This window comes from Bacillus niameyensis, from assembly GCF_001375535.1.
GTDB classification, from domain to species: domain Bacteria; phylum Bacillota; class Bacilli; order Bacillales; family Bacillaceae_C; genus Lederbergia; species Lederbergia niameyensis.
The window spans coordinates 1,397,330-1,455,000 of the sequence record NZ_LN831197.1 but is presented as its reverse complement, the minus strand read 5'-3'; the positions used below and the strand labels follow the sequence as shown (position 1 = coordinate 1,455,000).

Below are 57,671 nucleotides of genomic sequence, written 5' to 3'. Positions count from 1 at the left end.
TTAAAGTGAAAGGTTTCAATATAGAAGGAGAAGAAAAGGCCATAAAATTAAGTGGATATCCTTCTATTGTTGTGCAGCATGAAATAGATCATCTTAATGGAATTATGTTTTATGATCGAATCAATAAAGAAAATCCATTCACTCTTCCAGAAAACGCTAAAAGTTTATATGACGATAGCTGGGAGTGAGACATCCACTTCATCGATTGTAGTTTTACTTTTTCAAGCTCCTTTTTGCTAACAGAGCGTTCGTACATTAACGTACAACGCTTTTTTTCGTAATACGACTGATCTTGACGAAAACTGAATAATGCCATTTTGTCATTATAACGTGTATCACATGGTTATACTGCTATTATGAAGCCGCTACGTTTAATAAATTTTAATATTTAAATACATAAAACTTAGAAAAAATATAGAAATAGGATGACATCAATGATCGGAAAAGTGTATTATCAAAAAAGAAAAAAGTTTTGAAAGAGGATTAAATATGAGTACAAGAATTAAGAATAGCGGAAGTAGAAAGCTTAAAAAAGTATCGAGAGCACTAGCTGTAATGATCGGGGCATTTATAACAGCCTATGGACTAGAAGCAATTTTAATTCCTAACAATGTATCAGATGGTGGTGTGACAGGTTTGAGCATTGTTGGTTCGCAATTATTTGGGTTACCGCTTGGGATTCTAATCGCAATTCTAAATATCCCATTTGTATTTTTAGGATATAAACAAATTGGGAAAAGCTTTGCTATTTATTCCATTATCGGTATTGCTTCATTAGCATACGGGACTAGCGTCATGCATCACATACCAACTATTATTCAAGGGGATACATTGCTAGTAACTGTTATCGGTGGTATTATTATTGGTTTTGGAATGGGGTTAGCATTGCGAAATGGCGGTGCATTAGATGGTATTGATATGCTAGCTGTTTTACTTTCAAGAAAGTTACCTTTTGGAACGAGTGATCTTATACTATTCTTGAACTTGTTTGTGTTCATGGTTGTTTCAACGGTATTTGGGCTTCAAGGAGCATTTTTATCGGGAATCGCTTATTATATTGCTTCTAAGGTAATTCATATGGTTGAAGAAGGTTTAAGTGGTTCGAAAACCTTTAAAATTATTACGAATCAACCGGAATTAATGGTTGAAACTATACGTGACCGTTTAGGCCGTAGTGCAACGTATAATCTCGTTAAAGGCGGTTATTCCAATGAACATTATAAGGAAATTACTTGTATAATTAACCGTTTAGAGGACAGTAAGATGAAAGAAATCATCTATGAGATTGACAAATCTGCCTTCGTTGCAGTATATGACGTAGCTGAAGTTAGAGGCGGTAATTTTAAAAAGAATGACATTCATTAATGAATCAAAGTGAAGAGGTGTCAAACTGGTGAATGAACTAACCTTTTGGTGCCTCTGATTTTTTACGTCTAATATATCAACATTTTTTTGGAAATTTCATTTATATCTATATTTCCTGTAGGAATCCACTCCAAAAAAATGGAGTTAGAACATGAACTATTTGTAAAAAAGAACTGTCTAAATAATATCAATAGCGCAATCTTAAAATTGAAGTAAAACTTAAATATAAATTTTTTGAGAAGAGGGATGGGGGTTATAATGAAAACTTTAGATCATGTTCAAAAGGAAAATTGGCTGAAAAATATTATTCTTTTTTTAAGCAGTCAAACTATATCACTTTTTGGTTCTTCCATAGTTCAATACGCGATAATGTGGCATATTACTTTAACAACGGAATCTGGTTTAATGATGACGCTGTACATCATTTGCGGGTTTATTCCAACCTTTATTTTGTCACCAGTTGCTGGGGTATGGGCAGATCGCTACAATCGAAAAATACTCATAGTTTTATCGGATGGGCTTATTGCACTGGCTACACTCATTCTAGCTATCCTTTTTTTAATGGGATATGATTCCATTTGGCTGCTATTTGTAATGGCAGCGATTCGTGCCTTTGGTTCTGGGGTTCAAATGCCAGCTGTAGGGGCCATTTTGCCGCAAATTGTTCCAAAGGAAAAGCTAACAAAGGTAAATGGTATAAATGGAAGTATTCAAGCCGTTATTACGTTTGTTTCTCCAGCAGTTAGTGCGGGGCTGTTAACATGGGCATCAATTGAGATTATATTTTTTATCGATGTTATTACAGCGGTGATCGCGATCTTCACACTCCTTGTCTTTTTAAAAATTTCTGTGCATAAGAAAGCTGCGGAAAAACAAACTACAAGCTATTTCAGTGATTTTAAACAAGGGTTGCACTATGTTACAAACCATGATTTTCTGAAAACATTTTTCCTCTTTTTTGCTGTATTCTTTGTATTAATGGCACCTGCAGCATTTTTGACCCCATTGCAAGTGACGCGTAGTTTTGGTGATGATGTATGGCGACTAACGGCCATTGAAATAGCCTTTTCCATCGGAATGATGGTAGGTGGGGGAATTATCGCATCATGGGGTGGTTTTCCAAACAAAATCAAAACCTTGGGATTGGCAAGCGTTATTATGGGAGTTAGTACAATGGCGCTCGGTGTTGTTCCGCTCTTTTGGATTTATTTAACATTTATGGGGATATTCGGTATAGCGATGCCAATTTTTAATACTCCTGCTACCGTTTTATTGCAGGAGAAAGTAGAAGAAGAATATTTAGGGAGAGTTTTTGGGGTAATGGGGATGATTTCAACTTCGATGATGCCTCTTGGAATGATTATATTTGGACCAATCGCAGATCTAATCAAAATTGAATGGCTATTGTTAGGAACGGGACTATTGATTATCATACTAGCCGTTTTCCTAGGTCGAAATAAAGTGTTAATTGAAGCTGGAAAACCAATGAAAGAATCATAAAGCGAAGGGCCTACAAACAGATGAACGAACTATTAAAATTGCACATATCTAAACAAAAGAACTACCCAAAGTACTTCTTGATTTGAAATACCCTCTTGTAAATTAAAAGATCCATACATTTTTCGATCGCCCATTTCTCCAGTTATTCTTAAGAGGATGTCCAAGTACTTGTACTTTGAACATCCTCTTTTTTTTATATAATCAACATTACATACTAGATTTCTCTTCCTTCTTTGGAACAAAAGGAATGTGATTATAAATTTTGATGATAGCGTTAGGAAATGGTTCAAGAAAGGGACTTATTTTATAAATCCCCACACTAACAATAATACTAATAATGATACTGCCGAGCACATCAAACGGATAATGATGTCCGACGAAAATGCGAGAAACCCCTGTTAAAATAGCTAACGCAAGCAAAGCTAATCCAATTTTACGCTGACGTAATAGAATGGCTAGTGCCAATGAAAAAGCACCAGTCGTATGGTCACTTGGGAAGGATGCATCTGCTGCGTGTTTAATTAATACGTCTACATCATGCGTAACAAACGGACGGGGCTCAAAATAGAATAACGTGATGACGAAGTTTAGTAATAAACCTAATCCACCTGTAAGAGCAGAAAAAAATACAATTTGTTTATATTTATCATTTCCGAAAATCCACATCAATAATAGAGTTATAGCATATATGATTAAGGCCTTATTAGTGACAAAAATCATAACTCTATCTAATAATGGGAATTGTCCTGCGTATTGATGAATGGCTTCAAATAATTCGTAATTCACTTATTTCTCCTTTCTAATCTTAATCTTCACTAATTCTTAAGTTCATTTGATGATATCATAAATCAAATCAAGAACAAACGATGATTTAATTGGAGACTTATTTTTAAAAACAGATACAGCTTTATATCCAAGCAAAAAAGGTTGTTTAACTCATCCCCACAATATGATATTTTTGTGTAGGTGATTAAATTGATAATAAAAGATTTATTTGTAAATGTATCGATCCTTGTTTCTATCCTATTCTTTTATTCCCAGATTTCAAGTAAGCTGCCATTATCTAAAAAATCTCCAATTGGAATTAAGATTTTTTTAGGCTTTTTAGGTGGACTTTTAAGTATTATCCTTATGGTATTCAGCATTCATGTAGGGACAACTCTTATTGATTTAAGGCATATTCCAACAATTTTATTAGCTTTTTATGGTGGAGCCATTCCAGCGTTAATTGCTTCCGCTTTGACGATTGGCGGGAGATTTTTAATTGCATCAAACACGGCATCTTACCTAGCTATAGTCATTAGTGTGACGGGTACAATATTTGCACTATACATATCTGAGCGAAAAACTTCGAGTAAGGTAAGAGTTACTATGGCTTTAACTTTTAATAACTTTGTATTTTCTATAATATTTTGTTATCTCGTCCAAGACTGGATGACAGTTTTAAAAGTTTTGCCAATCTATTGGATTATCTCGTATTTAGCGGCTTATCTAGCTTTTTTTGTTATCGAATATATTAGACGAACTCAAATGCTATTTAATCGATACGAACTAGAATCTGCGACAGATGGGTTAACAGGTTTGAATAACAAAAGAAAGTTCCAAGAGGTGTTTAACCAATTAACTCATGAATTAACAGATGAGGAACAATCTTTATCTCTGTTATATCTTGACATAGACCATTTTAAAAACGTAAACGATACTTATGGCCATTCAGAAGGAGATGTTATTCTGAAGGAATTAGGGAAGAGGCTTCGAAGATGTATTCGATCCTCTGATATAGTTAGTCGTAATGGCGGGGAAGAATTTACGGTTTTGATGGTAGATTGTCCATTAACTGGAGCCGTTGAAATCGCCGAAAAGATAAAGAAGAATGTTGAAACAAATCCTTTTATATTAAACTCAGGCGAAAAATTAAATCTGACAATATCTATAGGTGTTTCCTCTTATCAAGAAACGACGAATGATCCTACAAGGTTAATCGATGATGCGGACGGCGCATTGTATAAGGCCAAACAATCTGGTAGGAATAAGGTATGTATAGCTAACTTAAGTAATCACTAGTTGATCAGCCTGTTATTATAGCAGGCTGATTGTACTTATGTGCAAACGGTAGAATTGAATCCTTGTCTTTCTTACCATGACTGCAGACTTCCTTTATATTCTTTTACACTAAAAGAAAAATGCATGGCGCAAATTTTGAACCAAAGCTTGACTGGTTCTTAGAATAAGGTAATTGGAATTTAGTGATCAACATTGAGCTCGATTACATTCCCATCAGGGTCTGTGCAAAAGACTTGGATAAATCCGCTTTTTGTACTAAGATTTTCTTGAAAGGGAACAAGGTGGGCACGTAAATGATTGAGTGTTGCTTCGTAATCTCTAACTCTTATCGCGATATGGGCTTCTTTCGTATCAATCGTATTGTGTGTTCGTAATGTTTGAGATTTAGAGTATTGGATCAAATGAAGTTGTTGCTCTCCAACTTGATACCAAGCCCCTGGAAAGTCAAAATTTGGTCTTTCTAACTCATCCAAGCCAAGAACGTTACCGTAAAAGTGTTTGCATTCTTTTAAATTTTCCACAGTCAGACTAATATGGTGTAATCCGATGATCTCCATCATAAAAAAAACACTCCTTTCACTTGACAATCATTGTACCAGACAATAATCCAATTACTCCTATTAACATTATTCTCCTCATATATAACCTATTCATATAATAATATTACGTATTATTCATAAGTTTTTCAAAAGGTCCGGAAAAATTATCTTTATATATTTGTTAGTACTGATCGCAACATCGTTTGTACGTAATGCTATAATGAATGTAGCAAAGCAAGAACTTTGATAGAAAGATTGTTTTATGAAGATGGATTGGAGACAGGATATGTTTATAAAGGAAGCAGGCGACGAAACAGGCCCGTTACTCATTTTTTTACATGGTGGCGGTGTGAGTGGTTGGATGTGGGATAAACAACTTGAGTATTTTCAAGACTATCAAATGCTAGTGCCTGATTTACCAGGTCATGGAAAAAGCAGTAGTGAAAGTCATTTTTCTATTAAGAATAGTGCTGAAGAAATTATCCGGAAAATTAAGTTGAAAGCTCATGGGAAGCAGGTCATAATTATTGGTTTTTCATTAGGAGCGCAAATTATCATCGAGATTCTACATCAGGAGCCGGACTTAATTGATTATGCAGTTATTAATAGTGCTTTAGTTCGTCCAATGCCTTTATTTCATAGTTTTATTAGTCCCATGGTTAAGTCCACAGCGTTCTTAATTAAAAATCGAACTTTTGCTAGGTTGCAAGCGAGAGAACTTTATATTGATAATGAGAATTTTGATACTTACTTTTTGGAAAGCAAACAAATGAAAGCGGAGACACTCATTCAAGTTTTAAAAGAGAATATGGTTTATACGATCCCAAAAAACTTTTCTAAAGCAAAAACAGAAATTCTTGTAACTGTAGGAGAAAAAGAAAAGGGAATGATGCGAAAATCTGCACAGGATCTCATTAAAGCCAATCCAAATTGTAAAGGAATTATTTTTCCAAAAGTAGGCCATGGAATTTCATTTGCAGATCCAAAATTATTTAACAAAACGATTGATGCTTGGTTAAATGAGAGGAAACTACCTGAAAATATGCAAATTATATCTAACTAATATTAATTCTGAAACTTAATTCCATTTCTAACGTAAATAAAATAAACTATAAATAAAGAAAACAAATAAGCGAGGTGATTTTTTTGTGGTGGATTATAGGTGTTATGATATTTTCAATCCCGATTGTTGCAATTATAACTGATCATATGCAAGCAAGGGCAAAAATTAAAGGGGAATTTATTAAAGACCAATTAGAATTGGAAAAATTAAAACATGAGAATTATTTGATTGAAACAGAAAAGCTTAAGTTAGAGCTTGAAAGAATGCAAATAGAAACTTCAAAAGATGATGTTTATAAAATAAAATAAAATCCTCAAAAATCAAGTGAAGCTTGTTCCAATCATTGTTATATATTACCTAGGAAAGGTATTGGATTATAAGATGAAGACTTTGCAATGGAGAGATTATGATCTGAGTTTAGATAAAGAAATAGATTCTTGGATATTACCTTCATATAGTAAAAATGCGCAGTTAATTAACCGGTATGCTTTTTTTAATGAACCAGCTTCCGTACAATACGAATGGTATAAAACTCATCCATTTGAAATGTCTAACATTGCAGATTATTTTAAAGTTGTCGAGTTGGATCATATGATAATTGCATTATTAATTCTAAATTATTTTAAGGATGACAACGGAAGGTTGGTCTTAGGAATTAATCCAATTGCTGTAAATCCTAATCTAATAAATCAAGGATATGGGACACTTATCTTATCAGATCTTATCGCTAACACTAAAGTAGTCACTGGTTGTGAGGTAGATGTTATTTATGCGGGGATAGATGAAAAAAATTCAATAAGCACTAAGTTATTTTCAAAATTTGGATTTAAAGAAGTTGGACGATCTGAAGATAAAGAATTTCTGTATTTCGAATTAAATAGATCCATTGGTTAATTTGAACTGATTACTCTTAAACTTAGTAATGCCTTAATATATGAGGAGATAAATTCAGAACAACTACTAGTTGGAAATCTGAATTTATCTCCTCTTTTTCGTATATAATTTTTATATTTTAATATAACTTTTGTAGCATTTTAGGTTTTTGTGTCGAAAAATCTAAGCTGTAAATGTATAATTGGTAGGGTAACAATTTAAAAGAGAAAGGGGAGGCCCTACTTAATGGAATGGACATTAGCGATTCTGTTTATAGTTTCCGTCATATTGCTCATCATATCTTTTTTTACTTCTGGAAAGGATGCAAAAGCTAAGCAGAAAGAAATAGATATGATTCATATATCTGTCACAAACGAAATCGATGAAATCAAGGATTCAATCCGAAATATTGAGTTTGACTTGGATATTGTTTTTAATGAGTCAGAAGTCCAGCTTTCTGCAAAAGAAAGGTTGTTTCTGCGTGAAGTGCTAGATTTGTATAAGCGTAATTATTCTGTCGAGAATATTGCTGCAATGAAAGAGTCAACGGAAAGTGAAATTAAACAATTACTTGCTCCTTACGTAACACCTAAAGAAGAAAGGAGAAAAGTTGACCAATGAAATATACCTTTTTAAGGAGTTTTGCTGCTGGAATTTTACTTGCTACAACTGTTTGTGGCACAGTTTATATCTCTAATAACAGTGATGAAAAACCAAAAACTCCTGTTCAAACGACGGAGAAAGAACCGGCAGCGCCTCGCTCATTATCTGATGAAGAAATGAAAGTTCAACTTGAATCATCCGGCTATGTAGTTCAAACGAAGGATGAATATGACAAAAAAATTGAAGAAACAAAAAATGCTGTACAGAAGGAACAACCGGCTGAAGAGTCCAAAGATGTAAATCAAGTAATATTTTTTGTGACTGAAGGAATGACAAGTATTGATGTCGGGAAAATACTTGTAGAGGCTAAAATAACGGATAATGCAAATAAATTCTCGCAAAGGGTTGAAAAAAAAGGTGTGCAAAACCGTTTACGGCCGGGCGTGTATAAAGTAGACAGTAAAATGTCTGTAGATGAGATCATTTCCTCTGTTTTTAAATGATTAATATCCGATAGCATGCAAAAAAGGATTTCACACATAATCGGTGAAATCCTTTTTTGAGCTTGTCCTATGTAACAACTATAAAACTAGTAAGTTAAGAACCTCTATTAAGATTAAAAGATAAAGCGTAAAAACATCATTGATAAAATGCCTACTATAACTGTTCCAAGTAGACTACGTGTAAGAATGGCCACCGCAAACGTTGGTAATGCGGCTATTAAATCGATATTATGTTGGAAAGATAGTTTTCCTTCGGATAATAATAATTCTTGTCCAATTAAAGCAGCCATAACAGCAACTGGGACATGGCTCAGCCAACGCATTCCCCAATCTGGTATAGATAGTCGGCTTAGGACAACAAGTGGCAGTACTCTTGGTACAAAGGTGACAACTGCCGAGCCTAAAATAATCAAAAGGATATAAGAGTTTATTTCCATTTTTCCACCACCATTCCGATCGTTGAGGCGAGAATAATTGCAACAATTACACCGATGCTACTTGATGAAATGAAGCTTACTCCTACACCAACGATCACTGCGCAGATTGCTACTACAACATCAATAAAATATTTCTTTCTCCCGAGCATTTGTATAACGAGAAGCCCGATAAACATCGCTGGTAAGGCGAAGTCAAGTCCGAACTGTTCTGGGTTTGTAATCCACTGGCCGAAGTAGGCCCCAGCTATATTAGCTATAATCCAATTTAGATAGGCTGTTATATTTAATCCATGCATCCATTTTTCACTAATATATTTTTTGTTTCTAGATTCATTGATCGCTACTCCAAAAGTTTCATCTGTAAGCAAGGCCCCAATTAATGAATTCTTTAAGGGAGTCAAATGACGAAAATAGGGCGATAAGGCAGCGCTTAGTAAAAGATGCCTAAGATTAACAAAAAAAATAGTGAAGATAATTGCAGTAGCAGATGCATTGACTGCAATCATGCCAGCTGCAATAAATTGAGCCGATCCGGCGTATATTAACGAACTCATTAAAATAATCTCTAATACACTAAGCCCTGCAGTTTTTTCAATAACTCCAGCTGCAAATCCAATACTTAAATATCCTAATAATGTAGGAATACATGCTTTTACTCCGTCAAAAAAATGACTTTTCTCTTTCTGTATTATACTTGTTGCTACTTTCATCTTCTCACCTCATAATCTCCCAAAAGACCCGATAAATATAGAAAAACATCAACCATATATTATCATAGAATTAATAGGAGGATGAAAGGGAAGGAAATATTTTGTAGATTTGTGAGGAGTAAGTAAAATAGGAACAAACTTTCAATCAACCATTTGAAAGTCAGCCCCCATTAATTTAGTCTTTAACTGTATTTAGAAATTCCTCAATAGCTTTAGTATATTCCTTTTTCGGGTATCCGTTATATAGCCCCATTGCTAATCTAACAGGGTCGCCAAAAAAGAAACGTTCATAATGGGTTTGTCTGGAGCCAAATGCGCTCATACACAGATCCCATGTTAAGCGAAATAGCATGACACGGTCTTCTGCAGAGGAGTTGGTGCCTTGTAAATATTTTTCAAGATATGGACGAATGGTTGATTCAAAACTTTTTTCTGTTGGCAGTAGGATTAGGCCACTACCTCCAAGTAATTGTAAAATTTCGACAAGACGCGGATATACTTTTGGATAATAATGAATGGCGACATGTAATGGTCTAGCATCTGGAATCATCGTTCCAGATGAATCAAGACTTGCTTGAACTCGTGAAGACATATGCAAAGCTTTCATAATTTCAAGTGCTGCGATAATTTCACTTACTTTATCCTGTATGTGTTGGTATTCACGAATATTGATCGCTTCAACAATAGACTCAGCTAATCCAAGGATAAATTCTGTTTTGACAATCATTCTAATGACTGCCTGATAAAGGAGCATTGTATTAAACTGTGCTTGTGCAAAAAACTGGCGAGCTATATCTAAATCCTTGTATAAAAATACTTTCTCCCAAGGGATTAAGACATGGTCAAACACAACTATTGAATCCATTTCCTCAAATCGAGAACTAAGTGGATGATTAAAATCAGACTTATCATAAGTAAATGATTCTCGACATATGAACTTCAATCCAGGTGTGTTAGAGGGAACAGTAAAACCGTAAACATATGATTTTTCATTAAAATTGCTGCCAGCCGGTAGTACTAATATTTCATCAGTGATTCCCCCTTGAGTCGCTAAAAGCCTTGCCCCGTCAATAATGATTCCATCACTATTCTCATCAATAATTCTTGCTGCGATATTTTCCTGTGAATCTTCAAAATAGGCAATCGAGCGATTTACTTGAGGATTAATAAACGTATGAGTAAAAGTTAGGTCATTTTTCATCGCGTTTTCATAAGTATTGCGGATATTGTCCCCAAATTTTTGATCTTTAACTCCGAATAGTTTTTCAGACGCAGCTAATATCATAATTCCTGTATTTACATAATCTGGAGACCTTCCTAATAATCCAAAATTACACCTTGCCCATTTTTCCGTTGCTTCTTTTCGAAAAAGCAAATCTTCCTTCGTTTTCGGATGGTGAAATGAAAAACTTACCTTTTCCTCTCGATTGGGAGAAGTGAATGTAAAAATATCTTTTAATGCTGGGTCATTTTGCATATCTAATAATTGAGCTTTACTTTTCATAACTCCATGAAAGGCTGGATGCTCCGAGACTTTTCCAGTTATCTTTTTTCCATCAACCCATATTTCACTTTTTAATTGATTAATTCGATCGATATATTCCTTTCCGGAGATCGTCATTACCAATCGCCCCTTATATTCATCTACGAAATTAATTTATGCGATTACTGCTCTTAGGTTTACAAATAATAGTGAAAAAACAAGTAGGTTCGTGTCATAAAGAAATAAACTTAATTGGCTGAAAAAGAGGAATAATATTGACGCAAGTAGCAAATCCCTGATAACATTCGATTATTATTTATAATTTCCTTGTATAAGTTCAAGAATAAGGCTTGAACGTTTCTACCGGACTGCCGTAAATGGTCTGACTACAAGGGACAATGCAAATGGTTGTTAAAGTGTTATAATTGTCCTTTGTAGCGTGATTCTCCGGCAGTTTCTTCCGGGGATTTTTTATACAATTCGGAGGACTCATCATGAAAAACTACTTTCAATTTTCCGAACGAGGCACTTCCTATAAGCAGGAAAGTGTAGCAGGTATTACCACATTTTTATCAATGGCTTACATTTTGGTTGTCAATCCAGTTATGTTGAGCCAAACTGGGATGGATAAGGGAGCTTTATTTACAGCAACTGCCTTATCAGCTATTATTGGAACACTTTTAATTGGATTAATGTCTAATTATCCAATTGGTATTGCTCCAAGTATGGGAATAAATTCTTTTTTTACATTTACAGTCTGTATTGGCATGAATATTCCGTGGGAAACAGCATTGACGGGTGTTTTTATTGCGGGCGTATTATTTATGATTTTAAGCTTGCTAAAAATCCGCGAAAAAATAATCAATGTGATTCCTTCAGATTTAAAACATGCAATTGCGGCGGGAATTGGCTTTTTTGTAGCATTTATGGGTTTGAAAAACGCTGGACTTATTGTGGCAAACGAAGCGACGTTTGTTGGAATTGGGGATTTTAAATCTCCTCCAACAGTACTGGCCATTGTAGGGTTTATTATTACGATTATTCTTTTAAATAGGGGAATTAAGGGTGGTATTTTCTTCGGAATGCTGATCTCCACTATTCTCGGGATGGTCTTTGGTATCATCCAACCTCCTCAAAACATTATCGGAAAAATCCCAAGCTTAGAACCTTCTTTTGGCGTTGCACTTAGCCATTTAGATGATATTTTTTCTCCAAAAGTAATTGCCGTTATTTTCACCTTTTTATTCGTTGCTTTTTTTGATACAGCAGGTGCATTAATCGGAATTGCCAGTCAGGCGGGACTTATGAAAAATAATGAGATCCCAAATGCCGGACGAGCTCTTTTAGCGGATTCGATGTCGACGATTTTTGGTTCTATTTTTGGTACTTCGACAACAGCATCATTTGTTGAATCGACAGCTGGAATTGCGGTTGGAGGAAGAACCGGTTTTACTTCACTTGTCATTTCAGCATGTTTTGTAGTATCTTTATTTTTTTCGCCAGTTTTATCGATTGTTACACCTGAAATTACATCACCAGCTCTAATTATTGTTGGTGCAATGATGGCAACAGAAATGAGTAAGATCAATTGGAGTAATTTGACCGTATTCATACCAAGCTTTATTACGATCATTGCAATGCCTTTAACCTTTAGTGTTGCGACTGGAATTGCACTTGGCTTCATCCTTTATCCGATCGGCATGGTGGCTGTGAAAAAAGGAAAGGAAGTTCATCCGATTATGTACGTGCTTTGTGTCATATTTATCGGATATTTCCTTTACGTCGTTTGATCTACTTTTTGGGCGAAGCTTGAATGTAGGGGATCATAAAAAAAGGGAGTTGTTGGCTTCTTGAAGCTCGAATTTTATTCGAGTCTAAAAAACGGTCGTCATGATATCCTTTTAAAGCACATCATTTTCTTCTAGATGAATAAAATGTCCTCATATTAACCTTCATTCATTTGAATAGGGAGGTTAATATGAGGACATGTTAAAGAACATAGCTTCTTGAAGATCTAATTATTTATATACTTTTCAAAAATTGCGCCAAAGTCCTTTTCATGATATTGTTCACGAGCTGATTTCAACCATGAAAATCCGAATTCTGTTAGTTGTTTATACTGATCAGCGAGTTGAATTTCTGATGTTCTTGAGTTTTGCAAAACCGATACAGCTTTTTCTAAACTATCGTTTGCCATATCATACATAATGCTGTTTTCGTGAATGACTTCTGAAATATAAACTAATGCCTTATAAAGGTCGTTTAATTTATTTATTTGCTTTTTATCAACATCAATACTGTATGTTTGATTACCTAAAGTAAACTTAATTTCTATATCTAAGTCTACTCTACCAGCTGTTTCAAGTAGTATGCTTGTAATTTTATGTTGCGAATACGGATAGCGTTTTAAAGTGCGTTTGGATGAAACCGCATTTGCTCCGTCAACATGGATAAAGGCGATGTTTGTAAAGCAATACTCATCTGCTTTTGTTTTTATTAAAAAGTAAATTTTTTCATTATCTTCGTGACGAATGTAATCATCTGCATCCGTTTTATCATAGTCTTCTGGACCGATGATTTTTCCGATGTCTGATAAGCCTAGTGCGTCTGAAGCAAATTTTTTTAACATGTTTAAGTCCCCTCACTTTTTTATTACTGTTTATTTCGGAATTATTATATCACTTTTTAGAGTTTCATATTTCTTTCATACGTTTCTAAATTGGCAAAAACCATTTTTAAGTAAGGTGCTGGAATTTGATGTTCTTTTGCTAACTGTAATAAATAGCCATGTAAGTGATTTCCTTCTATTTGTTGCATTTTTTCCATATCCCGTTGTAAGGAGGATTTCATTGTATAATCCATTTTTTTCACGAGATTAAGTTGAATTTGTTCAATATTATGGGCGATTGGAGCATTAGCAGCTCGCATAATAGCACCAATTTCTGCATAAAGTTTTTCAATAATTTCTAGTGCGTTCTCACTTTCTAAAATTGGTCCAATACTTGATCGGAAAAGTGAAGTGATGCCAGAAAAACCGGAGATATACATATATTTATGCCACATATCTGTTAAAACCTTATTGCTTTTCCTAATCGTTGCCTTAGTGCCCGAAAATAATTCCGCGATTTTTATAATGCGCTCCGTATCGGCCCCAGATAATTCGCCAAATACAAATTCATGTGTAGGACTTGATTGAATAATTCTTCCTTCCAAGTCAACAGTGGATTCAATAAAGCATAACCCTCCCACTATTTGGTTGATATCAAATTCCTTTTTTAAAGTATCCAAATGTTTAATTCCGTTTAACATTGGTATAATGACCGTTTCGTTGCTAGTAAAGGATTTTATATCATCAATTACTTTCATAAAATGGTAAGCTTTTGTGCCTATTAAAATGATGTCGTAATGATTACTCGAATCAGATGATAAAATGGTTTTCGGCTTCTGTATATGTATGTTTCCATGAATACTTTGAACGATGAGCCCTTCTTCATTTATTTTTTTTTGACGAGCTTCCCTCACCAAAAAGGTCACGTCTACTCCTTTTTCAACAAATCTCGCACCAAAATAGCCGCCAACAGCTCCTGCACCGACAACTAATACTTCCATAACCTTCACACTCCTTTCTTCAAGTATACGAAGGGATGCTTTTTTTGTCATGTTAAGATTGTATAGAAATTGCGTTATACCTGTCGAAAAAATGAGGAGTATGAAGTAACTTTAAGTAGTTTTTTTTAGTGTATGATAAAGGAGTTTTTTTAGGGAGATTGGTATAATGACTCTATATGTCAAATTCTAGAAATGACATAGGCCCTCTCTTATGTAGAAGGCCACTTATAAAGAAAGAGAGCGTACGGATGGAACAACGATTGCTTGAAAAGAAAAAATATACTTTTGAGGAACTTTCTGAACGAATTTCTGAAAGGGGAACGTTATTTTTACAGGACTTATTAAAAACAGACATTAATGGTCGGCTATATACCTTATTCATTAATCACACGCTTGTACTAAGAGATGTGGAAGAGCTTTCTCTAATCTCTTATGAGGATAAAAACTATATTCATGGAATTGTCGATGTGTATGATCGTGTTCTTCGAGAAAAGCTTTATAATTCATCAAATACTAGAATTGAAAACGATCAGATTGCAGATATCGTAATTCGTTCAAATATCGTCATTAATGTGCTAGAGCTAGGTGTTGCTAATTTTATTCAACAAGGTCCCGAGGAATCGATTGCCTTACCTAATAAATATTTAATTGAAATTTATACAGATTGGCATACACAAATGCATCATAAAGATCAAGAATTTTTCCATTTGTTTTTTGAATAATAGGGGGGAAGAGAGAATGAGCAACATCAAAAAAATCGATTGGCTTGATGTGGAATATGATAGTACTTTATCCCATGATATCCGTGCCATCGCTACAGTTTACTTAAATGAATCAAGAACGATTGAGGGGATTTTAATCTACGCTCCTTTTAGTTATAACGAACCGGAAACTTATATAAACGTAAATGAAAGGTACGAACATGATATTAAGGTGTGGGTGAAGTTTCCAAAGTCGGTAACGATCACAGATGATGAAAAACGGAGCTTGTCGATTGAAATTAACGAACATTATATGGATCGTTGGTTAAGTATGAAATAGATAAGGAATCCAAGTTCGTTCCTCACCTTGCTTCCTTTATCTCAGGCCAACAGGACGTTGGTCAGAACGGCTCGCACTTTAGCCGTTCTCCTTGTCATAAAACACTTAACAGTCGCCTTCGCTATTTCTAAAGCCCTGTGAGGTCTCAACGATTTCCCACTTCCCACAGGAGTCTATGTATATTTCCAACGCTGGGACATTTCAATACTCGTATTTAGAGGAAGTAATTTTAGTTATGTCCCAGCTCCATTTTTCAACTTTATCTACTTGAAGGTAAGGGTATTTTCCAATTACCAAGGAGTCATATTTAGTAGTTTCATGCTATAGACTCATTATCCTTCATTATTTTTTCAATTCTTAATTTATGATCAATCAATAGATTTCCACCATTCACTTCTTCATGGACTTTTCCATCTTTCATCACAATAATATGATCCGCATGTTGTAAAGTCGATATACGATGGGCAATCACTAGTAAGCGATGTCCTCTATTAACTACTTTACGTAATTCATCCATCACAGCCTTCTCAGTTTCTGTATCTAATGCGGATGTGGCTTCGTCTACTATCCACAAAGGTCGATTCGCTAGAAAGGCCCGGGCAATAGCCAACCGCTGTCTCTGTCCACCAGATAACGACTTTCCGTTTTCGCCAATAACTGTATCATACCCGTCTGGCATCGCACTAATAAACTCATGGGCTTGGGCTTTTTTTGCGGCCTCTTTCATTGCCTCTTCAGCATTTTCTATATCTGGATATGCCATCATTAAGTTCTCTCGGATTGTTCCAGCCATCAAATATGGATCCTGAGGTACATAAGCGATGAACTTCCGAAATGACTCGAGATTTTCAACAACATTTATTCCACCCAAAAGCACGTTTCCCTCAGTGGCAAATAATAATCCAGCTGCGATCTTTGCGACTGTTGATTTTCCTGATCCACTTCGTCCAACTATTCCAGTAAAAGAAGTAGGCGGTATTTTAAAGGTAATTTGGCTTAGCTGTTCATCTATTTTACTACTATGTTTTTTATCTTTTGATTCCGATAAACCCTCTCCATAATAAGAAAAGGATACTTCATTGAATTGTAACTTATTGTTACATACTAGTTCCATGTTTTCGGCTTTCGTTTCTGTAGGCTCTTTTTCAGCTGCCCATAAAGAGAGTACTCGTTTGGAAGACCCTAAAATTTCTTGAATTTGCCCCGATAATTGGCCAATGACTTGTAATGGGCTATTTATGCGCCAAACTAATGTGAAAAGTGCGATAATTGCACCGACAGCCATTGTCCCTTGAATAGCTAACCAACCGACAATAATCGCCGTACTCATGAAACAAAATTGGGAAAATGTTTTCGATAAAACATTCAATCCTTGATACCACCACATTCTTTTCACATATAATTGGTTTAATTGCTTGCGCTCTAAGATGAATCGGTCCCTTATCCACTCTCCAACACTATACACTCGAATAACTTCCATTCCTTGTAATGCATCTTGTTGTAGCTGACGGATGATGGATTCTTGATCTGCCACTTGTTGACCAATACGTTGTAATTTCCGCCGCAAAAAAATGCTAAACAATAATGATAATGGTGCAACAAGCAATAGAGCAATCGCTATTTTCCAATTTAACCAAAAAAGATAGACTGCCGCTAATATAAACATCGTTAGTTGGTAGCCAATATCGTTGATTATTGTGTTGATAATTCCTGTCATTCGCGTAGTATCAGTTGTTACCCGTTGGACGAGATCGGATGAATGGACAGAAGTCGCTCGTCCCAGGGGCAAACGCTGGGCATGATCCGCTGATTCAACCATCATTGTTACTTGTAAGCGAGCCATGCTCGTTTGTTTTAAATATTCTCCTACGAACATTAACCCGATGAGAAAAATAAAAATGCCTGTACTTATAATTAACAATGAATAAAGAAAATGATATTCCTCAAGTTCCATCTGATTAAAGATCAGATTCACAAAAAAAGGCTCCAGTATCATGATCACCGACTGACTAAGGGAAGATAAGAAGCCAAGGATAAAAATCAGTTGATTAGAACCTAAACGATTCCAAAGAATGGGCAATACATCTTTGAGTTGAAGTGTCTTCATGAGACTTGCACCTCCTCTGTTCGATCAGCCCAATTTTCTGCACGAATGAAGGCAGCATATCTTCCATTCTTCTCCATTAGTTCATCATGTGAGCCAAACTCCACGACATGACCAGATTCAATGACTGCAATATAATCAGCATTTCGGATAGTTGAGAGACGGTGAGCGACTACAACAACTGTTCGCTGATTCATAAGTTTTTCTACTGATTCTTTAATTAATTGTTCGTTATGTCCATCTAATGCAGAGGTGGGTTCATCTAATAACAATAAATTTGGATTCCGTAAGTAAGCTCGTGCTATGGCAATCCGTTGTCGCTGTCCGCCGGATAAACGTTGTCCAAGTTCTCCTAAATATGTTTGATATTTTTCGGGCAATGCCTGAATAAATTCATCAGCCTGAGCAAACTTAGCTGCTTCGACAACTTCTTCTGACGTTGCGTTTAGTTTGCCGATCCGAATATTGTCCATCACTGTCCCAGCAAATAAATGTGTGTTTTGGGGGACGTATCCTATTTGAGCCTGCCAAGTACCAAGATTTGATTGAGTAAGCACAGTGTCGCCGATCCGTATTTGACCTCCATCAGGTGTGTAAAGACCAAGAAGTAATTTAAGAATCGTGCTTTTTCCTCCACCGCTTGTTCCGACTAAAGCTGTTGTACTGCCTTGTTTAATCGTTAATGAACAGTCGTGTAATATTGGTTTGTTAGGAATATAACTGAAAGACACTTGATCCATCACAATATCTCCTTTGGATGGCAAAGTTTCCCTCCCAGGAGTAAGTGGTTTATGTTCCGTTGGATCAGCCATCTCACAAACCCGGCCAAAATGAGCCAATGTATTTTGGATGGTCGGCCATATATTCAATAAGCGCATGACTGGATAAATTAATTGCTCATAGGAAACATAAAAGGCAGCAATGACGCCAACCTCTAACTGTCCTTGAAAGACTAACCAAGCACCGAGTCCAAAAATATATATTTGTCCTAACCAGTAGCCAAAAAAAGTGAGCATACTGGAAAAAGCAGACCACATATGTACCCGAATATTTCCTCGTAGAGTCGTTTGAACGATTTTTCCCCAACGGCGATTAAACTGGGGACGAAGATTATACATCCGTACATTATCGGCACCTTGCATCTGATCCTGAAGCTTGGCGTCTTGATCAGCTTTTGACTGATTTGCATTCTGTTGCCAGTTATGGATTGGTTTAGCTGTTACTAGTCCAATGAGTGGAATGATGATGGCAATGACAATGACACCGATTGTTAAAGGCCAAGACAAAATAGATAAATAAGTAAACAAAAATAGGATCGAAAGTGCTTGCTCAATAACTTGTGGGATTTTCTCGTTCATCCCTTCTTGAGCAGAAACCGCAGAACCATTTAACCGTTGAATCTGTTCTCCTGTATGCCATCTACTTAACTGTTTTAAATTGAGTAAAAACATTCGCTCCAATACGGCTCGCTGTAAGTCTAGCGTTGTTCGATTCAAGGTACGTTGCATGAACCAACTGCGGACGATTTCCATCACGATCCCTACGGCAAAGATGACGACAAAAAAGCTAATAGAAACGAATAAATCAGATATGGATTTATTAAAAACAGCGTTCATCAGTCTACGGGTTGCATCAGCGGTACCAGTAGGGATAAGGGAGGAGACGATAACGATACAACCTAGTAATAAGTAAGAAAGCCAGTAGCGCCGAGCCCATCTTAAAAGTTTTATTAAAGATTGAAAAGCGTGATTCCTTTCTTTACGTTTCTCCATTAAAATGTATTTCCTTTCGTAGAATGTGATGCAATTGAGTGATGCTCCCGAAAAAGGCATTTTAACCCTTGTTCAATTTTCGTTTAATGACTGGAATCCATAATTCAATCGGATGTTCTCGAGTTATTGGTTTCGTTAAACAATATGGGAGGTCAGGGCCCACCTGAATTCTCGGTCCATCTGTTTCTTCATAGCCTGAAGAGGGAAACCATTCTGAATAGATACGATGCCACTTTTCTGGTTCCCATGGTGCTTTAACCTCAAATATCGCCCATGTCAGAGCAGGCACATGTAATGATGAAAAGTGTTTTGGATATTTTTTGTCTGTTGCGACTGAAAAATAATAATCGTGTTGTTTCCCAGGTACTGTTTCCCCATTGGTTACATGAAGTATGCCGGATAGTTTCTGATTAGATAGGGAAATAAGTTGGTTGTATGTATCATCATCAATGCTTTCCCAAACTTTTATAACCTCTTGGTTTTCCCCTTCTTCAACTGTTCCATTATGTTGATGAACAACTTTCTTTACACCGACTATCTGAAATGCACTTCTTTCCTCAATTCTGTAATTCAATTCCACTCCTCCTTCAATAGTAAGCCTAAAGGTCATGGGAGGAAAAGATATGAGTGAGCTCTCGTTTTTTCTAGCCTCTGTCGGTGTCATTCCGTGAAATTGTTGAAAGGCTCGTGAAAATGCGTCTGCTGAGGAGTAGCCATATTTAACGGACAAGTCAATTACTTTTGTATTACTATTTTTTAATTCAATTCCAGCTAATGTCAGACGGCGCCGACGAATGTATTCCGCGAGTGTAATACCAGATAAGGATGAAAACATTCTTTTAAAATGATAGATCGAACAACACGCCCGCCTAGCAATCTCATTTTCATCTATCTCGTATTCTAAATTGTTTTCAATATAAGATAAGGCACCATTAATTCCTTCCAGCATATTCATTTAATGACCTCCATTCATGTTTAAGTTTAACAAAGATATCTACGGGAGCCCGACATTTTCGAGTCCAATATTGTAGGTGAATTAACTTTTGCATAGTTATTCAAGTTATTAGGGGGAAATGAGGGCTAGTATGCGATTTTATTGTAATAGTAGCAAATAAAAGGACAATTAATAATAAATTAGTTTTTCATATTAAGAAATCTACACCCTTCCTCACGAATGTTGCCATTCCCCTAAGAATAATGTATATAAACTGCATATCGATTGGGGGAAGATTCGTGATCCAAAAAGTGAGTGCGGAAATCCAGCGAATCCTTACACAATTCTTCAAGGATCAAACATCAGATGGCTCTTGGGATTATCCGTTTGAAATGGGAATTGTCACGGATTGTTATATGATTATTTTGTTGCGGACACTTGAAATGAAGGATGAGTCCCTTATTCACGGTCTTGCTAGCAGAATTGCGAGTAAACAGGAAGCAAATGGAGCCTGGAAGTTATACCAAGATGAAAAGAACGGGAACCTCTCTACAACTATTGAAGCCTATTTTGCTTTACTCTTTTCTGGGTACAAAAATAAACAAGATAATGAAATGAAAGCTACCAAGCAATTTATTTTGGAGAATGGTGGACTTTCAAAAGCAAAAATATTTACAAAAATAATGTTAGTCGTTACGGGGCAATATAAATGGCCTGATTTGTCCCCGATTCCAATTGAGTTTATGTTGCTGCCTGAATCCTTCCCGATTAATTTCTTCAATTTATCAGTATTTGCAAGAGCTAATCTTGCACCAGCATTTATCCTTGCCGACAGTAAATTCACAATGAAGACAACGCAAACCCCTGATTTATCTGATTTACATGTCAGTCGGGAACGAGCGTTTTTTTCTGAAGAGGAAGTAAAAGAATGGCGTTCAATTTTGGATGATATTGAGAAAGGAATTGAAACACTCATTGGATTGCCAGAAGAGCTCCATAATATGGCTTTGGCACGAACGGAACAATATATACAGGAACGTATTGAGCCAAATGGAACATTGGAAAGTTATTTTAGTGCGACCTATCTCATGATTTTTGCCTTTATATCGCAAGGGTATAGAAAAGACCATCCTATCATTTTGAAAGCCATAAATGGATTAAAATCAACTATTTGTAGCATAGAAAATAAGCTTCATGTTCAATATACAACTGCAAATGTCTGGAATACGGCCCTAATTAGTTACGCGGTTCAGGAAGCTGGAGTTCATAGTTCAAATCAGATGGTGGAAAAAGCTAATCAATATTTAATATCACGCCAGCAACAAAAATTTGGAGATTGGGCTCTGCATAATCCGAATGTTCCCCCAGGTGGTTGGGGGTTTTCAGACATCAATACGATTAACCCGGATGTGGACGACTCAACAGCTGCTCTAAGGGCTATTGCCAGAAGGGGGGATGAACTGCTTTCGTCATGGAATAAGGGAATTCAATGGGTAATGTCAATGCAAAATGACGATGGAGGATGGCCAGCATTCGAAAAAGATGTTGATAATCCTTTGCTAACATTATTTCCAATCGATCATGTGGAAGATTTAGTATTGGATGCTTCATCACCTGATTTAACAGGGAGAACATTAGAGTTCTTGGGGAATTACACAAATATCGACAAAAATCATCCAATGATTCAAGAAGCAGTAAAGTGGCTATTAGATAAGCAAAATCCAGATGGTTCTTGGGATGCACGATGGGGGATTTATTATATTTATGGAACATGGGCAGCTGTAATTGGCCTAACGGCAGTGGGCGTTCCAGCCCGTCATCTTGCGATCCAGAAAGCAACTAGTTGGCTGCGCAAAACCCAACTGTCTGATGGAGGCTGGGGAGAGTCTTGTAAAAGTGATAAAGAGAGAAAGTATGTCCCGCTTCAGGTTAGTACACGCACTCATACAGCATGGGCTCTCGATGCACTTATCGCGGCTACTAAGGAAGTCACGCCTGAGATAAAAAGAGGTCTCGAATTTTTAGTTGGTCATAAAGAAGAGGCGTGGACATGGGATTATCCGAAAGGAAGGGGAATGGCGGGAGCATTTTATATTCATTACCATTGTTATGACTATGTATGGCCATTGTTAACGCTTGCTCATTATCGGAATAAGTTTAGTTAAGTAGCTCGAAGTGTGTTTTCTGCTTATAAAAGATAGTAGTTATATAGAAGAGAGTGCCAAGGGGAATTAAAATGCTAATGATTACTGAAAATGTAAAAGGAAAACGCTAGCGACAATTAGTTGACATCTTGTCAAAACAATGCAATCGTATTGCATTTGTAGAAAATCGCCAAATGATGAAATTTGAGGATGAACGTCTTGCTTATATTGACCATTTAATAGCCGATATTAAAGAACAACTAATAGAAAGAACAATTCAACGAGAATGGGAAACGACAAAACTTACTAAGGATACAGCATACATTTTTTACTTTCGATTGAATAATGCAACAAGGCAATTTTTGAACGAATATAGCAATTCTCTTTTCAATTGGATCAGTCCAGAGCTACCAGAGGACTTAATGTTTTACAAAAATGATAAATGTATGTTAGCTCTATGTTCACATGAGCGATTTTTCATGGTAGGTAAAGACGTATGGAACAGTATTGAGAAACAAGGTCGGAATTAGGGTGTCCTATAGAGCATAAATATTCAAGGACCAACATTCACAGGTAAAATTTAATTATAATTATTTTTTCACTTGTTGACCACTCCTCAAATATGAGTTAATAAGAGTGTCGGACCGATAGAATATCGGAAAGGAGGCTGATTATTTTGATCAAGCAAAGCGAGGTGATTTCCGCTTAAGCGGAAATCACAGAAAAGTGGGGCCGCATTTGTGCGGCCTCATTTATTACATTAACGGGCTGTATGATCCCATTGCAAATTTGCGTTGAAAATTGTTAGTGGGGATTGAACAACAGCGAGTATAGCCTGATTCGTTTAACTAACAATTATTCGGGGGGAAGAAAGAATCCCTCAGTGATTGAAGTTTCACTTATCGCATCTTTCCAAATCTTGAAAATGCAATTATACTGAAAAGGAAACATGGTGTAAGGGTTTACCTGCCTAAAAATAAATGAAAGGGGTTTTTCTGAATGTATGTTAAAAAAATGACCGTTATATATGAACATCTCAATAAGGAGGATGTAAATTTTTGCGATATAAAAATGGAAAAGAGGTGCTTCCCCCTCATTTGCTGAAAGAACTGCAAAAATATATTCAGGGCGAACTGATCTATATCCCTAAGAAAACGAATCAGCGAGCGGGATGGGGAGAAGTAAATGGCTCACGTCAGTTGATAGCTCGAAGAAATGAAGAAATTTATCAATCTTATGAGGACGGATTATCTTTCGAGGAGTTGGAACTGATATACAACTTGTCGATTGAAAGCATTCGAAAAATAATTTATAAAACCCGGCGAGTATACAGTGAGACGAATCACTGATAATAAATAGGAAAAACAACACCGTTTGCAAATGTGGACGGTGTTTTCTATATTCAATACTTTTCTGATGTTTTCCACTTTACACGAACACTAGTTCCTGGTATGATTTATACTAGAGAAGAGACAAAGGATGGTGTTCACTTACTGTGGAGAATTTCGAACAAAGTGTTGGAAAGTTAACAAAAGCGGAACTTGGATCGATTCTTTATCTCAAGGAAAATGAAATTAGAAAAAAGAAGAAAAATGAATTAGTAAACCTGATACTAAGTAAAACGGAAGATGAATTATTTCGGAAAAGGCTATTTAGAAAATATTCATCTCATTTTGCTCTCCATCCATCTAAAGTAGAAGAATATCTAGCTATCACCTCTACAGAACGAAAAAGATGGACCGAAGATGGAAAACTGATTGTTGATCACTATATCGATCTTAATAAATGGGGTAAAAAGTTAAAGGTTCCAATGTACGATGCAATAGCTGTGTTGAAAATATCAACTGGAATCATTGAATCTTGGAGATATGAGCACAATCTGGAAGTTCATAATAACCGATTACAGACTGCAAAAAAATCGGCAGAAACAAGAAAAAGAAATCTGGAAATTAGCATTGATTTTTTCGAAAATCACTGGAAAAGGTTACTGGCTAGCTGGTTTAAGCAAAATAGCCAACTAGGTGCTACTCTACAGTTGAGCTTTTGGACTGTATGGATAAATCGATGGGCAAAAGAATTTCAGATAAGAGCCTTGAATGCTAGAACAAAGAAAGGGGAATATCTAGATAAAAAAGAACAATATTATGGGATGAAAAATGAAGCTATAAAACTTTTAGTCCTTTCTCACTACACGAAACTTTCTTTCTATAGACCTCCGTCACCGCATAAAACCTTACATTTACATTTTTGCCCACTACATTTTGAGCTATGGTGCAGTTTAAGAGAATTCGACTACCTAAGCAAATGGGAGTTTTTTGAATTATATAAAAAAGATATTATTAAATGTGTGAATTGCTTGTATGAAAAAAGTAACGATTATTACTCTTTGTATTATCTTTCTATTCAAAAGGATAACCTACAGGATTTTTCTTTTTCATTTCATATACCTTACCCAATTGGAAAGTCCTTTCTTCCGGCAAAACATGAGTTACCTAAAGTTGGTCATGAGGAACAAGAGGGCATATTTCGATTTGGAAGGACACTATTAAAGGATGAGAAAATTATTTTTACAGAAAAAGCAGTGGTAAAAAATTTCGAAGAATCTCTAAGGAAATTTAATCTGTATTTTTCTGAGAAGTAATGGATAAGACAATTCTAGATCAAAGTAACTAGGTGTTTTTTAAAAAGGAAGAACTATTTATGGGCTTTATACATTGGGTAAAATATATTCATGAGATAAACTTAAGGCCTGCTAATAAGATATTTCTCCATACGGATAATATCTTAGTCGAGAAAATATGTATCAAATACTACTCACTGCTCAAAGAAGGGTGTAGATTCCTTACCATCATACTAATCCAGAAAAGAGAAACAAATATACAGGTTCAAGGGATTTTTAGGCAGAAGTTCTTTTTTGTTCTCTTAAAGTTACTATCCAACCAATTAATTTGATATATTAATGAAGGCATTGATTAAGATTTAAGTGATATTTTTTGGAGGACATCATGAAAATACAACAAAGTGGAAACCCACTCGCATTATTGCCATTTGGCGTCTTTTTCCTTTTATTTATTGGAGCAGGGATCGTAACAGGAGATTTCTATCGTTTTCCCGTCATCATTGCGATCGCGATTGCAAGTGGTGTAGCTTTAATGCTAAATAGGAAAGAGACATTACATAAAAAGATAGATATATTCTGTAAAGGTGCGGGTAATGGAAATATCATACTGATGGTGCTGATTTTTCTGCTTGCAGGTGCTTTTTCAGAAGTAGCAAAGGGAATGGGGGCAGTTGATTCGACTGTGAATATGGCACTATCGATTATTCCACAACATTATTTGATTGTGGGCCTTTTCGTGATTGCATGCTTTATTTCATTATCGATGGGAACTTCGGTAGGGACCATTGTAGCGATTGCACCAATTGGAGTTGGAATCAGCCAGCAAACTGATATTGCGACCGCTCTTTCAATGGCAGCTATAATTGGGGGAGCGATGTTTGGCGACAATCTTTCCTTTATTTCCGATACAACTATTGCAGCTGTTCGTACACAACATACAGAGATGAAGGATAAATTTAAAGTGAATTTCTGGATTGCATTGCCTGCAGCCGTTGTAACATGTTTGATTTTAGCAATTTTAACAGCTGGACAACATGGAGACATCGCCTTGCAATCGTATAGTTGGATAAAAATACTCCCTTATCTAGTTGTTCTTATTCTTGCTTTAATTGGAATAAATGTCTTTATTGTTCTTCCACTTGGAATTATGATTGCAGGTCTTATTGGATTATTGGATGGTAGCTATAATATTTTTGCTTTCTTGCAAGCAGCTAATGAAGGGCTGGCAGGGATGTACGAAATTTCCTTCTTAGCTATTTTGATTGCTGGTATGGTGGAAGTCATTCGTTTCAATGGCGGGATTAATTATATTTTACAAAAGGTAACGAAAAGAATCCGATCGAAAAAGGGAGCAGAATGGAGTATTGCTAGTTTGGTGGGGATCACCGATTTTGCTACTGCGAATAATACGATTTCCATCGTTATTGTTGGGTCATTGGCAAAAAACATTGCAGATGAATATCACGTAGATCCGCGCAAGTCTGCTAGTATATTGGATATTTTTTCTTGTAGTGTACAAGGGATTATTCCATATGGAGCACAATTGCTTGCTGCAGCAGGGCTTGCTGGAATATCCCCAGTTGCCATTATGCCATATTCTATTTATCCGATTTTATTAGGATTATGCGGAGTGCTAGCGATTATTGGGGGATATCCTCGAATAAAGAATAAATCATAAAAACTTTTGTGAGGAAGTGTAATGAGGTGGACAAGCGAAAATGGATAGGGATTACGTTCATGACCATTATAATGATGATTGTCACGGCGTGTTCATTACAATCAGATCTTGAAGTGAATACAACTTCATCATCAATTGGAGCGGGAAAGGTTACCGAGCCAAATGTAACAAAGAGTACAACGGAAGAAGAACATGTAGAAGATCTCGAAAGTGAGCAAGCATCGGTTGAGTCAAGCTCGAAAAATAACATTTATTTGACAACTGGAAGCCTCAATATGCGAGAAGGAGCTTCAATTGAAGACCAGATCATCACAACGATTCCTGAAGGGGAAGAAGTAACCTATATTTCAGCAATAGGAACGTGGTATAAAGTAGTGTATGGAGTTCATACCGGATATGTAAGTTCCGATTATTTAATTGATTTATCAGAAGAGGAAAGCATGGTCTTAGAATCAGAAATTGTGAATGATCAAGTGCCAATTTTAATGTACCATGCGATTGACGAATATAAAGGTAATGGAATAGAAGAGCTGTATGTTACTCCGGAAAATTTCGAAATCCAAATGCGGTATTTAAAAGAAGCCGGTTTTACCCCCATCACCTTTGATGATCTACATGCTCTTAAGGATATCAAAAAGCCAATTCTAATTACTTTGGATGACGGGTATCAAAATAATATCAATGCTTATAACATATTGAAGAAGTTAAATAATTCCTCATTTCAAGCGAAAGCAGTCATTTTCATGATTGGTAAAAAAATTGATACTAAGTCGGGATTATCATCGAAACAACTAAAAGAGATGAGTGATTCTGGGATTATTTCCATCCAATCACATACAGAAACACATCAATCCCTACCAACTGTGACCAATTTTGAGGAAGAATTTGGAGATATTAAGAAAAAGTTAGAAGGTATAACAGGAAAACGAGTAACAGCGATTGCTTATCCCTCTGGTCACTACGATGAAAGAGTATTAGAGGAAACAAAAAAATATTACGATTATGCAGTTACGACAAAGCCTGGTGTAGCCGATCTTCAATCATCCCTGCATGAACTAAGAAGGATACGAATTAGCTACAAAACAACTTTGTCTGAATTTAAAAATCAAGTAAATCAGTAAGATTCCCTCTTTTTCTACTAGGAAAATAAAGGGAAAGCTCCTATCTATGGATAATAATTAATAGAATCATAGTAGGAGGGATTCGTAAGATGAACAATTCAGTTAGTATCGTTTTAGCTGGTATTGGTGGTTATGGAAATACATATGTTCAAAAATTATTGGATGAAGGCGAAAAACTAAATGCTCATATTGTTGGGATAGTTGATCCTACCCCGGAGAAAAGTGAAAATTATGATCGGATTATTGAACAACATATTCCGATATTTTCATCGCTCGAGGAATTTTATGAAGATCATCGTGCAGATCTGGCTATCCTTTCTACCCCAATTCATCTGCATGCTTCACAAACCTGTTATGCGCTTTTGCAAGGTAGTAACGTTCTTTGTGAAAAGCCAATGTGCGCTTCGCTTCAAGAAGTAAATGACATTATTCAGATGAGAAATAAAACAGGTAAATTTGTAGCGATTGGTTTTAACTGGTCGTTTACTTCATCTGTTCAAAAGTTGAAGAAAGATATATTGGAAGGGAAATTTGGGGAAGCGATTCGACTTAAAACGATTGTGAATTGGCCACGTAACGAAGCCTATTTTAAACGAAATCAATGGGCTGGCCGTCTATATAGTGATGAAGGACATCCTATTTTCGATAGTGTTGCCAATAATGCAACGGCTCATTACTTGCACCATATGTTTTATCTTCTAGGACCTGACATTGATCAAAGCGTTAAGATAAAGGAAGTATCTGCTGAATTATATCGAGCTAATCCTATAGAAAACTTTGATTCATGTGCTGTTCATATTACAACTGCCGAAGAGGCAGAAATTTATTATTATGCAACCCATGCAGTAAAAGATTCTTTTGGCCCCCATTTTGATTATGAATTTGAAAATGCAACAATTCATAAAACAGCGGACAATCAAATTAAAGCAAACTTCCATGATGGAACAGAGATCATTTATCCTTCTCCGGATACGGATGCATTACAAAAGTTAGTAACTTGTATTTGTGCGATCGAAAATGAATCCAATGAGATTCTGTGTGGTCCAGAGGCTGCACTCACACACGTGCAGGCAATACTTACAATGCACGAATCTGTTCCGGATATTACACCGATCCCTAATAGCTTAATTCGCTTGGATGAAGATTCAGGTGTTACCTGGGTTGAAGGCTTGGGACAAACGTTTAGGCAAAGTTATGATCAGTGGTGTATGCCAAGTGATATCGGAGTTTCTTGGGCAACAAAAGGGAAAATAGTTCAAATTAAATGAAAAAGAGGCGGAAACCATCCGTCTCTTTTTTTGATGGAATGCTCTAATAGGAAATGGCTCTTTTTTCTTGATTTTCCCAAATGAATTGAAACTCGTCCTTACTTATTCTTACGCCCTTCTGATTCGACCAACAATCGTTGAAGAAGTAATCACTTCCATCATAACCTGTCAGAATGAGAGCGTGGACTGTGAATCCGTGTAAAGGAGAAACCCACACAACTACTGGCTTCTGATTGAGTAATTGTTTTTCTAATTTTGAAAGGCTGCACCCCGTTAAATCTTCTACACTCCCACAATATTTCTCAATTAATTTGACTAAGGCTAGTACAGTCACAATGAACGAGGCGTTACTGAAAACAGTGGAGAGTGGAATTTCACTAGAAGATGCTGTATATATGGCTTCCACTGCGCCAGCCAATATTTTAGGCCTTAAAAATAAAGGCAGGATAGAACAAGGAGCAAATGCTGACCTCGTTTTAATCGATTCTGAATTTAATGTCCGATGGACAATGATCGAAGGACACATTTACGATTGACATAACGGAATAACAGTAAAAGGGCCATCCAAATTATGAATAGCCCTTTTTCATATATAGCGATTGTTCATCTTGTTCTACGCTACAAGCTCTTTAAAGGCTCTCACTTTCTAGATTCTTCATGAACATACAGTCGTTTTCTTTGATAAGTGGAAAGTATGACGCCTCCTACAATAAAAAAGGAACCTACTATTTCTGCACCTGTAATAGGTTTATGCAACAAAATAAATCCAAATATCATCGCGATAAAAGGCTCTAAGTTAGATAGTACCGATGCTTTAGAAGCATTAACATGGCGAATATAGCTAGTCCAAATGAGATTAGCTAATCCGTGGACAATAACAGCTGTACTTATTAATAGCAACCAGTCCCATAGGTCACTGCTAATGCGTAATGGGTTGTCTAACGAAAAGGCAAAAAGCGTCGAAAGGACTAGTCCGACAATATTAGAATATAGGGTAATGATTAGTGGGTCGATCCGTTGAGAGAGTAATCTTGTTATGATAATCATTAAGGCGAATGTGACCATCGTTACTACAATCCAAAGAAGGCCTTTATCTACTTGTAAAGACGTAAAACTTCCTTTTGTTACAACAAAGAAAATCCCGATAATTGCTACTATAGAACCGAACAACATACGGAGTGTCAATTTTTCCTTTAGGAAGAGAGCAGCTAATAGGCCGGTTATAATCGGAGTGGTTGCTAATATTAATGCAGAGGTTGTTGGATCTGCTGTTTTTAATCCCTCAAAAAAAGACCATTGATTAATAAAAACACCAATGACTCCTAGCAAAAAAATAATAAGAAAATCTGCTTTATTTATACGTTTTATCTGTCCTTTAAAGGATGATATGACAATTAAAAAAAGCACAATAAAGAAAAGTCTTAAAAATGTTAGTAATGCTGGAGAAAAACTTTGGACTAAAATCTTTCCAAATACAAAATTACTTCCCCAAACGATTACACAAAAAGTTAGCCAAGAGTAAGCTTTAACCATATTATCCCCCCTCGTATACAAATGCTAACTGTCCTATTTTAAACATAAAGCAAGGGATAGTAAACTTTTAATTCATATGAGACTTTTTTAGCCTTTATCTGCATTGCACGTTAATTGGATTTTATTAAGAAAATGGAGGTGTCCATGTAGGTTGGTCGAGGTTCTAATGAGTAATAAACTATAGAAACGCATCTAACTTTTCAGCATGATGTGTTTTTTGTTGAAAAAATAGCAGTCCAAACAATCAGGGGAAAATGCCGTTTCGTTGGAGAACATTCGTTCATAATATATTTTAAAAGGGAGTGGACTGCATGTTTGAAATATATGATATGGCTGTTATCCCTCTAATATTAGCTCTAGTAGAACTATTTAAAAGGGCTGGGGTCGCGAATCGATACCTTCCATTCATTGCAGTTGGGCTTGGAATGATTATAGGGGTAGTATATATTACTAACTTTGAAATTAGACAAGGTATATTGGTAGGTACAATCCTTGGTTTATCAGCAAGCGGCTTGTACAGTGGGACGAAAAATACGATTGAGAAAAAGGAGGAGATCGAGGATGATAAAGACAGGGAGCGGGATAAGGACTCTGGGTAAGCATTCGTCAAATAAGATTGGCTTTTAACCTACCCTCGGAAGCTGGGGGAGGGATCCGAATTACTAATGTCCTCGAAGTAGTACATTGGAAGAAAGGTGATGTCGAAAAGTTCGAGAATTAATTAAAGCTAGCATAAAGGAGGGAATGGTAATCTAGTGCTCACTTGTTAAATTCTTTCAGGATCGTTCATCTATTCTGGATCCTATTTAAACCATCCCTTTTTCTTTGAATGCGTGATGGCTTCAATTCGATTGGTCACTTCTAGTTTATCGAGAATTTGAGAAATGTAATTTCTAACAGTGCCAGTTTTAATGCTTAGTTTTTCTGCAATTTCTTTTGTGTTCTTCCCATCAGCGACTAACTCCAAAACAGCTTTTTCTCTAACTGTAAGTGGGTTTTCTTCACTATACAAATCATCCATTAGTTCAGGCGCATAAATTTTTCTTCCAGTCATGACATGACGAATCGAGTTTGCCAATTCTTCACTTGGACTGTCTTTTAATAAGTAGCCTTTGACACCAGCTTTAACAGCACGCTGAAAATATCCTGATCGAGCGAACGTTGTGAGGATGATTACTTTGCAATCTTGAGTTTGCAACTCCTCAGCCGCTTCTAACCCAGTCTTTCCAGGCATTTCGATATCCATAATACAAATATCGGGCTTCATTTGTTTAACTAATTGAACCGCATCGTCTCCATTGCTTGCCATTCCAATTACTTCCATATCATCTTCCAAATTCAGAAGTGAGCCGAGAGCCCCAAGCATCATCCGCTGATCTTCCGCGATTACAATTCGAATCATCAGAGTTCCTCCTTCTTCATCCTTTTCATTACTGTAGGTACCTTCATTGTGATGATCGTACCATTATCGACCTCAACATCTAGCGTTCCGTTAACAAATTCAAGCCTCTCTTTCATACCAATTAAACCATTTCCTTTAGACAAATAATGGTGGTCACTAATTCCGATGCCATTATCTTTTACCATAAGATGAATTTCTTTAGCAGATTGTTCAACTGTAATCCAACAAGTCGTTGCTTCGCTATGTTTTACAACATTGTTTACTGCTTCTTTTATGCACATACTTAAAATATTTTCGAGAAATAATGAAATGTTTTTCAACTTTATGTCACGGTCTGCAATAAATTCGATCTCCGCCACATGTAAAATTTCTTGAACTCTAATAAATTCTTCTTTTAATTTGATGCCACGCATTTGCGAAACCATAGTTCTTACTTCATTTAATGCCGTTCTTGCCGTTTGTTGGATATCTTTTAATTCATTCCTTGCTTGGTCGGGGTTTTTATTAATGAGTTTTCTAGCTAAATCACTCTTTAAGCCAATAACTGAGAGTTTTTGCCCTAATGTATCGTGTAAATCTCGGGCAATCCGTTGTCGTTCCTCTTGTTTTACGAGTTCAGCAATTTTGTTATTTGCAATTTCTAATTGTTGTTCCAACTTTTCTTGCCTTTTGCGGTTAAATATATTGATAGGCATTAAAATGACACTCAAACAAAGAATAACCATAAAGGGCAGTTGTTGTAAAAATAAGTCATAATGATACACAGCAATCAAGCTGATAGAAGCTGCTGTAAAAAGTAAATGGATAATATATACAGTTAAAAACGTACCACGATTTTTTATATGGCCATTGCAGTAGGCAATATAAAAAGCAAAATAAATATATTGAAAAAGAAGTGACATTGTCAGTGAAACAGCGATTAATATAATTGTCCATAAATGCACAGGCCATTTTTTTGAAATGAAAGCAAGTCGCAGAGCAACAAAGAAAAGGATTGTTAATACGATACCAATAATTACTTCAACAGTAGATGAAGATTTTAAAATAAAATAAAAAGGTAGTATTGCGAGAATGGCCCATATATATGGTGATATACCTGAACTTTTTAATTTTAAGAGTATTTTTTTCATCTTTTAAACCTCAATTTTTAAGAAAACTAGCTCCTGATTTAGCCTATCTCTCTCTTCTTATATTATAAAATAAGCTCCTTTGTCATCATAACACAAAGGAGCTTGCTGAATTCTAAGAATTTTTAACCGATGGAATAGATGTTGGTATTTTTTCATCCTTTTCAAGGACGCTTTTTATTTCTTTGAATCCAATAAACCTTTTATTTTTTTCATCCCATAAACGAAAATGAAGTGAACGCAAGCTTGTTGAAAGTGTAATTGTTGTTGCTTCCTGTAACGGTTTATGATTATTGTGTACTTCTTCTAAATAGTAGTTCGGGATTCTAGGACTTAAATGATGGATATGATGAAAACCAATATTTCCTGTTAACCACTGAAGTACTTTTGGAAGTTTATAATAGGAACTTCCGTCTATTGCAGCTTTTACAAAATCCCAATTATCTTGGTTTTCAAAATAAGAATCCTCGAATTGATGTTGGACATAGAATAGCCAAATTCCGAGCGATCCGGAAATTAAGAAAATGGGTCCTTGGACAAGTAGGAAGGATTGCCATCCGACTAACCAACATAATAGAACAATGGCAATGACTATGGAAATATTTGTAACATATGTGTTGCGGCGTTCTCTCGGTTTAGCGTTTTTCGTATTAAAACGATATGCAACAAGAAAGATATAAATTGGTCCAAGAATAAACATAACAAATGGGTTACGATATAAACGGTAGGCTATTTTTTGCCATTTCGATGCTGCGATATATTCATCAACAGTCATTACCCAAACATCACCTGTACCACGCTTATTCAAGTTACTACTTGTTGCATGGTGGATAGCATGACTATGTTTCCATTGTTCATAAGGACAAAAAGTTAATATTCCTGTAATTGTGCCGATAATTTGATTCGCTCTTCCTTTTTTGAAAAACGAGCCATGACAGCAATCATGAAAAATGATGAAAATCCTAACTAAAAATCCGGCTGCTATTATGCATAATGCAAATGTAAGGAAATAGGAGATGGATATGCTTTTGTATGCCAAAAACCATAGAAGAAAAAATGGTACAAGCGTATTGATCACTTGCCAAACACTACTTTTCGTATTTGCTTTTTCATAATGGGCAATTTGCTTTCTTAAATTCCGATGATCCAATTTAGACATAAGTTACTTCACCATCCTTGCTTTCTTTATATTTAATGTAAAGTAAAAGAAAAAAACATAAAAGGCATAATTGTCACGGACAAACCATTATAAATGTCATGGTTTAATGAGTTTTCTTTAATTTTATAGTTTGGAAATGATATAGTTATTTTAGAGTGAATTCTGCGGAATAGAGATTTACTGAACGGGGAGGGACAGTATGAGCAAGAATATAAAGGACTTTCAAGATAGGCTTCCTAGCTTCGTACAGGATTTGAAATCACTGTTTAAAGCAGGGGTTTTAATTGCTAATGTCCTCCCTGTTGTGACAGGTTTTTGGTTAGCGTTATACTTTACAGATTCTTCATTCGCATCGTATTGGGAATTATTCGTCCTCGTTTTGTTAGGGAGTACATTTGTGATGGCCGGGGCCCTTACTCTAAATAATTGGTATGATGTTGACATTGATACCATTATGGATCGGACGAAATACCGTCCGACGGTTACAGGAAATATATCTCTTAATAGCGTATTAGTAATTGGTATTGGTCTCACAGTAGTGGGATTTATCCTTTTATTATTTACTACAGTTGAAGCGACATTCTACACATTTGTGGGGTGGTTTACATATGTCGTGCTGTATACGATGTGGACTAAACGAAAGTACACACTTAACACAGTCATCGGGAGTATTTCTGGAGCTGTAACACCTATAATTGGCTGGTCTGCGCTTGAGTCCAGTTTTCATCTAGTACCAATCACTTTAGCTTTGATGATCTTTATTTGGCAAATGCCACACACTTTTGCGATTGCCATGAAGAAGTGGAAAGAGTATAAAGCGGCTGGAGTAGCTATGCTTCCTGTAGTACATGGTTTTGCAATGACAAAACGCCAAATTGTTATTTATGTTGCATGTTTACTTCCACTGCCTTTTTTCTTAGCCTCTCTAGGTATAACTTTCGTTGTCATTACGACACTATTTAATGTCCTTTGGCTTGTTGTAAGTATAAAAGGATTATATACGAAAAATGATTTGAAATGGGCGCATATAATTTTTCTTTGGTCAGTCAATTATTTAACAATCGTTTTTCTGTTGATGATTATTGTGACATTGCCAATATTTGATTAGGAGTACCTTCCGAACTATGGGAGGTGCTTTTTTTATAAATATGTAACCGGTTCTCCATTGGAGATTTTTTACAAACATTGATAGAAAGATATCTTTTGCGGATAGGATCCAACATTTGAAATACTGGGAAGTGCTGAGCTCAAAATAAGAGTGACTTTTTATAATCAATGATTAGGGCTATCCACTGTTGGATAGCTTATTTTCTGTCTTGAAAGAAAATTTTTTATTCAATTTTAAATAAAACTGTTGCTATTTTGAAAATTATGGAATACAATGAACGAAATCATTAAACCTATTAGATTAGTAGGAATTGTACGAAAGGGGAGTTGAAATAAATGCCATTAACAGAACATCAAACCATTTTAGAATCAATTTTTATTGAACTGGAAGATAACCTTGAGGAGGTTATTAACTGGAGAAGATATATGCATCAGCATCCAGAGCTTTCATTTCATGAGGTGAAAACTGCTAAGTATATTGAGAAGAAACTAGTAAGCTTTGGTTTTGATGTAAAAACGAATATCGGAGGACACGGACTAGTCGCAATTTTAACGGGTGGCCAATCGGGCAAAACGATTGCTCTAAGGGCAGATTTTGATGCTCTTCCAATTGAAGACGAAAAAGACACACCTTACAAATCGTTAAACCCCGGTGTAATGCATGCATGTGGACATGATGGGCATACCGCAGCGTTATTAGGGACTGCTAAAGTATTAAGTAAATATCGGGAAAATATAAAAGGTAACATCGTTTTTGTTTTCCAACCAGCAGAAGAAACTCCACCTGGAGGAGCAAAGTTTATGATTGAAGAAGGAATTTTAGATGGTGTTGATTACGTATTTGGCGCTCATCTAGCATCCGGAATTCCATTAGGGAAAGTTGCTGTTGGACAGGGATTTACTTCAGCTGCCGTTGATAAATTCGAAATAATCGTAAAAGGAAAAGGCGGACACGGTGCGAGACCTCATGATACTATCGATTCGATCGTAATTGGCAGTGATATCGTTAACGCATTACAAAAAATTGTTAGCCGGAAAGTTAATCCGTTAAAATCAGCTGTTGTCACAATCGGAGTGTTCCAAGCTGGCGGTGCGTTCAATATTATTGCTGACACTGCAAGACTGGAAGGAACTGTCCGTACATTTGACGAAGATGTCAGAAAACAAGTGAAAGATAATATTTATTCTATTGTCAAAGGAATTACGGAAGGCTTTGGGGCGGAATTTTCGATCGATTATCTGCTCGGCTATCCAGCACTTTATAATCACCCTAAAGAATCAGAAACTGTCAAAGGAATTTTTGAGGAAGTTTTTACTGAATCCTCTGTGATTGAACTAGAACCAGGAATGGGCGCGGAAGATTTTGCCTATTTCTTACAGGAAAAACCAGGAACTTTCTTTAATGTTGGGGCTCGGAATGATAATGAAAGTACGCATTTTCCACATCATCACCCGAAGTTTGATTTTGACGAGCAAGCGTTATTAAATATTGAAAAATCGTTCGTGACCATCGTTTCACATTATTTATTTTGATTATAAAACCAAGTTTACTCATAAGAATAATGCAAAAACCGTTGTAATGTAAAAAGGAAAAGGGGAAAGATTGATGAAATTATTAAAATTCACTTCATTTTTAAGTATGATCTTGCTTAGTGTTGTCCTTGCCGCTTGTGCTGCAGATACAAGTTCCAATGGTAGTGAAAAAGATAAAGGATCTGGTACTGGCAGTAAATCTGAGTCAGATACTGTGGAAGATACACAAATAAAAGCTGAAAATCCTAGTACTTCTCCAAAGCTGGCTATTGATCGCGGGAATACAGTCGTTGTTGGATTACAAGAGCCAGGCGGAGTGTTCACACCTTTCTTTAATACAAGTGGATATGATGGGAATGTCCAATCTGTTATGTTTCCACCTTTAGTTGATATTAATGAAGCTGGTGAGCCGGTTCCAGGACTTGCAGAAAAATGGGATGTATCGGATGACGGTTTAACTTATACTTATCACTTACGCGATGGGCTATTGTTTGATGATGGAACTCCACTTACAGCTGACGATGTGGAATTCACCTTAACATTGCTACACGATCCTAGTTATCCAGGTGGCACTGATATTACAGAAGCAAAAGTTGTTGGTGGTTTAGATTATAAAAATGGTAATGCAGAAAGTATTTCTGGAATTAACGTAATTGATGAGAAAACGATTGAAATTACAACAGAACAAGTCAATGCTCGCTCACTAAGACTCCTTGGTGGAGTTGTCTTGAAGAAGGATTATTACGGAAAAGACTATAAAAAAGGAAACTTGGATTATATTAACGCATTACATTTAAAACCAGTAGGAGCGGGCCCGTTCCGTTTCGTTGACTATTTGCCTGGTCAAGAGATTCGCTACGAGGCTAACGAATATTACTTTGGTGGAAAACCGGAAGTGGATCAATTTATTTATAAGACAACAGAAGGGGATTCCATACAATTCTTCCAAACTGGTGAACTAGATTATAGTGGATTTACAGCTAGCCAAGATAATTTTGAGTTTTTACAAGGATTAGGTTTTGCCAACATTAATATTTATACATCATCTGCTTACAGCTATATTTCTTTTAATCACGAAAAAGAAATATTTAAAGATCCAAAAGTTCGTCAAGCCTTCATTTATGGATTGGATCGGAAAACAATCGTAGATACTTTCTATCAAGGTTATGGTGAGGTAGCTAATATTCCGGTATCTCCAGCATCATGGGCCTATACGAATGAGATTGGCAGCACAGATTACGATCCTGAAAAAGCAAAACAATTACTAGAAGAAGCTGGGTGGACAGAAGGATCAGATGGAATTCGTGAAAAGGACGGGAAAAAGCTTGTAGTCTATTATTTCACACGTGCTGGAGGAATTAGCGATACATTGATTCCAATTGCTAAAGAAAACTATAAGGAAATCGGTATTGATTTTCAGGTTGAACAAATGGACTTCAATGCTTTGCTTGCCCGTGTAGAAAATGGAGATCATGATCTTGCTTCTTTCTCAACTCCAATGTTGACGGATCCATACAATGGAATCGATAGTTTTCAAACGAAGGCAAATGACTCGATCATAAAAGGGTTTGGAAATGAAAAAATCGATGAATTAATTAATGCGACAATTGCGACAAATGATCAAAATGAACGAGTTACTGCCTTTCATGAATTATATAAAGCTTTAGATGAGGATCCACCATTGATTTTGCTATCCTATACAAAAGTATTAAGTGGGACGAATGCTCGGGTGGAAGGCTTTGAACCAAATGGATATCGGGGCATCTCATCTAGCCTAAAGAATTTGAAAATAGTGGATGTGAACGAGTAAAAGATTCGTAGATTAGGCATCATGATTGCTTGACGGAAAAATAGTTAAGGCGTATCCAGATGCAGAATTTGGATACGCCTAATTGTATGAAGATTCCGTGAATGGAACACAGCGAAACATAATGAATGATCCTACCTTTATAAAATTGGGGGAGATGTAAGCTTGAAAGGTTATGTATTTAAAAGATTAATATATTTAATTCCAACACTCATTGGAGCGTCCATTCTTATTTTTTTCTTATATTCCCTTGTTCCTGGGAATTTCGTAGATTCAGACCCCAACTTGACTGCCGAACGGAAGGCTGAACTCTATGCTTTGTATGGCTTTGATCAACCAGGGATCAAAAGATATTTCATTTGGGTCGGAAATTTATTACAAGGAGATTTAGGTTATTCTTTACAATTCCAACGGCCAGTTGTAGAGGTTCTGGGAAATTATATATGGAGTTCTTTCATTGTAGCCTTAGCTTCACTAGTTCTGACATGGATTATTGCTGTCATTGTTGGTGTAGTCTCTGCAACACGTCAATATTCCATATTTGATTCTTTAGCTACTGTCCTTGTTTTTGCTGGAATGGCGACACCGTCATTTTTCCTTGGTTTGATTTTGATTAAGTTTTTTGCTGTCGATCTCGGTTGGTTCCCAGCAGGAGGGATGATTACAACCGGTAGTGATTACAGCGGATGGGAATATTTTAAAGATATTGCTGAGCATATGATTCTACCAGTTATGGTATTAACGATGCTCGGGATTGGTGGACTCGCCCGTTATTTCCGGACTAATATGCTTGAGGTTATAAAGCAAGACTTCGTCCGAACTGCACGGGCAAAAGGATTGAAGGAGAAAGCAGTTGTATATAAGCATGCCCTTAGGAACGCACTACTTCCAGCCATTACATTATTTGCCTTTGAGTTGCCGGCCCTTTTCAGTGGTGCGATTATTACCGAACAAATCTTCAATTGGCCAGGAATCGGTGCAATTTACATGCAGGCGTTTACGGTTCGAGATTATCCGTTATTAATGGGCTTTACAATGTTCATTGCGCTTCTTACAGTTATAAGCAATTTAATAGCTGACTTGCTGTATGGTGTTGCAGATCCGCGGGTGCGATTGAAATAGAAAGTTTGCGGGAAGGGATGGCTTAGGAAAGTCAGTAAGGAGTTGAATCGGATGGAAAATCCTTCAGTGATGACGGTTAGTCAAAATAGAGTAAAGCGAGAAAGGAAATCTTCCTTATGGAGGCAAGTTTTTCAGCGTTTATTCAAAAAGAAAATCGCCCTATTCGGATTAGGGTTTCTAATATTTATATTTTTGTTTTCATTTATTGGCCCATTTTTATCACCTTATACAACGGCTGGGGTGGATACAAGCAACATCAAACAACCTCCAAGTAGCGCTCATTGGCTAGGGACGGATAGTTTAGGACGTGATGTATTAACACGACTAATGCTTGCTGGGAGAATTTCTTTAACAGTAGGACTTGGAGCTATGGTCATGTCAGTAACAATCGGGGCATTACTCGGAACATTAGCCGGCTTTTATAAAGGAATAGTTGATCAAATTGTAATGAGAACAGCTGATATTTTAATGACACTTCCGGGACTCCCTTTGTTGTTCATTATGGCTGCAGTTATGTCAGAGTGGAAGGTTCCAGCAGAACAAAGATTATATATAGTTATGTTAATGCTTAGTCTTGTTGGATGGCCGGGTCTCGCTCGACTAGTCCGCAGTCAAATACTCAGTCTTCGGGAGCGGGAATTTATTCAAGCTACTGAAGCGCTAGGCCTTCGCGATCGCAGAAAGTTGTTAAATCATTTATTGCCTAATACCGTTCCCTTATTGATTGTTGCAGGGACACTAAGTGTAGGTAGTGCTATTCTTAGTGAATCTGTCCTTAGTTATTTTGGATTAGGTGTAGTCCCGCCAACTGCTTCATGGGGGAATATGATCAATGCAGCTAATTCCTTGATTGATTTTCAAAAACGCCCATGGCTTTGGATTCCACCAGGTGTCGCAATCTTTTTGACAGTAATTAGTATCAATTTACTAGGCGATGGGTTGCGCGATGCCATCGATCCAAATATGAAAAGGAGGTAATCAGTGTGTCGAATGAGCCAATATTACAAGTAAATCATTTACTCACACAATTTCACACTGATGCAGGAAATGTGAAGGCTGTAAATGATGTCAGCTTTGAAATAAAGAACGGGCAAACGGTATGCCTTGTTGGAGAGTCAGGCTGCGGGAAAAGTGCAACAGCAATGTCTATCATGGGCTTGATTGATCCTGCGTCAGGGGAAGTTTCAAGTGGAGAGATTATCTTTGAAGGAAAAGATCTTCTAAAGATGAAAAAAGGTGACTTGCGCAGAGCACGTGGAAATGATTTTGCCATGATCTTTCAGGAACCAATGACATCACTTAATCCGGTTTTAACAATTGGTGAACAAATTATTGAACCGTTGATGGAACATAAAGCTTTATCGAAAAAGCAAGCGAAAGAAAAGGCGATTGAATTGATTGAGTTAGTTGGAATTGGTCGAAGTCGTGAAATCTATGCTTCTTATCCACATCAGTTGAGTGGTGGAATGTTACAGAGAATCATGATTGCGATCGCTCTGTCTTGTGATCCTAAGTTGCTAATAGCAGACGAACCAACTACAGCACTTGATGTAACGATTCAGGCTCAAATATTAGATTTGTTAAGAACGTTAAAAGAAGAGCGGAATATGGCCATGTTGCTAATTACACATGATTTGGGTGTTGTTGCGGAGGTAGCCGACTATGTGATTGTCATGTATGCTGGAAAAGTGATTGAACATGCATCGGTCGTTGAGCTCTTTGCTAATCCAAAACATCCTTATACGAAGGGATTGCTTCAAGCAAAGCCTGTCATCAATCAACGAAAAGAAAAACTTTATACAATACCAGGTCAAGTGCCAAACTTGATTGAGTTGCAACCTTCTTGTTATTTTAGTGACCGCTGTGATCAGTGCATGAGTATTTGCAAAGAGAAAAATCCTTTAATGAAACAATTGGATAATGGTCATCAGGTTGCGTGTTGGTTGTATGAACAAGAGGTGAGCGTATGAGTGAGGCAGTACCTTTAATTGAAGTAAATCAGTTGAAAAAATATTATGGGGAACCAAGCAATATTTTTAAGAGAAATCCCGAAGTTGTGCAAGCTGTTGATGGAGTTAGCTTTACGATCAAAAAAGGGGAAACTTTTGGTCTCGTTGGAGAATCAGGAAGTGGAAAAAGTACAATCGGACGAACACTTTTACGGCTGACTTCCATTACCTCAGGGGAGGTGCTTTATAAGGGACAGAATCTCCATACTTTGTCAAAAAAAGAAATGAGAAGTTTGCGCCCGAAGCTCCAATTTATTTTTCAGGACCCATACAGTTCGTTAAATCCTCGGATTAGAATTGGGGACGCCATTGCTGAAGCTTTACTGGATCATGGACTCGCCAGTAAAAATGAGGTGAGGGAGAAAGTACTGGAAGTATTAGAAATTTGTGGTCTTGCCCCTTATCATTATGATCGTTTTCCACATGAATTTAGCGGTGGACAACGTCAACGGATCGGAATTGGCCGGGCAATTGTTTTAAATCCAGATTTTATAGTTGCTGATGAGCCTGTTTCAGCATTGGATGTATCAATTCAGGCTCAAATCATTAACTTATTTAGTGAACTACAACAAGAAAAAGATATTACAATGTTATTTATCTCACATGATCTTAGTGTTGTAGAGCATCTTTGTTCAACAATTGGTGTCCTTTATCTCGGGACGATGATGGAGCTTGCGAGTCGAGATAGGCTCTATGGAAACCCTCTTCATCCTTATACTAAGGCTTTACTTTCCGCTGTGCCAATTCCTGACCCAACGTTGAAAAGGGAGCGGATTATTATAAAGGGAGATATCCCGAATCCAGCCAATCCTCCAAAAGGATGTAAATTTCATACACGTTGTCCGTTTGCACAAGAAGTTTGCCGCAAGCAAATTCCTGAATTTAGAGAGGTGGAGGCAGGCCATTTTGTAGCCTGTCACTTTGTAGAATAAGAGGCGAAACAGAGCGTTTGTATATTTCTCAGATATCTGAACATTAAAAAAGGGAGCTTTTGTCTTAGACAAAAACTCCCTTTCTTAATCTGAAAAATGCCCTTTTTAACTCAATTCAATTCGAACTATTTTCTTATGTTGCTCGGCTGATTTCATCTCGAAAATAGTACAGTTTTTGGAAAGCATCTGTTTGAGTACAGCTAATTGTGAATTTTCTATTTGCAACTCAGAAATGCCTTTATCGGTTACAAGGTAATCACGATCTTCGACGATATCGAATTTTAGCCGCAATAAGTTTTGTAAGCCACGGATAGTAACAAATTTTATGGAATATCCTTGCAAAACAATCGATTTAAAAGCATTTTGATCTTGATCGGCAAGTTTAATTAATTCATTAAAATCAAAATGTTCACTTACATTTTTCCAGGGGCTAATATCCCTATTGTTAATTTGAGTAAGTAGTTGTTCATTTGTAATACCTTTACTACGCAGGGTTTCAATCATATAAGCAGCAGGCAGCGTAATCTTGTTCAATTCCATTTAGAAATCCCCCAACTATTTTAAATATCTGTAATTGATCCTATTAGTATTATCCTAAAATATTAGATTGAAAGCCAATCAAATTACTTATATTATAGGGAGAATTTATCCTAAATTACGACTTCTGTTTATCTGCATCTAAATGAAGTCCGTAAACGCATTGCTCCATACATGAGGGAGGCATGTCGACCATCTGGGGTAGGACGGGACATCTTTGGACGGAGACAATCCATGAAAGCGAAATCGCAAATACATGGATCAATGTTGCGACGAAGACAAAGATCATGTCTCATGCAACAAGCATCAACATCATTTATCGGAGCACCAGGACCACTACAGCCTGGGCCGCACCAGTTATATCCAGGAAAAATACAGCGGGATTGTGTTCTCCTTGAGATTCCCTTTCTATACAACATGAGCACCTCCAAAAAAGTACTTTATATAAAATATGAGAAAACTTATGAATGGAGATGGCAAAAGCCTTTTCTTAGTAAAATGACATTGTGGTACAATAGGGCAGGCTGCATCTGCGTTATTCGACAAAACTCGGGGAGTGCCAGGCACCGTATTTAGGGGGAGTAAAGTGAACAAGAGATCGATTTTATTTTTATTAATATTAGCAATTATTACAATATCTTTTGCTGCGGTTTTTGTGAAATGGTCAGAAGCTCCGGCGACGATAATTAGTATGTATCGGATGTATTTTGCCAGTATTTTATTGTTGCCGTTCGTGATAAAGAAAAGGGGCGAATTTAAGAGGATATCTAAAAAAAGCTGGGTTTTGTTAGCTACTTCCGGTATATTCCTAGCTGCTCATTTTGCTCTCTGGTTTGGCTCTCTAAAATTAACAACAGTAGCTAGTTCAACAATTATACTTGCACTGCAACCGATCGTAGCTCTAGTCGGAGGATTTCTAGTTTATAAAGAAAGGACATCTTACCGTACATTAATATTGATTGGAATAGCTATTTTTGGTGTCGCATTGGTAGGATGGGGCGATTTTGGAACGGATAAGGCGATTATTATAGGGGATATCTTATCATTTTTAAGCGTCATTGCAGTTGTTCATTATTTATTAATTGGACAAAGTGTAGTAAAAAAAGTTTCTCATTGGATTTATAGCTTTTGTGTCTTCTTCTTTGCGGGGGTATCATTGACGATTTACAATCTTTTGATTAACGTTGAGCTTGTTGGTTACGGTGCTCGTGAATGGGGGATATTTCTGTTGCTAGCGATCTTTCCTACTGTTGCCCATGTGATCTTTAATCTACTGTTAAACTATGTAAACACAACAACAATTTCAATGTGTGTTTTAGGAGAACCAGTGGGTGCTACGATTCTAGCTGCTTTATTATTAAATGAACAGGTTTCAGGTTTGCAAATAATAGGAGGTCTCTTTGCGCTACTTGGCGTTTTTTTGTTTTTAATGCAGAGAAAATACAATGTTACTTAATTTTCGACAAAATCCGGGGTGTGCCAGGCACGGAAAAAGGCTATCGCTTACAACTAAGAGATAGCCATTCCATTATATTGGCACTTAACTAATCTTTTCATCAATTTTTTATTTTGAATCCCAAAGTATTGATGTAATTCCTCGTAAAGATGAAATAATTGGTCGTATTGAGCAACATTTATAGGATTAGGCTTTACTATATTGAATAAAGGTTGTTTCATTTTAGTAACTGCATCACAGACTCGTTCATACTCACCACTAGCAACCGCTCCGAGTATTGCTGCGCCAACAGCCGGCGCATAGTCACTGTCTGAGACATGTATGGGTTTATTTAAAATATCCGCATAAATTTGAAGGAGTAAGGCATTTTTTTTAGGTATACCTCCACAAGCAAAAACCTCGTAAACTTCCAACTGAGCATATTCATACGAATTCATGATCATTTTTGTTCCAAAGGCAGTTGCTTCTATATAAGCCCTATAAATGTCCTCGATCTTCGTATGAAGGGTCAAACCAATAAGAATACCGGATAAATCGCTGTTACTTAAAGGAGAGCGGTTTCCATTGTGCCAATCTAGGGCAATCAGGCCTGTTTCTCCAATGCCTTTTTGAGAAGCTTTTATTTCTAGTAAATCAAAAATAGAAATCTGTTGTCGCTCTGCTTCAGATACATATTCTTTTGGAACTTGCTTATTAACCCATTCAAATAAATCACCTACAGCTGATTGGCCTGCCTCATACGCATATAATCCTGGTATAATAGCATCCTTTACACTTCCAGATATACCTTGGATTTTACTTTGCTTATCATGTAACATAAGGTGACAAGTTGATGTGCCCATCACCATCGTAAACTGATTTGGCTTGACAGCACCAATTCCTAACAACGCTGCATGGGCATCGATGATTGCAGGAGCAACAGGCATGTTAGCTCGTAGCCCCAGTAATTCACTCATATTATCTGTTAAATTTCCAGCGCTTTGACCTACTTTAACTAATTCGCCATCAAATTTCTCTTTAATTATCATCGATAAATCTTCATCAATTTTTTCAAAAAAGTCGAAATCAAAGCCATTTTCTTCATTCCAAAATGATTTAAACCCCCTTGCACAATTACTGCGCACATTTTTACCTAACAACAACGATACGACCCAATCTCCAGCTTCCATGATGTACGCAGCTTCTTTTAAAATGTCAGGTGCCTTATTCTTTAATTCCAGGATTTTTGGAATCATCCATTCACTGCTAACATTAAAGCCATATGTTCCAAGATAGCGATTTAAGTCTAAATGAGCTACATCTAAAATTCGATCTGTCTCTTCTTTTGCACCATGATGTTTCCATAGTTTGACATAGGCATGGGGGTTATTTTTATATTTATCGTTCCAACTTAAAGGAGTGAAATCCTGATCTGTTACAATCATCGTCGAGGAGGTAAAGCCTATTCCGATACCTACAATTTCCTGCGGATCCACCTTGGCGTCGTAAATAGCTTCAGGTACACCTTTTTTTAAAACATCTAAATAGTCAATTGAGTTTTGTAAAGAATAATCAGCAGGAATTTTTTGAGTATCAAAGTTTTCTTCAATTACACCATGTTTATAAGGGCATACACTCATTCCTACTACTTCTCCTGTATGAATATTGACAATTAAAACTCTTCCGGAGGCAGTTCCAAAGTCAATTCCGATTGAATAATTCAATTCATGCATTCCTCCCAGTGATCACTTATAAAATTCATGGTAAACTGAAATGAAGGAATAATCAATTAATTATTGAGGAATTAGGAGCGCTAAACATGTACATAGCAAGTCAAAAAGAAATGCAGTTAATGGATCAGTATACAATGGAGAAAATTGGTCTCCCTGGTGTTGTGTTAATGGAAAATGCAGGAACACAAGTTGTGAATGAAATAATAGCAGACTTACCCAATCAAAATCCACGAGTTTTAATACTTGCAGGTAGTGGAAATAATGGCGGAGATGGGTTTGTGATTGCTAGGAGGCTATTTGATCTTGGGTTAGATCCTCTGCTTTGTTTATTGGTTAATCCAAACCGAATAAAAGGCGACGCAAAAGTACATTTTGAAGTTTATCAGAATCGAGGATTGCCGATTTTTTATTTTCAGGATCGTAAGTTTGAAAAATTACAGTCCTTACTGGATCATGCTGATATCATTGTCGATGCAATATTAGGGACAGGTGTCAAAGGACGAGTTAAGGAGCCCGTTGATCAAGTGATTACATCGGTGAACGGATTTGCAGGAAAGAAAATGATCATATCCGTTGATATACCATCAGGTGTTTCAAGTGATGATGGAAAGGTAGAAGGAGTAGCTATACAAGCAACAAAAACTATTAGTTTTGTTTTTCCAAAGAGAGGATTTTTCCTTAATGATGGACCGAATTATATAGGGGAATGGAAAGTTGTAGATATTTCCGTACCCTCATCTATTGTCAAAGATTTAGATTTAAAGATGCCGCAGTTGATAACGGATTCGTTTGTAAAATCCTCATTACCTATACGACCGCCATCCGGACATAAAGGAACATTTGGGCATGTTCTCGTTATAGGCGGATCACGATCTTATGTAGGTGCGCCAATTTTTACAGCTAAGGCAGCTTTTAATAGTGGAGCAGGACTTATCACTTTAGCGGTTCCAGAAAGTATTTATCCGATCGCAGCTAGTCAAAGTCCAGAATCATTATTATTACCATTAGCTGAAAAAAACGGCCATTTTTCTGAAACGGCCATTTCTGAACTATCAGAAAGACTCCATCAATTTGATAGTATAGCTATTGGCCCCGGAATTTCTCGTTTTTCAGGGGGAGAACAGTGGATTAAATTACTTTTTCAATCTCTTGGTCAGCAGTCTATCGTCATAGATGCGGATGCGTTATATTTGCTAAGAAATCATATGGATATAATTAGAGAGTATAAAGGAAATATTGTTTTTACCCCACATCCTGGAGAGATGGCTACTTTATTAAATATGACTGTAAGGGAAGTAGAAGAAAGGCGCTTGGAAATTGCTGAGAATTTTGCCAAGGACCATAAGATCTATTTACTTTTAAAAGGTCATCGGTCGATAATTGCTACTCCGAATGGAGACGTTTTTATCAATCCCCATGGCCATGATGCACTTGGAAAAGGCGGGAGTGGTGATGTGTTAACTGGGATGGTCGCATCGTTTTTGGCTCAAGGCGCGACGCCGAGAAACGCGGTAATTTCAGCAACATATTTACATGCTAGAGCTGGAGAGGAAAAAGCAACGACCTTGTCCCATTATGGAGTGACCCCATTCGATTTAATAGAGGGTGTAAGGGAGCAATTAAACATTATTTTATAGCAATAACCCTAGGTGCATGTCTTTTTGTGATTGTAAATCAATAATCTTTCTAGAAAAGCTTCGTGGCAGATTCAAATCAAAAAGGGGACTAAAAGTGCCATAAGAACTTTCAGTGGTCTCGAACTTCCCTCATAGCATTTCTGATTATATAAAATGTAAGTCCCCATTAGGTCACGAAATTTTTTCTTGAACACATTTTTTAAATATGCTATTATTCTACTATAATAATTACCTTTAATGCGGTCCTGTGAGGCCGAAAAGGACGATTATATAGGTGATATTTGTATATCTATGTAAACTCAAGCCCTTTTCGTCCTTTAAGACGGAAGGGTATTTTTTATGGTCATGTTAAGCATCTCTTTTAATCATGTCCTGTGAGGCTTGAAAAGAGAATGGAGTAGTTTGATTCCATTCCCATACATCAAGAATGTCTTAACGAGAAAATGGTATTGGAGGATGGAACAGATGGAATATCGTAAAAAAACAGTTGTTGCTTCGGTAGCGGGCCTAACTTTGGAAGGCATGGATGTTATGTTCATCTCTTTTGCAATGTCCATGATGGTAGCTAGTTTTCACATTGATCTTGCAACAGGAGGGCTTATTTCTTCGGTCACCAATTTTGGCATGCTAATTGGCGGAGTCATTTTTGGAATTTTAGCAGACAAGTTTGGACGTGTTCGGGTTTTTACTTATAGTATTATCTTTTTTGCAATCGGCACGGCTTTAACTGGACTGGCTACAAATATTGAACAAGTATATCTGTTTAGATTTATTGCTGGTCTTGGTGCGGGCGGAGAGTATGGAATTGGTATGGCTCTTGTTGCAGAGGCATGGCCAAAGAACAAACAAGGAAGAGTTTCTTCCTATGTAAGTGTAGGTGCTCAATACGGCGTTATTCTAGCTGCACTTCTTAGTGCGATCATTCTACCAACCTTAGGATGGAGAGCATTATTTTTCGTAGGAATCGTCCCGGTCGTTTTTGCATTTATTGTTCGAAGAAATTTAGATGAGTCTCCTGAATGGCTGGCTGCTCAAAAGGAGAAAGCAGTAACAAGTAAGAAAGAAAGCAAACTAGGGCATTTGTTTGCAACTCCTAGAACATCGATGACCACTATTGCATTAGCTATCATGGCAACTGTACAAATTGCTGGTTATAACGGACTAATGATTTGGCTTCCTTCCATGTTACAAAAATCGCAAGGACTCTCGGTATCCAGTTCTGCTTTATGGACAATTAGTACAGCAATTGGAATGATCATCGGAATGCTGACATTCGGACAATTCATGGATCGGTTTGGAGCAAAACGATCTTTTGGGATCTTTTTAATAGCCTCAGCAAGTGCAGTGTTTCTATATTCCTTTGCAACAGGTAGTGCTGGTGTCTTAATTGGTGGAGCGATTGTTGGCTTTTTCTCCAACGGAATGTTTGCTGGGTATGGAGCTTTGATTAGTAGTTTTTATCCAGTCCATGTCCGAAGCACGGCTACAAATACAATCTTTAACTTTGGGCGAGCTATAGGCGGACTCTCACCAATTCTCGTTGGTTTCCTTCTGCAAAATTATAATATGACAGTTGCAATGATATATCTGGCTACCTTATATTGCCTATCCTTTATAGTGATGCTAAGTCTTAAAGAAAGTTCAGTCCTGCTTGAAAAAGAAATGGATGCCGAGGGAAATATTTTACAAGAACCTTTATATTCTCAAGGAAAATGACTAGAAATAGTACTCCTGGTAATCTTTGCCTATAAATATTTTTTCTCTTGTTCAACAAGTTCAAAATATGAGTTAATAAAGTTGTCGGACCGATAGAATATCGGAAAGGGGGCTGATTATTTTGATCAATCGCAGTGGGGTGATTTCCGCCTAAGCGGAAATGACAAACGGAGGCCGCATTTTTTGTGGCCTCTTTATTATCATTTTATATGCATTATATTTAATATGTTTCCACAAAATTCTTCAAAACATGAACAGCTTGTACACAATCATTTAATGAAGACCATTCCGCTGGGGTATGACTAATACCGTCTTTGCTTTGAACAAAAATCATAGCTACAGGGAGATGACGTCCCATGATCATGGCATCATGTCCTGCACCACTTGGAAGGTAATAGGGCTTGATTTGACTTGCTTGAACAGATGCAAGTAATTTTTGCTGCATTTCTTCCTTAATTGGAACAGGTTCTACTCGCAACGTTTCCTTAAAACTAAAATCGACAGTTTTGTTTAGACTGATCTCTTCTGCTCTTTTAATAACTAAATCAACTAATTCATTTCTCGTGTCCTTACGGATATCACGAATATCTACTGTTAATTTCACTTGACCAGGAATGACGTTTACACCATTTGGGTAGACGTGTAATTTTCCGACTGTCGCAACTGCTGAGGAACTAACCTGTGGGGGTAACGATGGTAGTTCGGCAATAAATTGACTAGCTGCTACGAGCGCATCTCTTCGGTCGTCCATAGGTGTATTTCCAGCATGACCAGCAGACCCGGAAAAGGTCATCTCCAACCAACTAGGACCTGCAATTCCAGTCACAATTCCGATTGGAATGTCTTCTTTTTCGAGTCGTTTTCCCTGTTCAATATGGACTTCAATAAAAGCTTCAATCTCAGATAAGTCTCTTTTAGCAGATAAAAGTGAATCAATAGAGAGCCCAATATTATTTAATACCGTATCAAATGATTCACCGAATATATCAACTTGGTGTATAAGTTCCTCTTTTTTTAATTCACCAATCATAGACATACTCCCATTTAACCCCCCGTTAAATCGCGTTCCTTCCTCATCTGTAAAAACAATCACCTCATAAGGTCTTTCAGGAATGTACTCACTTTCCTTCCAGGCTTCAACTACTTCAAGTGCGGTAATAACACCTAAAGGTCCATCAAAATGTCCTCCATTCGGGACACTATCAACATGTGATCCAGAAAGAATGGCTAGCAAATGTGCTTGTTTACCGGGAAGGCGGCCAATAACATTTCCTGCACCATCCACTTTGACATTTAGGCCTGCTTCTTCCATCCATTTTATAATTAATTGTTTGGCTGCTTTTTCTTCTTCAGAAAATCCGAGTCGATAAGACCCTTGCTCTTCGGTAAGTCCTATTTTAGATAAGGCAGAAAGTCTATAAGCCAACCGATGCCCATTTACCCCATTGCAATCTAAGCTTTGATCGTAATCCCTTATTAGTTTCTCATATAATGCATTATCGTTTGTCAAAAGAGACACCTCCCATAACGAAATGGATATCAATAGTAAAAATATAACACTTATTCGAGCTTTTGGAAAAATTTGTTTAACAAGAAAGCATTTTGATTGTGAAGGTTTATTATATTTTCAAATACCAATTTTCTTCTAAGACAAGGTTAATAGATTTTCAGGCATCTATCGAACTAGCTAAGCATGGATTAAGTTCATAACTTTTAAAAATGTAATTTATTTTATCGAAAATTATCCTACATTAGCTCCAAAGCTCCCAACGATGGGCCCCTACATTCGCAAAAATCTGAATAGAATAGTTCAATTTTATTCTTTTGTTACCAGAATATTGAGTAAGTTGAGAAAATGTATAGTTTTGAGTGGTAAAATTTATTGTATTGCTGTGTATGGGGGATGGGAGAAAATGGAGAAGGTGTTAAATGAGGACAGTAGTTCGATTGAAATCCCAAGATTAGATAGTGAATGGAGAAACCTTTTGTTGGAAGCTAAAAGCATTGGCTTAACTGTTAAGGAAGTGCGTGCTTTTTTTCAAGGAAAGAAAGAATAAATTCAGCTATAGGTCGATCTAGTTAGGTGGACAGGATTTATGTATAGCTGATAAAACAGTATGTGGTCGTATATACTTTTGAACATAATTTGTTTTCTATCACTAAATTCGGTCGTAGAAAAATAGCCTGAGGTAAAGAGTGCCTTTCTTTACCTCAGTTTTTTTCGCCGATGATCGGGCGGTCCATTAGCCGTTCATCCTAATTAAATATGTTTGTACGTCGATAAGCAATGCGCTTCCGCCTTTCGTTGTCTAGCTTCAGCGCATATCGACTAGCAAACTTCTACGCTTCCTCCTACGATAAGTCAACATCGGCTCATTCTTCGCCGTGTTTCCTTTATCTCGTCAGAAGCTAGGAAGTTTGTACGTCGATAAGCAATGCGCTTCCGCCTTTCGTAATTCCCACACATGATTTTTGTAGATTGCGAATAACTATAAGCAAGGGGACAAGGTGATTTGTAAATAAAGGTCATGGATTATACAACATGTAGGGGAGTGGAGTTAGGATGATTCAGGGGATTTTAGAATTGTTTACGACCGTTGAAAAAGCTGAGGCGATGTTAGAGAATTCCATAATCGAAGTTATCTTTTGGGCCTTGTTCATTATTTTCGCGGTTACACTCGTTGCACATTTGCTTTTATTTTTGAAGCTGAAAAGATTACGCAATTATTTAAAAGAGGCAAATAATCTTGAGATGGAACCTTTTCGTTCTTTTAAAAAACAGTTTGAGCAAAAACAACAAACGGAACAGGTCAAAGTGGAGACGTTTGTTCAGGAGCGGTTTTCAAATTGGCGTTTATTTAATATGCCTATTGTTAGTTTAATCAAGCTTATTCAAATGACTGTCTCGATCTTTATCTTGCTAGGTGTGTTGGGGACATTTATTGGGTTAACGATTTCACTCGGGAATATTCAAACTGTAGAAGATCAACTCGTTGAAAATATAACAGGAGTATTATCAGGAATTGATGTTGCATTTTATACAAGTATTGTCGGAATGAGCTTTTCCTTAGTTATGACAATTTTACTAAAGGCTTTAAATACGGAGTATATGCTAACCGATATTATGTTAATGGTTGAAACCCAATTAGAGGGTGATGAGCAAAATGGAATGGGTCAATTAATTAAAGTATCCGAAATGATTAATCAATCCATTATTGGTCTCCAAAAAACAAATCAGCAATCTTTACAAAGTATCGAAAAAGCATTTACAGGCTTTCAGGAATATACGACAGGACTGCAACAATCAGCGAAGGACTTAGCAGCTTTTAATGAGGGACTTTCCAGTAATCTGGCTGATTTTCAAGAACTATTTCACCAAATGAATTCCGTAACAGAAGGTTTTAGTGCAGGGACAAATCAGCTTAATAAAAATTTCGATTCGTTATTTTCATATTTCAAAAAAACAGATAGAAGAAATGAACGAATGGCGATAGCGTTTGAACAGACGTTGGAAAAAACACAAGAGGTCTCCAAGGCGCAAATTAAGACACTTGCTGGCTTTGAAGATTCTGTCAATGATATTAAAAATTACACTTCATCCCTATTAGAAGAACAAGCTGTCATTCATAGCTCATTTGAAAAAACAACACAAAAAAATCATGAGTTAGTCGATAAGATGGATGCGCATAATCGTGAATTCAAACAGGTATTTGGTTCGGATTTAGGTGGGAAATTATCAGCTATAACAAATCAGTTAGGGAAACTTTCAAACGACTTTGATAAGCTTGGACAGTCCATTATCCAATTACCAGACGCTCTCGAAGTTATTAATGAAACACAACAAGAGTATAAACACTTATTATCTGATCGTTTCCGCGAGTTAAAGGAATTTAATCAAACTTTCAGCCATCATTTAAAAGAGCACTCAACTCAATCGGCGACATTTGAAAAACATATGTTGGAAACAGCAAGAACTTATGAACAATTCGGTTCGAAAAATAATCAGCTAATAGCAGAAATTGACTCGATACTTTCTCGAATGAATCAAACCTTTGGCCAACGTGAGCACCAGATCGAAGCAAATGTAGGAATTTTAAAAGAAACACTTGCTAATTATGTATCCAGTTTAGAGGGGACACTTGGTGATAAACTTGAGAAAGTCGTAAGAAATATCGATAATACAACACATGGAATGAAGCGCGAGTTCACAGAAATTCGACGTGGAACAGAGGAGATACAACAAAATAGTTACAGAGCGATTCAACAGCTTTTACAAGAATTAGCTCATGAGTTTCAAACATTGAATCGACAGTTGAATTCTGTAACTGCCCGCAGTCAACAGCCAATCCAAGTGGGCAGTGGTATGGGAATGAGACATAATGACTACTAAATACCAAAGGCTGTTTAAAAATGAGCAGGAAGAAGCCCATTTCTGGCCATCCTTTACGGATTTATTGACAACGATTTTACTTTGTTTCATTTTGCTTTTTATAATTATGATGGTAATCAAATCGTTGCAAATAAAAGAAATGAAAGAAACGATCGATCAAATTATGGGAGTGCGATCTGAGCTTGTGAATGGACTTAAGGAAGAATTTAACGATCCTGCATATGGGATTGAGGTCGATGAAAAGACAGGTGCAATTATTTTTAACACAGAAATTTTATTTGCCTATGATCGTGCAGAACTAAAGCCAGATTCACTTGAGTTTTTAGATGAATTCGTACCAAAATACTTAGATGTCTTATTAAAAAGCGGTTATGAAGAATACATTGCCGAAATTATTATTGAGGGTCATACAGATCGAGATGGAAGCTATCTTTATAATTTAAAACTCGCTCAAGATCGTGCTTATAGTGTTGCTGCCTATATTCTTAGTGATGATTTCCCGTATAAACAAATACAGCAGCACATGGAGGAAAAGTTAACAGTTAACAGTAAATCGTATACTGATTTTCGGACAGATGAAAATGGGGAATATAGTCCGGATGATTCACGTAGAGTAGAATTCAAGTTTCGTTTAAAAGATGAAGAAATTTTAAATAAAACGAGAGAGTTGTTAGGGAGATAAACCTATTTGTTTTATAACGCACAATACGACAATTTTCCATGGTATAATGAAATGTGTATATCTTAAATAGCTACCAAAATGGGGGGGAGGAGAATATGAGCGAAGCACTATTACGGGAAATTTTACAGGAAATTGGCGGTTTGAAGTCTGAAATTACCGGAATGAAGTCTGAAGTTACTGAAATGAAGTCTGAAATCACCGGAATGAAAACAGAGATTACTGGAATAAAAACAGAGATTGCTGGAATGAAATCAGAAATCACTGGAATGAAATCAGAAATCACTGGAATGAAAACAGAGATTACTGAAATGAAAACAGAAATTTCCGAGATCAATAAAAGACTTGATAGGTTGGAACTAGAACAAGATCAAATTAAGATCGCTGTTTTTGAAACGAACGATAGTGTAAAACAATTAAAAAATATTCAAGAAAGCCAACAGGAAATTATTGAATTACTTTCGGTCCGCTCCATACAACAAGAAGCCACTTTGAAACGAATAAAATAACTTACCACAATTAAACTTCATTTATCCTTATTTAAATGCCTGGCGTTATGGCGGTTTGTCGAATTGGCGAATCAAATTAACCCCAGGCATTTGTTCAATTGACTACTTTGTGAATTTGAAGGAATAACAAGCTTCCGGATCTGAAAAAAGTTCTATTGAAAAGTATTAGTAAATTAAAATCTATTTTTTTGATTGCGAGTATGGTATCTTATAAAACGAGAGAACTGTTAGGGGAGGTATTTATAAACAATGACAAGGCCAAAGCGAGAATTGAATAACGGCCCTAATATCCAAAAGGAAAAATTGATAGTTTCGAAAATGATTCGCTTGTATTGTAAAAAGAAGCATCACTATGGAATGATTTGTGAAGAATGTCACGAACTGGAAAGCTATGCTTTAAAAAGATTATCATTCTGTCTTTTTGGTGAGGAAAAAACGGCATGCTCCAACTGTAAAATTCATTGCTACAAGCCTGTTTATCGTGAACAAATAAAAAAAGTTATGCGTTCAGCAGGTCCATGGATGATTCTATGGCACCCTATCTATTCTGTTAAACATTTATTAAACAAGTAAAAGTATATCTATTTATAATCCTTTTGTTCAAAAAAATGTCTTTATAAATTCCCAAATTTGTAACAAGCTAGCATCACATACTCAAATAGATCGTGTATGATAATAGTACGATATAGTGTTGATACTTATTCAACGCGTCATAGATTGTTCACTTATTCACTAGGGGTTGTTTTATGTGAGATTGTTCATATGTTCACGTAGATCCTTTTAATTATCAATGTGAATCAGTTCACAGATAGTTCTAAGTTTTGTCATAGATTGTTCACTTATTCACTAAGAGGAGGAAAGAAAATGGAAGAAGTTATACTTGCTAGGATTCAATTTGCTTCGACAACGCTTTTCCACTTTATTTTTGTCCCATTGTCCATTGGTTTAGTATTCATTATTGCGATTATGCAAACAATGTATGTCATTAAGAAGCAAGAATTGTATTTAAAAATGACTAAGTTTTGGGGAACCTTTTTCCTCATTAACTTTGCGGTTGGAGTTGTAACAGGAATTATTCAAGAATTTCAATTTGGAATGAACTGGTCTAGTTACTCACGTTTTGTCGGAGATGTTTTTGGTGCTCCGTTAGCTATTGAAGCGTTACTTGCCTTTTTTATTGAGTCGACATTTATAGGACTTTGGATATTTGGTTGGAATCGACTTCCCAAAAAATTACATTTAGCTTGTATTTGGCTTGTTTCGATTGGGACAATTTTATCGGCTCTCTGGATATTAGCAGCAAACTCTTTTATGCAAAATCCAGTCGGTTACACAATCCAAAATGGCCGTGCGGAAATGACTGATTTTGTTGCGCTTATGACGAATCCGAAGTTATGGGTCGCTTTCCCACATACGATTTTTGGAAGCTTTGCTACAGGTGCTTTCTTTATTGCGGGTGTGAGCGCATGGTATTTAATTAAGAAAAAAGATATGGAGATTTTCAAACGCTCGTTAGCTATTTCTCTAGTTATAGGTTTAGTGGCGGGTATGGGCATTGCTTTTTCTGGTCATTCACAGGCGAAATATTTAATGGCAGCACAACCGATGAAAATGGCTGCTTCTGAGGGGCTATGGGAAGATAGCGGTGATCCAGCGGCATGGACATTATTTGCTGATATCGATACAAAAGAAAAAGTAAGTACGAAGAAAATTGAAATTCCATATTTATTAAGTTATTTGTCCTATGGCGAATTTAAAGGACAAGTGGACGGGATGAAAACATTACAAGCCAAACTTGTTGAAAAACATGGAGAAGGAAATTATATCCCGCCAGTGAAAACAACGTTTTGGAGCTTCCGAATAATGGCGGGAA

At 36.6% G+C, this 57,671-nt stretch carries 56 protein-coding genes and 1 riboswitch (1 of these 57 cut by a window edge); of the genes, 37 read left to right on the top strand and 19 right to left on the bottom strand.

Translation table 11 applies throughout. The features are described from left to right. The 3 genes from def to BN1243_RS07180 form a co-directional block, all read left to right on the top strand. Nucleotides 1-188, top strand: the end of a protein-coding gene (gene def / locus BN1243_RS07190) for a peptide deformylase (RefSeq protein ID WP_062105515.1). Its footprint begins 403 nt before the window's first position; only the last 188 of its 591 coding nucleotides appear in the window; the start codon falls outside the window, past its left edge; the stop codon is at nt 186-188. Between the two features lie 367 nt (nt 189-555). After that, the gene (locus BN1243_RS07185) at nt 556-1,365 is read left to right on the top strand and encodes a YitT family protein (protein WP_407638883.1); all 810 of its coding nucleotides are present in this window, start codon (nt 556-558) and stop codon (nt 1,363-1,365) included. A 258-nt stretch (nt 1,366-1,623) separates the two neighbouring features. Next, nucleotides 1,624-2,865 (top strand): MFS transporter, encoded by a 1,242-nt coding sequence (locus BN1243_RS07180; protein ID WP_062105513.1) that lies wholly within the window; start codon nt 1,624-1,626, stop codon nt 2,863-2,865. A gap of 207 nt (nt 2,866-3,072) precedes the next feature. Here BN1243_RS07180 and BN1243_RS07175 read toward each other — a convergent pair whose 3' ends face one another. Further along, nucleotides 3,073-3,651 carry an undecaprenyl-diphosphatase gene (locus BN1243_RS07175; protein WP_062105512.1) on the bottom strand — a complete coding sequence of 193 codons (579 nt, stop codon included), beginning with the start codon at nt 3,649-3,651 and terminating at the stop codon, nt 3,073-3,075. A gap of 189 nt (nt 3,652-3,840) precedes the next feature. Between BN1243_RS07175 and BN1243_RS07170 the strand changes: the two genes are divergently transcribed. Then, complete coding sequence (locus tag BN1243_RS07170; RefSeq protein WP_084781841.1) at nt 3,841-4,929, top strand: GGDEF domain-containing protein; 1,089 nt, start codon at nt 3,841-3,843, stop codon at nt 4,927-4,929. A 179-nt stretch (nt 4,930-5,108) separates the two neighbouring features. Here BN1243_RS07170 and BN1243_RS07165 read toward each other — a convergent pair whose 3' ends face one another. Next, on the bottom strand, nt 5,109-5,489 hold the full coding sequence (locus BN1243_RS07165) for a VOC family protein (RefSeq protein ID WP_062105511.1): 381 nt from the start codon (nt 5,487-5,489) through the stop codon (nt 5,109-5,111). Between the two features lie 247 nt (nt 5,490-5,736). Here BN1243_RS07165 and BN1243_RS07160 point away from each other — a divergent pair, with 247 nt between their 5' ends. The 5 genes from BN1243_RS07160 (at nt 5,737) to BN1243_RS07140 (ending at nt 8,510) form a co-directional block, all read left to right on the top strand. After that, nucleotides 5,737-6,531, top strand: coding sequence for an alpha/beta fold hydrolase (locus BN1243_RS07160; RefSeq protein ID WP_230200117.1), 795 nt, complete (start codon nt 5,737-5,739; stop codon nt 6,529-6,531). A gap of 104 nt (nt 6,532-6,635) precedes the next feature. Next, complete coding sequence (locus BN1243_RS07155) at nt 6,636-6,839, top strand: hypothetical protein (RefSeq protein WP_062110462.1); 204 nt, start codon at nt 6,636-6,638, stop codon at nt 6,837-6,839. 73 nt (nt 6,840-6,912) lie between these two features. After that, nucleotides 6,913-7,425 (top strand): GNAT family N-acetyltransferase, encoded by a 513-nt coding sequence (locus tag BN1243_RS07150; RefSeq protein WP_154669817.1) that lies wholly within the window; start codon nt 6,913-6,915, stop codon nt 7,423-7,425. 225 nt (nt 7,426-7,650) lie between these two features. Then, on the top strand, nt 7,651-8,025 hold the full coding sequence (locus BN1243_RS07145; RefSeq protein WP_062105508.1) for a hypothetical protein: 375 nt from the start codon (nt 7,651-7,653) through the stop codon (nt 8,023-8,025). Beyond that, nucleotides 8,022-8,510 (top strand): hypothetical protein, encoded by a 489-nt coding sequence (locus tag BN1243_RS07140; RefSeq protein ID WP_062105507.1) that lies wholly within the window; start codon nt 8,022-8,024, stop codon nt 8,508-8,510. Before BN1243_RS07145 ends, BN1243_RS07140 begins: the two co-directional genes overlap by 4 nt. Before the next feature lie 113 nt (nt 8,511-8,623). On the opposite strand, the gene BN1243_RS07135 is transcribed toward BN1243_RS07140, so the two are convergent. The 3 genes from BN1243_RS07135 to hpaB form a co-directional block, all read right to left on the bottom strand. After that, nucleotides 8,624-8,947, bottom strand: a complete 324-nt coding sequence (locus BN1243_RS07135; protein WP_062105506.1) for an AzlD domain-containing protein — start codon at nt 8,945-8,947, stop codon at nt 8,624-8,626. Continuing rightward, entirely contained in the window at nt 8,938-9,657 is a 720-nt protein-coding gene (locus BN1243_RS07130) for an AzlC family ABC transporter permease (RefSeq protein WP_062105505.1), read from the bottom strand. The genes BN1243_RS07135 and BN1243_RS07130 overlap by 10 nt, the downstream gene beginning before the upstream one ends. A gap of 175 nt (nt 9,658-9,832) precedes the next feature. Next, nucleotides 9,833-11,278 (bottom strand): 4-hydroxyphenylacetate 3-monooxygenase, oxygenase component, encoded by a 1,446-nt coding sequence (hpaB, locus tag BN1243_RS07125; protein ID WP_062105504.1) that lies wholly within the window; start codon nt 11,276-11,278, stop codon nt 9,833-9,835. 169 nt (nt 11,279-11,447) lie between these two features. Continuing rightward, nucleotides 11,448-11,549, top strand: a riboswitch (purine riboswitch). Between the two features lie 85 nt (nt 11,550-11,634). Between hpaB and BN1243_RS07120 the strand changes: the two genes are divergently transcribed. Continuing rightward, nucleotides 11,635-12,930: an NCS2 family permease gene (locus BN1243_RS07120; RefSeq protein WP_062105503.1), complete on the top strand. Its 1,296-nt coding sequence runs from the start codon at nt 11,635-11,637 to the stop codon at nt 12,928-12,930. A 224-nt stretch (nt 12,931-13,154) separates the two neighbouring features. Here the strand turns inward: BN1243_RS07120 and BN1243_RS07115 are convergent, their stop codons facing one another. Together BN1243_RS07115 and BN1243_RS07110 are read right to left on the bottom strand one after the other, a co-directional pair. Next, on the bottom strand, nt 13,155-13,769 hold the full coding sequence (locus BN1243_RS07115; protein WP_062105502.1) for a PH domain-containing protein: 615 nt from the start codon (nt 13,767-13,769) through the stop codon (nt 13,155-13,157). A gap of 56 nt (nt 13,770-13,825) precedes the next feature. Continuing rightward, entirely contained in the window at nt 13,826-14,800 is a 975-nt protein-coding gene (locus tag BN1243_RS07110; protein ID WP_230200116.1) for a ketopantoate reductase family protein, read from the bottom strand. Nucleotides 14,801-14,997: 197 nt separating this feature from the next. Here BN1243_RS07110 and BN1243_RS07105 point away from each other — a divergent pair, with 197 nt between their 5' ends. Beyond that, nucleotides 14,998-15,471, top strand: coding sequence for a hypothetical protein (locus BN1243_RS07105; protein ID WP_062105500.1), 474 nt, complete (start codon nt 14,998-15,000; stop codon nt 15,469-15,471). A gap of 16 nt (nt 15,472-15,487) precedes the next feature. After that, nucleotides 15,488-15,790: a hypothetical protein gene (locus BN1243_RS07100; protein WP_062105499.1), complete on the top strand. Its 303-nt coding sequence runs from the start codon at nt 15,488-15,490 to the stop codon at nt 15,788-15,790. Between the two features lie 316 nt (nt 15,791-16,106). On the opposite strand, the gene BN1243_RS07095 is transcribed toward BN1243_RS07100, so the two are convergent. The 3 genes from BN1243_RS07095 to BN1243_RS07085 form a co-directional block, all read right to left on the bottom strand. Beyond that, nucleotides 16,107-17,897 (bottom strand): ABC transporter ATP-binding protein, encoded by a 1,791-nt coding sequence (locus tag BN1243_RS07095; RefSeq protein ID WP_062105498.1) that lies wholly within the window; start codon nt 17,895-17,897, stop codon nt 16,107-16,109. Further along, on the bottom strand, nt 17,894-19,666 hold the full coding sequence (locus tag BN1243_RS07090) for an ABC transporter ATP-binding protein (RefSeq protein WP_062105497.1): 1,773 nt from the start codon (nt 19,664-19,666) through the stop codon (nt 17,894-17,896). Before BN1243_RS07090 ends, BN1243_RS07095 begins: the two co-directional genes overlap by 4 nt. A gap of 61 nt (nt 19,667-19,727) precedes the next feature. Beyond that, nucleotides 19,728-20,621, bottom strand: coding sequence for an AraC family transcriptional regulator (locus BN1243_RS07085; RefSeq protein WP_062105496.1), 894 nt, complete (start codon nt 20,619-20,621; stop codon nt 19,728-19,730). 278 nt (nt 20,622-20,899) lie between these two features. Here BN1243_RS07085 and BN1243_RS07080 point away from each other — a divergent pair, with 278 nt between their 5' ends. From BN1243_RS07080 to BN1243_RS07045, 7 genes are all read left to right on the top strand, one after another. Then, entirely contained in the window at nt 20,900-22,765 is a 1,866-nt protein-coding gene (locus tag BN1243_RS07080; protein WP_230200115.1) for a terpene cyclase/mutase family protein, read from the top strand. Between the two features lie 128 nt (nt 22,766-22,893). Beyond that, nucleotides 22,894-23,274: a stage III sporulation protein AH gene (locus BN1243_RS07075; protein ID WP_230200114.1), complete on the top strand. Its 381-nt coding sequence runs from the start codon at nt 22,894-22,896 to the stop codon at nt 23,272-23,274. A 528-nt stretch (nt 23,275-23,802) separates the two neighbouring features. Beyond that, nucleotides 23,803-24,093: a CD3324 family protein gene (locus tag BN1243_RS07070; RefSeq protein WP_062105494.1), complete on the top strand. Its 291-nt coding sequence runs from the start codon at nt 23,803-23,805 to the stop codon at nt 24,091-24,093. 146 nt (nt 24,094-24,239) lie between these two features. Continuing rightward, nucleotides 24,240-25,385, top strand: a complete 1,146-nt coding sequence (locus BN1243_RS07065; RefSeq protein ID WP_062105493.1) for a hypothetical protein — start codon at nt 24,240-24,242, stop codon at nt 25,383-25,385. 364 nt (nt 25,386-25,749) lie between these two features. Continuing rightward, a complete protein-coding gene (locus BN1243_RS07055) occupies nt 25,750-27,042 on the top strand; it encodes a Na+/H+ antiporter NhaC family protein (protein ID WP_062105491.1) in 1,293 nt (430 codons plus the stop codon). A 26-nt stretch (nt 27,043-27,068) separates the two neighbouring features. Then, a complete protein-coding gene (locus tag BN1243_RS07050; RefSeq protein WP_062105490.1) occupies nt 27,069-28,163 on the top strand; it encodes a polysaccharide deacetylase family protein in 1,095 nt (364 codons plus the stop codon). A gap of 89 nt (nt 28,164-28,252) precedes the next feature. Then, the gene (locus BN1243_RS07045; RefSeq protein WP_062105489.1) at nt 28,253-29,431 is read left to right on the top strand and encodes a Gfo/Idh/MocA family protein; all 1,179 of its coding nucleotides are present in this window, start codon (nt 28,253-28,255) and stop codon (nt 29,429-29,431) included. A gap of 43 nt (nt 29,432-29,474) precedes the next feature. Here BN1243_RS07045 and BN1243_RS21600 read toward each other — a convergent pair whose 3' ends face one another. Further along, entirely contained in the window at nt 29,475-29,765 is a 291-nt protein-coding gene (locus BN1243_RS21600; RefSeq protein WP_195892079.1) for a C39 family peptidase, read from the bottom strand. Nucleotide 29,766: 1 nt separating this feature from the next. Between BN1243_RS21600 and BN1243_RS07040 the strand changes: the two genes are divergently transcribed. Beyond that, nucleotides 29,767-29,967, top strand: coding sequence for an amidohydrolase family protein (locus BN1243_RS07040; RefSeq protein WP_084782303.1), 201 nt, complete (start codon nt 29,767-29,769; stop codon nt 29,965-29,967). A gap of 103 nt (nt 29,968-30,070) precedes the next feature. Here BN1243_RS07040 and BN1243_RS07035 read toward each other — a convergent pair whose 3' ends face one another. Next, a complete protein-coding gene (locus tag BN1243_RS07035) occupies nt 30,071-30,964 on the bottom strand; it encodes a DMT family transporter (protein ID WP_062105487.1) in 894 nt (297 codons plus the stop codon). Between the two features lie 311 nt (nt 30,965-31,275). Between BN1243_RS07035 and BN1243_RS07030 the strand changes: the two genes are divergently transcribed. Continuing rightward, nucleotides 31,276-31,563, top strand: coding sequence for a hypothetical protein (locus BN1243_RS07030; protein ID WP_062105486.1), 288 nt, complete (start codon nt 31,276-31,278; stop codon nt 31,561-31,563). A 203-nt stretch (nt 31,564-31,766) separates the two neighbouring features. Here the strand turns inward: BN1243_RS07030 and BN1243_RS07025 are convergent, their stop codons facing one another. From BN1243_RS07025 to BN1243_RS07015, 3 genes are all read right to left on the bottom strand, one after another. Next, entirely contained in the window at nt 31,767-32,366 is a 600-nt protein-coding gene (locus tag BN1243_RS07025; protein ID WP_062105485.1) for a response regulator transcription factor, read from the bottom strand. Beyond that, on the bottom strand, nt 32,366-33,496 hold the full coding sequence (locus BN1243_RS07020; protein WP_062105484.1) for a sensor histidine kinase: 1,131 nt from the start codon (nt 33,494-33,496) through the stop codon (nt 32,366-32,368). Before BN1243_RS07020 ends, BN1243_RS07025 begins: the two co-directional genes overlap by 1 nt. Nucleotides 33,497-33,608: 112 nt before the next feature. After that, entirely contained in the window at nt 33,609-34,652 is a 1,044-nt protein-coding gene (locus tag BN1243_RS07015; protein ID WP_062105483.1) for a Delta(5) desaturase DesA, read from the bottom strand. Nucleotides 34,653-34,851: 199 nt separating this feature from the next. On the opposite strand from BN1243_RS07015, the gene cyoE reads away from it, so the two are divergent. The 7 genes from cyoE (at nt 34,852) to BN1243_RS06980 (ending at nt 43,162) form a co-directional block, all read left to right on the top strand. After that, complete coding sequence (gene cyoE, locus BN1243_RS07010) at nt 34,852-35,760, top strand: heme o synthase (protein ID WP_062105482.1); 909 nt, start codon at nt 34,852-34,854, stop codon at nt 35,758-35,760. A gap of 335 nt (nt 35,761-36,095) precedes the next feature. Further along, entirely contained in the window at nt 36,096-37,292 is a 1,197-nt protein-coding gene (locus BN1243_RS07005) for a M20 metallopeptidase family protein (RefSeq protein WP_154669816.1), read from the top strand. A 73-nt stretch (nt 37,293-37,365) separates the two neighbouring features. Then, nucleotides 37,366-39,102: an ABC transporter substrate-binding protein gene (locus BN1243_RS07000; protein ID WP_062105481.1), complete on the top strand. Its 1,737-nt coding sequence runs from the start codon at nt 37,366-37,368 to the stop codon at nt 39,100-39,102. Nucleotides 39,103-39,264: 162 nt separating this feature from the next. Beyond that, entirely contained in the window at nt 39,265-40,221 is a 957-nt protein-coding gene (locus tag BN1243_RS06995) for an ABC transporter permease (protein WP_062105480.1), read from the top strand. A 51-nt stretch (nt 40,222-40,272) separates the two neighbouring features. After that, nucleotides 40,273-41,199: an oligopeptide ABC transporter permease gene (opp4C, locus tag BN1243_RS06990; protein WP_062105479.1), complete on the top strand. Its 927-nt coding sequence runs from the start codon at nt 40,273-40,275 to the stop codon at nt 41,197-41,199. Between the two features lie 5 nt (nt 41,200-41,204). After that, nucleotides 41,205-42,191: an ABC transporter ATP-binding protein gene (locus BN1243_RS06985; RefSeq protein WP_062105478.1), complete on the top strand. Its 987-nt coding sequence runs from the start codon at nt 41,205-41,207 to the stop codon at nt 42,189-42,191. Beyond that, on the top strand, nt 42,188-43,162 hold the full coding sequence (locus BN1243_RS06980; RefSeq protein ID WP_062105477.1) for an ABC transporter ATP-binding protein: 975 nt from the start codon (nt 42,188-42,190) through the stop codon (nt 43,160-43,162). Before BN1243_RS06985 ends, BN1243_RS06980 begins: the two co-directional genes overlap by 4 nt. Before the next feature lie 105 nt (nt 43,163-43,267). Here BN1243_RS06980 and BN1243_RS06975 read toward each other — a convergent pair whose 3' ends face one another. Further along, a complete protein-coding gene (locus BN1243_RS06975; protein ID WP_062105476.1) occupies nt 43,268-43,702 on the bottom strand; it encodes a hypothetical protein in 435 nt (144 codons plus the stop codon). Between the two features lie 128 nt (nt 43,703-43,830). Then, a complete protein-coding gene (locus tag BN1243_RS22490; protein WP_084781839.1) occupies nt 43,831-44,118 on the bottom strand; it encodes a phospholipase in 288 nt (95 codons plus the stop codon). Nucleotides 44,119-44,285: 167 nt separating this feature from the next. Between BN1243_RS22490 and BN1243_RS06965 the strand changes: the two genes are divergently transcribed. Continuing rightward, on the top strand, nt 44,286-45,155 hold the full coding sequence (locus tag BN1243_RS06965) for a DMT family transporter (protein ID WP_062105474.1): 870 nt from the start codon (nt 44,286-44,288) through the stop codon (nt 45,153-45,155). A 53-nt stretch (nt 45,156-45,208) separates the two neighbouring features. Here the strand turns inward: BN1243_RS06965 and BN1243_RS06960 are convergent, their stop codons facing one another. Next, nucleotides 45,209-46,858 (bottom strand): ribulokinase, encoded by a 1,650-nt coding sequence (locus BN1243_RS06960; protein ID WP_062105473.1) that lies wholly within the window; start codon nt 46,856-46,858, stop codon nt 45,209-45,211. Nucleotides 46,859-46,953: 95 nt separating this feature from the next. Between BN1243_RS06960 and BN1243_RS06955 the strand changes: the two genes are divergently transcribed. Further along, nucleotides 46,954-48,504 (top strand): bifunctional ADP-dependent NAD(P)H-hydrate dehydratase/NAD(P)H-hydrate epimerase, encoded by a 1,551-nt coding sequence (locus tag BN1243_RS06955; protein WP_062105472.1) that lies wholly within the window; start codon nt 46,954-46,956, stop codon nt 48,502-48,504. A 465-nt stretch (nt 48,505-48,969) separates the two neighbouring features. Continuing rightward, nucleotides 48,970-50,220 carry an MFS transporter gene (locus BN1243_RS06950; protein ID WP_062105471.1) on the top strand — a complete coding sequence of 417 codons (1,251 nt, stop codon included), beginning with the start codon at nt 48,970-48,972 and terminating at the stop codon, nt 50,218-50,220. 220 nt (nt 50,221-50,440) lie between these two features. Here the strand turns inward: BN1243_RS06950 and BN1243_RS06945 are convergent, their stop codons facing one another. Beyond that, nucleotides 50,441-51,730 (bottom strand): M20 family metallo-hydrolase, encoded by a 1,290-nt coding sequence (locus BN1243_RS06945; RefSeq protein WP_154669815.1) that lies wholly within the window; start codon nt 51,728-51,730, stop codon nt 50,441-50,443. Between the two features lie 403 nt (nt 51,731-52,133). Between BN1243_RS06945 and BN1243_RS22005 the strand changes: the two genes are divergently transcribed. From BN1243_RS22005 to BN1243_RS06920, 6 genes are all read left to right on the top strand, one after another. Next, nucleotides 52,134-52,277, top strand: a complete 144-nt coding sequence (locus tag BN1243_RS22005; protein ID WP_154669814.1) for an anti-repressor SinI family protein — start codon at nt 52,134-52,136, stop codon at nt 52,275-52,277. 506 nt (nt 52,278-52,783) lie between these two features. Beyond that, a complete protein-coding gene (locus BN1243_RS06940) occupies nt 52,784-54,610 on the top strand; it encodes a MotA/TolQ/ExbB proton channel family protein (protein WP_062105469.1) in 1,827 nt (608 codons plus the stop codon). Then, nucleotides 54,600-55,292 carry an OmpA family protein gene (locus BN1243_RS06935; RefSeq protein WP_062105468.1) on the top strand — a complete coding sequence of 231 codons (693 nt, stop codon included), beginning with the start codon at nt 54,600-54,602 and terminating at the stop codon, nt 55,290-55,292. The genes BN1243_RS06940 and BN1243_RS06935 overlap by 11 nt, the downstream gene beginning before the upstream one ends. 95 nt (nt 55,293-55,387) lie before the next feature. Next, nucleotides 55,388-55,798 carry a coiled-coil domain-containing protein gene (locus BN1243_RS06930; protein WP_062105467.1) on the top strand — a complete coding sequence of 137 codons (411 nt, stop codon included), beginning with the start codon at nt 55,388-55,390 and terminating at the stop codon, nt 55,796-55,798. Nucleotides 55,799-56,047: 249 nt separating this feature from the next. Continuing rightward, nucleotides 56,048-56,371 carry a nitrous oxide-stimulated promoter family protein gene (locus tag BN1243_RS06925; RefSeq protein WP_062105466.1) on the top strand — a complete coding sequence of 108 codons (324 nt, stop codon included), beginning with the start codon at nt 56,048-56,050 and terminating at the stop codon, nt 56,369-56,371. Nucleotides 56,372-56,662: 291 nt separating this feature from the next. Further along, nucleotides 56,663-57,671 (top strand): cytochrome ubiquinol oxidase subunit I (locus tag BN1243_RS06920; RefSeq protein ID WP_062105465.1); only part of this gene is annotated, 1,009 nt, incomplete at its 3' end.

Excerpts from the sequence above, each read along its gene's own strand:
- BN1243_RS07185 (WP_407638883.1), top strand. The coding sequence starts at position 556 with ATGATCGGGGCATTTATAACAGCCTATGGACTAGAAGCAATTTTAATT.
- BN1243_RS07180 (WP_062105513.1), top strand. The coding sequence starts at position 1,624 with ATGAAAACTTTAGATCATGTTCAAAAGGAAAATTGGCTGAAAAATATT.
- BN1243_RS07165 (WP_062105511.1), bottom strand. The coding sequence starts at position 5,489 with ATGATGGAGATCATCGGATTACACCATATTAGTCTGACTGTGGAAAAT.
- BN1243_RS07160 (WP_230200117.1), top strand. The coding sequence starts at position 5,737 with ATGGATTGGAGACAGGATATGTTTATAAAGGAAGCAGGCGACGAAACA.
- BN1243_RS07155 (WP_062110462.1), top strand. The coding sequence starts at position 6,636 with ATGATATTTTCAATCCCGATTGTTGCAATTATAACTGATCATATGCAA.
- BN1243_RS07150 (WP_154669817.1), top strand. The coding sequence starts at position 6,913 with ATGAAGACTTTGCAATGGAGAGATTATGATCTGAGTTTAGATAAAGAA.
- BN1243_RS07145 (WP_062105508.1), top strand. The coding sequence starts at position 7,651 with ATGGAATGGACATTAGCGATTCTGTTTATAGTTTCCGTCATATTGCTC.
- BN1243_RS07140 (WP_062105507.1), top strand. The coding sequence starts at position 8,022 with ATGAAATATACCTTTTTAAGGAGTTTTGCTGCTGGAATTTTACTTGCT.
- BN1243_RS07135 (WP_062105506.1), bottom strand. The coding sequence starts at position 8,947 with ATGGAAATAAACTCTTATATCCTTTTGATTATTTTAGGCTCGGCAGTT.
- BN1243_RS07130 (WP_062105505.1), bottom strand. The coding sequence starts at position 9,657 with ATGAAAGTAGCAACAAGTATAATACAGAAAGAGAAAAGTCATTTTTTT.
- hpaB (WP_062105504.1), bottom strand. The coding sequence starts at position 11,278 with ATGACGATCTCCGGAAAGGAATATATCGATCGAATTAATCAATTAAAA.
- BN1243_RS07120 (WP_062105503.1), top strand. The coding sequence starts at position 11,635 with ATGAAAAACTACTTTCAATTTTCCGAACGAGGCACTTCCTATAAGCAG.
- BN1243_RS07115 (WP_062105502.1), bottom strand. The coding sequence starts at position 13,769 with ATGTTAAAAAAATTTGCTTCAGACGCACTAGGCTTATCAGACATCGGA.
- BN1243_RS07110 (WP_230200116.1), bottom strand. The coding sequence starts at position 14,800 with ATGACAAAAAAAGCATCCCTTCGTATACTTGAAGAAAGGAGTGTGAAG.
- BN1243_RS07105 (WP_062105500.1), top strand. The coding sequence starts at position 14,998 with ATGGAACAACGATTGCTTGAAAAGAAAAAATATACTTTTGAGGAACTT.
- BN1243_RS07100 (WP_062105499.1), top strand. The coding sequence starts at position 15,488 with ATGAGCAACATCAAAAAAATCGATTGGCTTGATGTGGAATATGATAGT.
- BN1243_RS07095 (WP_062105498.1), bottom strand. The coding sequence starts at position 17,897 with ATGAAGACACTTCAACTCAAAGATGTATTGCCCATTCTTTGGAATCGT.
- BN1243_RS07090 (WP_062105497.1), bottom strand. The coding sequence starts at position 19,666 with ATGGAGAAACGTAAAGAAAGGAATCACGCTTTTCAATCTTTAATAAAA.
- BN1243_RS07085 (WP_062105496.1), bottom strand. The coding sequence starts at position 20,621 with ATGAATATGCTGGAAGGAATTAATGGTGCCTTATCTTATATTGAAAAC.
- BN1243_RS07055 (WP_062105491.1), top strand. The coding sequence starts at position 25,750 with ATGAAAATACAACAAAGTGGAAACCCACTCGCATTATTGCCATTTGGC.
- BN1243_RS07045 (WP_062105489.1), top strand. The coding sequence starts at position 28,253 with ATGAACAATTCAGTTAGTATCGTTTTAGCTGGTATTGGTGGTTATGGA.
- BN1243_RS07040 (WP_084782303.1), top strand. The coding sequence starts at position 29,767 with ATGAACGAGGCGTTACTGAAAACAGTGGAGAGTGGAATTTCACTAGAA.
- BN1243_RS07035 (WP_062105487.1), bottom strand. The coding sequence starts at position 30,964 with ATGGTTAAAGCTTACTCTTGGCTAACTTTTTGTGTAATCGTTTGGGGA.
- BN1243_RS07030 (WP_062105486.1), top strand. The coding sequence starts at position 31,276 with ATGTTTGAAATATATGATATGGCTGTTATCCCTCTAATATTAGCTCTA.
- BN1243_RS07025 (WP_062105485.1), bottom strand. The coding sequence starts at position 32,366 with ATGATTCGAATTGTAATCGCGGAAGATCAGCGGATGATGCTTGGGGCT.
- BN1243_RS07020 (WP_062105484.1), bottom strand. The coding sequence starts at position 33,496 with ATGAAAAAAATACTCTTAAAATTAAAAAGTTCAGGTATATCACCATAT.
- BN1243_RS07015 (WP_062105483.1), bottom strand. The coding sequence starts at position 34,652 with ATGTCTAAATTGGATCATCGGAATTTAAGAAAGCAAATTGCCCATTAT.
- cyoE (WP_062105482.1), top strand. The coding sequence starts at position 34,852 with ATGAGCAAGAATATAAAGGACTTTCAAGATAGGCTTCCTAGCTTCGTA.
- BN1243_RS07005 (WP_154669816.1), top strand. The coding sequence starts at position 36,096 with ATGCCATTAACAGAACATCAAACCATTTTAGAATCAATTTTTATTGAA.
- BN1243_RS07000 (WP_062105481.1), top strand. The coding sequence starts at position 37,366 with ATGAAATTATTAAAATTCACTTCATTTTTAAGTATGATCTTGCTTAGT.
- opp4C (WP_062105479.1), top strand. The coding sequence starts at position 40,273 with ATGGAAAATCCTTCAGTGATGACGGTTAGTCAAAATAGAGTAAAGCGA.
- BN1243_RS06980 (WP_062105477.1), top strand. The coding sequence starts at position 42,188 with ATGAGTGAGGCAGTACCTTTAATTGAAGTAAATCAGTTGAAAAAATAT.
- BN1243_RS06975 (WP_062105476.1), bottom strand. The coding sequence starts at position 43,702 with ATGGAATTGAACAAGATTACGCTGCCTGCTGCTTATATGATTGAAACC.
- BN1243_RS22490 (WP_084781839.1), bottom strand. The coding sequence starts at position 44,118 with ATGTTGTATAGAAAGGGAATCTCAAGGAGAACACAATCCCGCTGTATT.
- BN1243_RS06955 (WP_062105472.1), top strand. The coding sequence starts at position 46,954 with ATGTACATAGCAAGTCAAAAAGAAATGCAGTTAATGGATCAGTATACA.
- BN1243_RS06950 (WP_062105471.1), top strand. The coding sequence starts at position 48,970 with ATGGAATATCGTAAAAAAACAGTTGTTGCTTCGGTAGCGGGCCTAACT.
- BN1243_RS22005 (WP_154669814.1), top strand. The coding sequence starts at position 52,134 with ATGGAGAAGGTGTTAAATGAGGACAGTAGTTCGATTGAAATCCCAAGA.
- BN1243_RS06940 (WP_062105469.1), top strand. The coding sequence starts at position 52,784 with ATGATTCAGGGGATTTTAGAATTGTTTACGACCGTTGAAAAAGCTGAG.
- BN1243_RS06935 (WP_062105468.1), top strand. The coding sequence starts at position 54,600 with ATGACTACTAAATACCAAAGGCTGTTTAAAAATGAGCAGGAAGAAGCC.
- BN1243_RS06930 (WP_062105467.1), top strand. The coding sequence starts at position 55,388 with ATGAGCGAAGCACTATTACGGGAAATTTTACAGGAAATTGGCGGTTTG.
- BN1243_RS06925 (WP_062105466.1), top strand. The coding sequence starts at position 56,048 with ATGACAAGGCCAAAGCGAGAATTGAATAACGGCCCTAATATCCAAAAG.